A 57,671-nucleotide genomic window follows, 5' to 3' on the forward strand; every position below is an offset into this window, starting at 1 on the left:
CTCATATACAAAATTGAAGAGAGTATTTTCGAGAAGAAAAACAAAAACATTCGCATTCCCTTTTTTCTTTCAAAACGGCAATATTGGAGTGATTTTCTTCTCTCTATTTGTTTATGGGTGCCACGATTCTTGACGGAAAGACTCTCTCAGAAAAAATTATTGCGGAGTGCAAAATGCGATCCGAACTTCTTTCTTCTCCACCAACACTTGCTGTTCTTTTGGTGGGAGATGATCCGGCAAGTGCTGTCTATGTACGAAACAAAGAACGAAGTTGTGAGCGTGCAGGAATCCGTTCTGTCACGAAAAAATTTCCAAGCGAAGTAAGAGAAGAAGAGATTCTTGAGGAAATTTCCATACTTAACGCCGACACATCTATTACTGGGTTTATTGTTCAACTCCCTCTCCCCTCGCATATTTCTGAACAAAAGGTGATTGAGGCTATTGACCCCACAAAAGATGCAGATGGGTTTCATCCATTCAATGTAGGTCACACGTTTCTCTCAAAAGAAAGCGAAATATTGGCGCCAGCAACTCCCGCAGGGATTATTCGTTTACTAGAAGAATACGATATTAATCTTGAAGGAAAAGAAGTGGTGGTAGTTGGACGCTCAAATATTGTGGGAAAACCAATTGCCGTTATGCTTACGAATCGAAGTGCCACGGTAACAGTGTGTCACTCAAAAACAAAAAATCTTGCGGAACACACGAAACGAGCAGATATTCTAATAGTAGCGATTGGAAAGGCAGAATTTATTACTGCGGATATGGTAAAAGAAGCCGCGGTAATAATTGACGTGGGAATGAATCGACTTCCCAACGGAAAGCTCGTTGGGGATGTTAATTTTGAAGCTGTTTCTCAGAAAGTCGGTTTTATTACTCCTGTTCCGGGGGGGGTTGGGCTCCTAACGGTGGCAAGTCTTTTGGAAAATACGATTCGGGCGGCAGAGAAAAAGCGCTCATAGGAGTCTCGTATTTCCTTCCATACAAAAAAACACCCGCAAAATACGGATGCTTTTTGTGTGTATGTTTCTTCTTGAGAGATGGGGAAACAGGGGGATCATCAAGACGGAGAAAGAAGGTTCTCTGCTGATGGATGTCTGTTTTCCTCTTCTCTAAGGAAGGAGGGGGTGGCGGTGTCTCTTGAGGGGTGCCATTTCCTTGGTTCTTCTGCCTTCCTCCGGAGAGGTTTTGAGCCGTTCCTGCGGCTTGTCCGTTACTCGTTTCTGACAAAGAACAACAAGGTTCTTTCGAAACGCGAACACTCTAATGAGAACATTAAAGATGGGGGGTGAGAATCAAAGGGAAGAGACGGTTCTTTTGATTCTACTTGGAAAGCAAGAAGAAAGAAGCAAAGAAAGGAGAACTCTTCGGGAAGACGAACGTGATTCGTTTCAGAACTTCAGAAATATAAATTCAGAAGGAGTAAAAGAAACGAGATGGTCACGTCGAGGGTCGAAGAGCTCGGGACATTCTCTGCTTGCTTCTTGTTGTGGGAGAGTAAAGTGTGTGGGGAACGAGGAGTGTTAAGGGTCGTAGGTTTTTTGGTCGATTGGGGATGTGTGTGTTTGGGGATGTGTGTGTTTGGGGATGTGTGTGTTTCCGTTGGTGTTTTTTTTGGTCTCGATGTTTCGTATCACTCTGCCATCCTCATTCCTCATTCGTCAACTTTTTAGGGTGGAAAAATAAATGAGGTGGGGTATAGTAAAAAAATAAGGAGATTGGAGGAGTTTTTTTAGAGCAAAGCAGAGCGGAAAATATTCTTTTCCTCACTTTCGACTATTTTTTATGAATTTTTGGCAGGTGTAAGTTTTTTGGGGTCTGCTTTATAAAAGGGTCTTGACTAGATGAGGAAGGAAAGTCTATTCGCAGATTGTTCCCGATGCCAAAGCAAAGAGTCTGGTGCATATAATCAGAGGGAAAGTGTCGCCAGATTCTCATGTCCATTCTGATGGTTGGAAGGCATATGACGGACTGGTGGATTTTGGATTCGAGAAGCACTATCGAGTACACCACGGAAAGAATGAATTTGCGAGAAGGAAGAAACATATCAACAGTATTGAATCCTTTTGGAATTATATCAAAAAGAAGACTGAGGAAGTTCAACGGAGTTCAGAAAGAGAAAGTTCTTTCTTCATTTAAAAGAAACAGAATTCCGATTCAATTATCGGAATATCTGTAAAACACTGTTCAAAAGCAAACAAGCTGTATCCATGTTTCTTATGATCGAGAAGCAGGCTTGTAACAACCTCTGATGTGTAAAACATGGTCTCTTTGTGATTGGATTCATATTCCTTTCTGTAAGAAAGCCTTGTCATTTGCCATGCCATTTCCTAAACCAATACCCAAAGCTTGTCCTATCGGTTTCTTTGAGGAGGAATGTGAGTTCACACAGTTCTTTACCGGCTGCAAGCTTTGATTTCTTGGAGATGTATCGAGCAATGATCTGGAATTGGTGGAATTGGCACATCTGGAATGGAATATCAGGGAAAACCCTGTTTGCCATCGGCTATGATCCCACTGATATACCAACCATCATCAAGGAACTCTTATATACCCTTTCGATAGAGATTATTCGTCGCGTGTTTCACTTCATACCAGAGGAGGTTCTTCTTAAGACATGCCGAACGAAAGACCATGAGACCGAACTGCTCGAAGTATGTGGTATCGTCGATTACTGCGTTTTCTGCCGTTCCAGAAAAGTATTCTTCCATGTTTCAAGCAGTAAATATCCCGTAGCTCACGGTTGACCCACCATCTGCTTTTTCCGATATCTTCTCCAATCTGTTGTTGTGTCTGTTTGCCGACAGTATATGTATCTCGGAGCTTATCTTTGTCTTTTCTTCTCCATTACTTAAGCTGAAACTTCTTCTTACAGTTCTTGCATTCGTATCGTTGTTTTCCATTTCTGTTCCCGATTTTCTTGCATGTGTTTACGCCACATTTCGGGCATCGTTTTTTATCATAAAAAAATGATTCTAGTTTAAGTCAGCTTGTAACTGGATAAAACCTGAATTTTAGACCACAAAAAACTTACACCTGCCTAAAATTTCAAAGAAAGCCCCCCTTTTGGGGAGGCTTTCTGTATCGAGACGAAGAATATACGACCTACTTTTGTTGTGCCGCTTGTTCTTTTTTACGAAATTTATCAACACGCCCTGTTGTGTCGACCAATTTCTGTTTTCCCGTGTAAAACGGATGACACTCTGAGCATATTTCCACATGCGTCTCCTTAAGCGTTGTGTTACCAATGTTGTGTGTTGCACCACAACTGCAGGTAAACTGTGCAATAAATACCGGTGGATGAATATCAGTTTTCATATAACTTTAAAGAACGTACAATGCATTCTATACATTTTTCATCATCTGGCAAGGTTTTTTCTTCAAAACGAACTTTGATAATATGCTTCCCAAACTCCCTATGAAAAATATTACTGCTGGTCTATCGGTGCTTATCAACTTCTTCTTTCCTTCTGAATGCATCGGATGCCAGCGGGAAGATGTCTGGCTTTGTGAGCATTGTCAAAAAAATATTTATTCGGGACACTGGGCTTTTCCAGAGGAAGTTCTTGGTATTGGAAAACTATTCGCCATGACCGATTATCATAATCCACTTGTTTCTCGTGCTATTCGACGCATCAAATTTGGATACTGCCAAGAAATGCTGAGAGATCTTGATCCATTTTTTAAAAACCGACTTCAGAACGTTGTTCTTCCTAAAAATGCGATTTTGGTTCCGGTACCACTTCATTTTTTTCGAAAAAATATGCGAGGATTCAATCAAGCAGAACTTTTTGCAGAGACAATAAGTAAACACCTCAAGAGACCGGTAAAAAACCTTCTTCGGCGAACACGAAATACACCACCACAAACCACACTTACGGGAAACGAGCGACGAAAAAATCTTTCGGAAGCCTTTCATGTAATACAATCAGAATACCAAGGGAATCCTCTTATTTTGGTGGATGATGTCACCACAACACACACAACGCTTCAGGAATGTGCGTCTGTCCTTAAAAAAGCTGGATTTTCTCCGGTGGGAGCAATGGTGTTTGCAAAAAGCAGTGAGAATACTCCTTCTCTTGATTGAGAGAAGAGAAAAAATTCGGCACACTCCTTTTGATGAAAAACGCGCGCCCGCTCTTACTCCGAAAAATAGGAGAAATGGCAGTAGACAGCATTATTATTCCAATCGCATTTGTTGTGTCTTACTTTTTACGAGTGGGATCATATTTTAGTACCGATTTCCCTTTTTCGCCCTACATTGTTCTTTCCCTTATTATTACACCTGCTTTCCTCTTCTTTTTTGCGTGGTCTGGTCTCTACGCATTAGAGGAAAAACGACCGCTCGAACTTCTCAGGGCTATTAGCGTTTCATGTCTTGCTGGCTCCATGCTCTTCGTGCTTATATTTTTTTTTAAGCGCGAAATTTTCTTTTCACGACTCATTCTTCTTTTTATCTGGGGAATTTCCACTACATTTGTATTTGGGTTTCACCTTGGAATTCAACAAATATGGGCGCGCCAATACGAAAGAGGGAAAAATGTACTCCGCACGCTCCTTGTTGGAAATGGGAAAACAGCAATGATGTTGACACAAGAGCTTCAGAAAAAACGATCTCGCTTTCAGCCCATTGCCGCACTTGCTCCGTATGGAGGGGGAGAAAAAATCCTTTCCAAAAATGTTCCCGTGCTCGGAAAACTTGATGCACTCGAACGAGTGTGCAAAGAACAGAAAATTGATGCCATTATTCAAACAGAAGCACCCGAGCAAACGCCAAATCTGCTCTTATTTGCCGAGGGGAAATATCTTGAGTTTCTCCTTGCCCCCTCTGTTATTGGGGCATTTCGAACACGTTTTCATTTGGAGCATACTGGAGAGTATCCTGTTATTCGCTTTGGGCTTTCTCCGCTTTTTGGATGGGGACAGGTTGCCAAACGAGGACTTGATCTTTTGATTTCCTTCTTTGTGCTCCTCATATTCTTTCCGTGGCTTCTTTTTTGCAAAAAAACAAAAATAATATGTGCAACCGGTCCAAGCACAGATGTTTTTGAAAAGCTCGCTTTTCTTCACACGAAGAACAGATATTTTTTTCATCTTCCAGAATTTTGGAATGTATTTTGTGGACAAATGTCTCTCGTGGGACCGCGTCCACGAACCGAGGATGAACGAGAAAACATGCCTCTTTTTGAACGACGTCGCCTCGTCATTAAGCCAGGTATTTTTGGTCCATCTCAACTCTGCTTGCTAGAGAAAAAACAGTGTGATGCTCGTCATTCAACAGAAATTGATACCGCGTACATTCTTCATTGGAGTTTTCGAAAGGACATTGCTCTTCTTGCAAAAAGCTTTTTTCTCCTCCTTTTTCACCGCTCCTAAATGAGAGCGATTATACTTGCCGGCGGATTTGCAACACGACTTTGGCCGCTCACCGAAAAAACAGCAAAACCGCTCCTTTCTATTGGTGGAAAACCGATTATTTCTTTTTTGCTCGAGTCTCTTCCAGAAAAAATTCCAGTTATTGTTTCCACAAATGCCGTGTTCGCCACAGATTTTGAAGAGTGGCAGACCTCTTTTTCGGATCGAGATATTACCATTTTCTCTGAAGATTGTCTGGGAGAACAAAAAAAAACAGGTGCGCTTGCCGCAGTGGCGCTCGTTATTTCCTCTCTCAATATTCAAGAAGATGTTCTCGTTCTTGCAGGAGACAACCTCTTCTTTTTTGATATGGAAGCGTTTTTACGCCAAGCGAACCAATACCCACTCCTCGCGGCGTATGATATTAAAGATCGAGAAGAAGCCAAAAAATTTGGAGTTCTCGTTCCAAAAGACAATTTTTCTGTCGCGAAGTTTCAAGAAAAACCAAGTGACCCCGAAAGCACACTCGTGAGCACTGGTTGTCTATTTTTTCCAAAGCACCTCCTTTCAGAAATCATTCGCTTCTCTACGGAACACAACGATAATCTTGGAGGGATATTTGAGCACTTCCTAAAGACAGGAGAGCGAGTGGAGTATTTTCCTTTTCATAATCCATGGTTTGATATTGGGAGTTTTCCTGCATTTCTGGAGGCGCATCGGCATGTGGTTGGAGAAAATACAGTAGATGAAGGTGCAAAAAAACAAGGAAAAAATGTTTTTCGAGGAAGTGTTTTTTTAGCAAAAGGATCTGTTTTGGAAAACACCACTATTGAGAATTCCATTATTGAGTCTAACGTTACCATTCGTAACGCAAGTGTTCGGAATAGTGTTATTGGAAAAAATGCCACTGTGACGGGAGTTGATATCAGCGGAATTGCTCTCCGCGAAGAGAGTTTTTTATCGAAAGAGTAATATCTCTTTCTTGTACCTCACCACCCTGTCTTGAACCACTTCTTACTCTGTAAAAATCCCTGCTTCAAATGCGTCTCTTTCGGTATGAAGTGGTTCCCAAAAGTTTTGTGCGGAGTCTGTTATTTCTCCTACTTTTGGCGATGAGCAGGCATTTGGTGTGACACGGAAAAAGAACTGGAGCACCTTTAGTGGCAACCCATTGCCTTCCCACGAGAAAAGCTCTGCTATACTTTTTGGATCCTGAAGCTCAAGAAGGTAAGACACATCCGCATTTGGCGTTAGTGCGAGGAGTTCATCTTTGAGAATTTTTTGCTCTGCATCAGAAAGCACAAAAGAATTTGAAAGAACACTGAGAAGTTCTGAGACCTCTCCCCCCTGAACACAGGAGCTCATTACGCTTTCTGATGAAGTTTTCCCTCTTAGTTGGTATCCGTACTGTACAGTCTTCTTTTCTTCTGGAGAAAATTTCCATGCATTTCCATTAGTAAAAAATCGATTTGCAAGACTCATGTGTACACTTTCGTGAAAAATGGGACGAAGTGTTTGTATCGATTGGTTGGTTACCAGAAGTATTGGATCAATTCCCTCTACAAAAATAAAATCGCATAAATCGAAGCCATTATTAAAATTTCTAAACCCCACACTTCCCACGTGGGAAAAGTTGTAATAGTAGTGTTCATCATCGGCAACAAGACACTCATTTGGCTTTGTGGAGCTTGTCCAAAATTTGAGAAGCTTCACAAAATCGGCACTCCACTCTTCCTCATTCGTCTGTTTTGGGAAGAGCTCAAGCATACTCTTTTGGAGTGCTTCTTGGGAACCCGGTTCTTTGAGTGCATCCACCCCGAGTAGATGAAGAATTTGTTTTGCGAGTTCCGTTCGTTCTGTTTTATCTTTGTCTTCCGTAAGCATTGTTTTTATTAACGCTAAGATGCTCTTTGTGGGTTCGGAATATGTGCTCTCATCACTTAGTACTTTTTTTATGGTATCTGGATCCTCTATATCTTTTTTCTGAAGTGCTGGCTCTTCTCCGCCAACATTTCTGTTTCCGAGAAGAGACCTCTTTATTCCTTCAGAAAGTACCGCCTGAACACTAATATTCTGAAGGGCATAAGGATCCGCATTTTCATATTCAGTTTTTCCGTAAAACGTATTCTCCCCCGGTTTCCTCCCAATGGTGACTGGCATATAGCCGATACCTGAAAAACTCTGCTCAATAAATTTGTGATCGATGTCTTCGGGATTAAGTTCTGCTCCTAGGGTAATTCCAAAATCACACACCACAGGACAGGCTCCTGTATCTCCCAGATCTGCTTCTACAGAAACTGTTCTCATGGTGTTTCCCGTTCCAATTCCAAATGCCTGCTTATCTTCGGAGGCTTTACTTTCCCAATCTTCATCTGTTTTGTAAAAAGCATCGATGTACATATTTTTCCCCATGCGTGTCCAAAGAAATTCCGGCTGAATTTCCACTTGAAAAAATCCGGTACTGTCTGCTTTTTCCAAAAAACATGTCCCATTTTCTGAAGGAGGAGAAACTGAATCCTGCCCATTTCCAGAGAAGAGATATATCTGCACTGGCATATTTTCTTGGGCTATTCCCTTAATAAAAATAGGTTCTCTCTCTTTTAGGGTAATTTTTTCTTCTGGTTTTTGAATAATGGCGCGCTGCCAGACAAAACCGTCTTGATCTGGCACCATATACTGATGTTGCCAACTATCCTCTGTGGCATTTTCTGAAAGACGTGCTGTGCAATCTTCTGCAAAAGCAGAAGGTGCGAAGAGGCATACCATCACGAAAAAGGGGAGGGTGATGAATTTTTTCATTTGCATGAAGAAAGGGAGTATTTGTATTGTACCGCTTGTTTCCCATATTTTCCAACCCATAATGACAAGAGAGTATTTATTGCAGTTTTTGAAGAAAAAAATATTGACTGCCAGATCAGACACTCCTTTTTTCGTGGGAATTGACGGGGTGGATGGATCTGGAAAAAGCATATTTGCCGATGAACTTGCAGAACACCTTCGCAATAAACATCAAAAAGTCGTACGAGCTTCTCTTGATGGATTTCATAATCCCGAACACGTGAGGTATCAAAAAGGAAAAGATTCTCCAGAGGGATACTATGCGGATTCTTTTAACTATAGAGAGGTTTCTGAAGTACTCCTCAAACCCTTGCGTTCGGGAGTAGGAGAATATAGAACATCAACTTTTGACTATCGAACGAATTCAAAAACCAATTCGCCCATTCAACAATCCACTCCTGACACCATCCTTGTTATGGACGGAGTTTTTTTGTTTCGACCTGAACTTCTGAAATATTGGGATATGAGGATATTTTTAGATGTTGATTTTGAAGAAACACTCCGAAGAGTACTCCAAAGAAGCACTGAACAAGAATACATTGGCGCAGAGCAAAAAATTCTTGAAAGGTATAGAAATCGGTATATTCCGGGACAAAAACTCTATCTTAAAAACGTCAATGTTCGGGGAATAGCCGATGTTCTTATTGATAACACCGATGTTCAAAACCCCATTATAAAAAAGGGAAAAACATGCTTTTTTTCTGAAATTGCATGAATCAAAAACCATCCTTTTCTTGGAACACGTGGGCGCAAAAAGGTCCTCTTGTAGCACTTGCTCCCATGGATGGGTACACCGATTCGGCATATCGGCAAATTGTCAAAATTATTGAACCGAAATCGATTGTTTTTTGTGAATTTGTTTCGGCGGATGGATTGTCGCGTGCTCCAAAAAAAATGTCGCGTATTATTGAGTTTAATCCAGCAGTAGAACGCCCTTACATTGTGCAAGTATTTGGAAAAAATCCAGAAGCATTCGCGGAAGCGGCAAAATTTATTGAGGAATTTGGGGCAGATGGTATTGATATTAATTATGGTTGTCCAGCAAAAAAAGTAATTGGGAGCGGACACGGGTCTGACCTTATTCGAAATCCTTGTTTAGCCGCAGAGATTGTCGCATCAATAAAAAAATCTGTTCGTATTCCTGTTTCCGTAAAAACCAGGCTTGGGTGGGAGAATTCGGAAACCCTTCTTGATTTTGCAAAAAATCTTATTTCTGCTGGTGCAGAAATGCTCACTATTCACGGGCGAACCGTCAAACAATCTTTCAGTGGAAGTGCGGATTGGAATCCTATTTATGAGCTTAAAATGGCATTTCCTCACATTCCCATTCTTGGCAATGGAGATATTCGTTCAGGAGAAGATGCCCATCAAAAAATCAAAAACCTAAATGGTGTAATGATTGGGCGGGGAAGCTTTGGAAATCCTTGGATTTTTCGAGAAGTTGCGTGCGCGCTTTCTGGTGAGACTTATAGACCACCTTCTCCAGAAGAAGTGGGGAATATTATTCGGCGCCATGCAGAAATTCTTATTCAAACAAAAGGACAAAAACGCGCCATGCTTGAATTTCGTAAACATCTCCTCTCATTCACGAAAGGATTTTCGGGCGCGCGCGAACTCCGTGGACAAATGACGAGTATTGAAAATCTCAACGATATTGAAGGTGTTGTTACACGGATTTCTTCGGGGCTTTCTTCGGAGAAAATATCTGAAGAAACAAAAGCAGAATTCCTCCCGTAAGAAAAAGTCCAGTTGAAAGCCATTGCCCTATACTGAGTCCTTCGGCGAGGAGTCCGATATGCGCATCTGGCGCACGAAAAAATTCTACCATAAACCGAAAGACAGCAAGTGTCATCAAAAAAAGTGCAGAGAGTGTTCCGAAGGGGGATTTCTGAATGAATTCTCGTGGAGAACCTTTCTCTGATTCCCTTTTTTCAGAAGGAAGATGAAAAACAAGAGGAAGAAAAATTGCACAAAGGAGAACATCTTTCATCACCGCATAGAGCTGTGCCGGATGTCGGTTTTCCCCGTCTCCAAAATCCATTCCCCAAGGAACTTCTGTTATGCGCCCCACGAGCTCTCCATTGACAAAGTTGCCCAATCTTCCGAGAGCAAGTCCAATGGCAATAGCAGGCAGAAAGTGGTCTGCCATACGCCAAAATGAAAGCTTTTGTTTTTGGCATCCCCACCAAAGCCCCATCATTCCGCCGATAAGCCCTCCGTGAATAGACATGCCGGCAATTCCTCCCGATTTCCAGAAGGCGATTATATCAATCGGATGTACCAAAAAATATGAAGGATTATACACAAATGCATAAAAGAATCTTCCGCCGAGAACTCCAAAAAGCATTGTCCAAAAGAGAAGATCTCCCATTGCTTCTGAAGAAATGAATTCTCCTTTTTTCCGAAAAATCCAACGCGTAAGAAAAAAAGCATTTACTGCTCCAAGCGCATACATAAACCCATAAAAGTGGATCGTTATGGGACCAATAGAAAAGTGAGCAATCTGTTCAAGCATCGGGACACTGTGTAAATACGTTTTTCATTCTAGGCTCCAACAGAAAAAACAACAAACGCAGAAAAAAGTTGACCTGAAGCATGCATAAAATGGGGACTTACGATTCTGTAGCAAGAATTACTACAAAGATTTCCCATGTCTTACTTTGCGCAACACCAATCCCCATTTTGTCAAAACGAGTGTCGAGGAGAAAATTTTCTTGAATTCCTTCTCCAAGATCAATTTCATTCTCAGAAAAAAGACCAAAAAGCTGACTTATCGAACCAATGCGAAGCACCATTCCGCGTGCATAGTCGTTTATTCCGGTTTCTCGGAGTGACTTTTCGAGCGTATCTTCTCCATCCGAAAATCCCCAGAGATCTTTTTCGGACATTCGATTTGCCCACTGCTGAGCAACCCCTTCAAGAATGGCATTTGGAACAATAGGGCTTTGTTGTCGCTTCTCGTTTGCTTCTCGAAGGATTTCCGTTCGCCATTCCGAAAGTTTTTCCTTGTTGTATGGATCTCCCCCAAAAATCTGCACTATAATAATGCCTTCAGAATCACTCGTATCTCGACAAAACCCAAGCCCTACTTGGCGATAGGAAGTATCGATAATAAGTTTTCGGTGAGCAGGTGAGCGCATAAGTCCCTCATGAGCAAGAAACACGCTTGAGTTTCTCGCGATATTTTCGCCGACAGTGGTTTGTACTCCGTAAAGCACTCGATAGTCTTCTGCCTGTTTTCCATCTGGATCTTGATGAGAGAAATATTGTCGGTCACACATATCTTGGGCACGAAATTGTGCCAATTCATTAAGCGCATCATTTTCTGAAAGCTCTGGTATGCCTCGATCTCGCCGCTCACGATTGAGCATACCGAGCATGATAGAGGGCATGTCTTCAATATTTTCTTTGCTCTCGCGTCCTATTAAAAGGTCAAATCCATCAGGAAGCAGAGGGGCAACACCCTTTGGAACAACGAGTCCCACAAAAAGTGTAAGAGCATCTGCACGATTGATTTCTACAAGATACGAACCAGAAAATTTTGGTTGAAATGAAGCAGAGAAGTGTTCCCCCGAAAAAGAAAGGTTTTCCTCAAAAATATTTTCGAGTGGATCAACAATCGCAATTGTCGGCTCAAGCGAAGAGGGGGTCGTTCCCGAAAGAGAAATTTTTTCTCCCAGAGAAAATGATTCGGTAAGTTGAACATCTTTAAGCTTGTTGTATTCACGGGAAACTCGCTTTACAGCGTAAGTATGAAGCGATTCGCTTGCCGACCATCCTCCTTTTTGGTGAAGCGAATCATCTGCCTGTGCTCCCCAGAGACGGACATCAATAAACCCTTCTTGAAAGTCTGCAAGTGCTATTGGAGGAGGAAGGATTTCTTGTTCTTTTGATCGAAAAAATGAAACGGTTTTGTTTCCTTGAGAAAACTCTATCCGAAAGAGATTATTTCCGTTGCCATCCCACTGAAAATGAGTGGAACCGTTTCGAATTTCAAACCGAAGATTTGTTGGGGCATTTTTATTTTCTTCATTCGATATACGGCAGTTTTCTTCAACAACATTTACTGGAGTAGTTTTTGCGGAACCAGATGCGCCAAGGAGAATGGCAAGAGAAAAATCACCTGCATGAGGAAAAAAAACATCTACTGCAAAAACTGTTCCGCTTATTTCTCCCCGAAAGGTTTGTTGAACACCATCTTCTTCATAAAAGGCGGTTATTTCTTCTGGTGGATTTTGTTCGGAAAATCTCCCTGCAATATGAACTACTTCGCCGGCACGGAAAAAACGCGGTGTTTTGCCAAGAAGTTCTATTCCTGGAAACGCATCCTCAGGAAGAAATTCCACTTTCTCAATACTATTATTACAAGGGGGAGTTTGACCAAGGGGAGTTGATTCGGGAACCACTTCGAGTTTAACATCTGTTACTCCTTGTGAAAGAGGAGCAAGCACCTGAAAAGCGGCTTGTGAGAGATCTATTACTCTTCCAGAAACAAATGGACCTCGGTCAACAATTTTAACTACCACTGAAGCAAGCGTATCTGGATCTATTACTCTTACACGAGTTCCAAAAGGAAGCGTGCGATGCGCCGCCATAAACTCCGCATTAGAAAATGTTTCTCCACTTGCTGTTCCTCCACCTTCCAGTCCATTTCCGTAATAACTTGCCTGTCCGCGAAGTTCACTTTCTTCCCATGTTGGCTGAAAAAACCGAAATGCTAAATCCGCAAGTTCCTGTCGGGTGAGCAAGGCATCTGGATTCGCAGTATTTCCCAAAAGAAGACCTCGGTTTTTCGCCTCTGCAAAATGTGGCGCATACCAAGCACTGAGCGAAACATCCGAAAATGGAGATTCGTTTGGTGTTTCGAGTGAGGTTCCCTGAGTACGAAAGAGCATGGCAAGCGCTTCTGCGCGAGAAACATTTTTAGAAGGGAGAAAATTCCCTTGGGCATCCCCCTGAACAATGCCGAGTTCTTTTCCCTTGCGAGCGATTGGAGCAAACCATTCTCCAGTGGGAACATCTGGAAACGGAGATATGGAAACAACACCGTTCATTTCTGCTCCAGCAGAAAGGAGTACAATTTTGAGTGCCGCCGCACGAGTAATGGTGGCATCTGGACGAAACGATCCATCAGAAAATCCATTAATAACTCCTCGCTCTTCTAATTCCGAAATTGCTTCAAAAGCAGGGTGTGTCGGAGGAATATCGGTAAAAAAACGAGTAGCAAAAGCGTGGTTTGGAAAAAATAGTCCAATAGCAAAAACCGAGGAAAAGAGCAGGCGAGTGGTGGGAGATTTCACGGGAATAAAAAAGGCTTTCGAAAGCTTATCTGTTTTTTTGGAAAAAATGCCATTGTTTTTGAAAAACGAAAGAATTCGCTATGGTTACAAAGACAGTCTTTTTCCGAAGAACAAAAAGTATGAAAACATTTCCCATGCGCGGAGGCTCTCTTATCCGCAGGAAAATATTTTGGCAATACTCAAAAGCGAAATGTCAGAAATTTTTCGTGAAGGAAAACTTGATCCAAAGGCTCTTCGCCAGACTTTAGGAGAAGAAGTGGTGATTTCGGAAGAGGAAGAATACTATGGACTGAACTGGGCAGGGAAAAGTGAGTGCTTCCGCAAGATACAGGAGACAACAACGAATACACTGATTCCTGCTCCTGAAGAGTCAGTGAATTTTGACGAAGAGGAAAGACAATCGTCTTTGGGTTTCTCAAACGAGGAAGGAAAGTCTATTCGCAGATTGTTCCTGATGCGAAAGCAAAGAGTCTGGTTCCTATAATCAGGGGAAAAGTGTCGCCAGATTCTCATGTCCATTCTGATGGTTGGAAGGCATATGACGGACTGGTGGATTTTGGATTCGAGAAGCACTATCGAGTACACCACGGAAAGAATGAATTTGCGAGAGGAAAGAAGCACATCAATGGCATCGAATCGTTCTGGAGTTATGCCAAAAGAAGGCTCAGGAAATTCAATGGAATACAAAAAGAAAACTTCTTTCTTCATCTGAAAGAAACAGAATTCCGATTCAATTATCGGAATAAAAAACTCTATGATAAAATATTGGAGACATTACGAAAAAAATCTCTTAACTAGTCTAGACCCAAATGAAGATTTTTCGAATGGTCTTTCTTTCTCTTGGTGGTGTTGGATTCTCACCTATTCTCCCCGGAACACTGGGAAGCCTTATTTCGACGATACTCTTTTTTTTCTGCTTTCCTCTTCTTCCTCATTCATTTTTTCTAAGGATAGTTTTTCTTCTTTCTATTTTTGGAATCCTTTTTTTTGTGAGCATTCCGCTTATCACTGCAGAAAAAAAAGATGGACAAGTCGATCATCATTTTATTGTTGTAGATGAACTCCTTGGCATGCTCACAACCATTTTTCCCATAGTCATTTTCCGCATGCCACTCCTCTGGGAGATAGGAGTTACATTTGTATTTTTCCGGTTTTTTGACATAGTAAAACCGCTTGGAATCCGCACTATTGACCAAAAAAATACCCCAATATCAGTTCTTCTCGATGATGTTTTCGCAGGAATATATGCGGCAATTTGTCTTATTGGTACTACTCTTTTAGTCGCCAGTCTTTCGCAAACATAAACCAATTAATAGTAAAGAGTACAAGGAACATTCCTCCACACACCGAAAAGGAGGCGATTGGAGAGACATCTGCTATTCCAAAAAATGCCCAACGAGCACCATCAGCAAAATAAAAGAAGGGGTTTCCAAGTGAAAGGGTTCGTGCAAGCGGTGGCAGAAGTTCAATAGAGTAGAAGATGCCTCCCAAAAATCCCATTGGTGTAATAATGAATGTGGTGAATCCAGAAATTTGATCGAATGTATTCCCCCAAATGCCAACAATTGTTCCAAGAAGCGTAAACACTCCATTCGCCAAGAAAAGCATCAGCAAAAGAAGGAGAGGATGCTCTGGAAATAGGTGAGGGACAAAAAATGCCGCCACCGCCCAAATAACAAGAGAAACCATCATTCCTCGAATAATGCCACCAAAGAGGTATCCTAGTGTTTTCTCAAGTGCGCTCAGCGGTGCTGTGAGAAGATCGACGATGTTACCGTGATATTTCGCAATAATGAGGGAACTTGATGGATTTTGAAATGCGTTATTCGTCGCCTGAAGAAGAATGAGTCCGGGAACAATAAAGGCGAGATATGACACCTTTGAGAATCCGCTAATATGTGGAGAAAGTGCGGCACCAAAAACGGCAAAATAAAGAATAGCTGTTATAACAGGAGACATGACCGTTTGGAGCCAGACCCGCAAGAAACGGCGACATTCTTTTTCGGTGAGCGCCCAAAGTCGAATGAGAGTAGCAGGCATGAGCGAATAAGAAAAATTAAGATTGGGTCATCTCTAGAAAAACTTCCTCTAGTTTTGGTTCACGAATACGAATATCTCGAATACTCGGGCAAGATTGTATTTTTTCCACAATATTGTCTTCTTTTTCCATTTCAAATGTCTTAATTTCTCCGGAATTAGTTTCTATTTCGAGAACCCGTTTTCGGCGAGAAAGAAGCTTTTTCTTTTCTTCACACACCAATACGCTTCCTTTGTGCAAAATAGCAATACGATCAGCAAGAGCTTCTGCTTCTTCCAAATAATGTGTGGTGAGAAGAATGGTAATTCCCTTTTCTTTTCGAAGTTCTTCCAGAAAAATCCACAAACTTTTGCGAAGTTCTACATCTACCCCTGCAGTCGGTTCATCGAGAATGAGAACTCTTGGCTCGTGTGCGAGAGCAAAGGCAATCATGAGTCGACGTTTCATCCCGCCCGAAAGCCAACGCGGTTCTACATCTTTCTTATCGAAGAGTGATAGTTTTTCCAAAAGCCAAAAGAGATATGTGTCGTTTTTTCGAAGTCCAAAAAATCCACGACGCATACGAAGCGCTTCAAGCGGAGAAAAGAAGGGGTCAAACGTAATTTCTTGTGGAACAATTCCAAGATGCGCTTTTGTGAAGTTTGGATTTTTTTCAGGGTCTTCCCCTTGCACTAAAATACTTCCGCTAGATCGCCATGCCGTCCCTGCGAGACAACTGATAAGTGTTGTTTTTCCCGCCCCGTTTTGTCCGAGAAGTGCAAAAAATTCCCCCTCTTTTACGGAAAATGAAACAGAAGAAAGTGCAGTAAGGTCTTTATATTCCTTTCTAACGTTTTCAAAAACAAGCGCAAGCATAAACTCCCTCAAAAAGCTGAATGATGGTGATAAAAAAAATGAAAAAGCGCAATAATAAAGGCTTCTTTTCCCAGAGGAATATTTTTGTGCTTTTTATGGTTGATCGTTTACAGGTCACTATAGACTGAACTGAAAAACATGGAAATGATGATTGCTGAATAATCATCATAAACTTGCTCACCGTTCTCTTTTGGGGAAAAATATAGTCTGTATTTCTCCCAAATATTTCGTGCGAAAAACAATTGTTATCCTCCTTGGAGTTCTTTTGGCACTCCTACCGTTTCATCCGTTTCTCATTACTGCTCTCGAAGGAAACACTTCTTCAAACTCCTTTGTTCTCTTCCGAATCTGGAAAGAAGTGTTGCTCGTCGTAGCGATGACACTCTCTTTTTTTTTCGTGCTCTCTCGAAAAGAGTTTTTTCAAAAGTGGAACGCTCTTTCTCTCGTCGTCTTCTTTTTTGCACTTCTCTCTCTTATAACAGGAGTACTTTTTACTGGAACTGGTTTTCCTGAAAATATTCCACAAATAGCTCTTGGAGCAAAATATGGGCTCTTTTTTCTTCTGATTCTTGTTGTTCTTTCGTGGATTCCCATTCGTACTGTTGAACGAAATATTCTGGAAAATATTGCGCTTACCTCTGGAGTCATTGTTGTTGTATTTGGAATACTTCAGATCACTATTCTTCCGGAAAATTTTCTTGTCCAGTTCGGATATAGTCCAGAATATGGAAATATTCATCCAGATGGAGCCATTTCATACTGTCATAAAATTGAAAATTCTATAACTCGTGAGGAGTTTTGTCGGATACAATCAACCCTTTCGGGTCCAAATCAACTGGGAGCATATCTTTTGCTCCTTTTTCCTCTCCTGTGGATGCGTCTCCGAAAAGCAGAAATATATTCCGTGGAACGATTTTTTCTCGGCATTGTTCTGCTAGGAGGAGCCTTTGTTTTTCTCATGACGTGGTCGCGATCAGCGTGGATTGGGGTGATCGCCATGTTAGCAGGAGTATTTGTGCTTCAGGCACATCGCCCACTGGTGGCAACGGGTGCGCTTTCTCTATTTGGACTTGGTACTACTGCTCTTTTCGCTCCTATATTTTCCATTACCCCTTGGGATGCATGGAAGCCGGTCTCACTTGCATTTGCCAGTATATCTATTATATCGCTCATTGTTCTTACCATTGGAAACCTAAAGAAAAGATGGTTTTTTCAGGGGATGGGACTTGTTTTCACCTTTCTCCTCTCTTGGCTTGTTGCAGTTCGATTTTTTTTCGATACCTTTTTTTGGAATATCCTTCTTCGTCCGAGTAGCAGTCAGGGACATTGGGAGCGTTGGAAGGATGGTGCGGAATATATGCTTCAGTATCCATTGGGTCTGGGGCTTGGAGACGCTGGTCCAGCGAGTGCTCGGTTTGCCAATCTTGGAGAAACAGGATTTTTACCAGAGAGCTGGTACTTACAAGTTGGGCTTGAATCTGGATTTTTAGGTCTTGCGCTTTTTCTCATTATTCTCATCCTTTTGGGACGATCTCTTTTTCTCGCAAAAAATGATTTAGCGCGCGCCATGCTCTTTTCGCTTATTGGCATTTCTGCGGCGGCATGCTTTCTTCATACATGGGAATCCTCTGTCGTTTCCTATTCCTTTGCCATTCTCGCCGCGGTAGGACTTGCTTCTCAAGAAGAGCCATCGTTTTTTCAACGTATTTTTGGAAAAATTACAGAACTCTTTCACCGAAATTCATGATATATCGTGAGGAGTGGCAATAAAGAGCGCGTTGTGACATACTCTCATCACTTTTCCAAAAATAAGTGCGCCCCATTGTTATTCTCGATTTTGGCAGTCAATTTGCTCATCTCATCGGAAATCGTGTGCGACGGCTCTCTGCCTATTCCGAAATCCTTCCTGTGAAGACGTTGGCAAGCGAAATCCAAAAACTGAACCCGTGTGGCATCATTCTCTCGGGAGGTCCACAATCGGTTTTTGAAAAAAACTCTCCACAACCTGATCCAAAAATTTTTGACCTTGGTATTCCCATGCTCGGTATTTGCTATGGGCATCAACTCATTGCGCATCATTTTGGTGGACATATTGAATCGCTCCAAAAAGAATTTGGGAAAGCTCGTTTTTCTCATGAGAACGGAGTGCTTTTTGAAGGAGTTCCAGAGGAGTCGATTGTATGGATGAACCACGGCGATTCTATAACGGCGTTGCCAGAAGAATTCCGTCAAAATGGCTTCACCTCCGTGTGTCCCATTGCCGCATTTGAAAATTTATCGCAGAAGATTTTTTCCATACAATTTCATCCAGAGGTAACGCATACGGAATATGGTATGACCATTCTTCAGAACTTTATTCGATTTTGTAGCGCAGAAGGAGGCTGGAATTTATCGGATGCACTTGAGCATATTCTCACCCGTACTCGAGAACAAGTAGGAGACCGAAACGTGTTTCTCCTTGTTTCTGGTGGCGTTGATTCTTCTGTTGCATTTGCACTTCTCGTAAAAGCGCTTGGGGCAGAACGTGTGCGCGGACTTTTTGTTGATCATGGACTGCTTCGTAAAAATGAAGCAGATGAAGTGGAAAAAATGCTTCTCGAGCACGGATTTTCTGGTCTTTTTGTGGCGCATGAGGAGGAATTTTTTCTGGAAGAACTCCGTGGAGTAACTGATCCAGAAGAAAAACGAAAGCGCATTGGAAATGCATTTCTTGCCGTTCAGCAGAAATGGACAAAAAAGTTGGGAATAGAAGGAGATCACTGGATACTTGGGCAGGGAACGATTTATCCCGATCACATCGAAACCGGAGGAAGTGAACACGCAAGTAAAATTAAAACCCATCACAACCGTGTTCCAGAAATTGAACGAATGATTACAGAAGGACGAGTGATTGAACCACTTATTGATCTCTACAAAGATGAGGTTCGAGAGATAGGGCGCAAAATTGGACTTCCCGAAAAAATGATTTCTCGACACCCTTTTCCCGGACCAGGGCTTGGAGTTCGTATTCTCTGCGGAAAAACAGATTCACCACTTTTTCATGCGGAAGAAATTGAAAAAAATATCGCAGAGCAATATTCCATTTCTGCAAAAGTACTTCCCGTGCAATCTGTGGGAGTTCAGGGTGATGCCCGAAGCTATCGACATCCGGTGGCACTATTTTCGTCGGAATTCTTCCATAATCATCAGCTTAGCTTAGCATCCGAAATTCCCAATTCTTTTCCAGAAATCAACCGTACACTCCTCTGCCTTTCGCAAAATAGTATGCCAGAAAAGGTGTTCTCTCGATTTCCTGCAGAAATGATTCGAGAACGAATCGCAATTTTACAAGAAGCAGATGCCATTATTCGAACTATTTTAGATGAAGAGGGATTGCAAAATTCTGTATGGCAATTTCCGGTAGTACTTGCTCCGATTGGCATTTCTCCCGATACGGAATCGATTATTTTGCGCCCCATTCAGAGCGAAAATGCCATGACCGCAACAGCCGTTCTATTTTCGAAAGAGGTGCTCCAAAAAATGGCGAATTGTCTTTTGGAAATTCCAGAAATTAGTGCAGTATTTTTGGATCTCACTAGCAAACCGCCCGGAACGATTGAGTGGGAATAATTCCTATTTTAAGGCTTGATCTTTAAGCATTTCGATTTCATCTCGTAAATCTGCCGCTTTTTCAAATTCCAAATTCTGTACAGCGATTTCCATTTTTGCTTCGAGCTCTCGAATAAAATCTTTCACTCGGTCTTTTCGAATCTTCTTGGTATTATGCCCTTCTATAGTGTTTCCCAGAGATGGAGCAATGTCTTTAATCTTCTTTTTTATGGTTTGTGGGGTAATACCATGCTTTTTATTAAACGCCTCTTGCGCCAATCGACGACGAGTGGTTTCAGCAATGGCCTGTTTCATTGCCTCTGTTTCCCTGTCGGCAAAAAGAATAGCCTTTCCTTCGGAATTTCGTGCGGCGCGCCCCATGGTTTGAATAAGGGCATCCCTACTTCGGAGAAACCCTTCTTTGTCGGCATCTAAAATTGCCACGAGTGAAACTTCGGGAATATCGAGTCCTTCTCGAAGAAGGTTTATCCCCACGATCACATCAATGCTACCTTCACGAAGTTCACGGATAATCTCAATACGCTCTAGGGTTTCTACATCCGAATGGAGGTATTTTACAGAAACTCCTGCATCTCTCAGATAATTTGTTAGGTTTTCTGCGGATTTTTTAGTCAGTGTGGTTACGAGTGCTCGTTCTCCTTTTTTCTTTCGGATTCGAATCTCCTCAAGAATATCATCGACCTGGTGTTTGGTAGAACGGATCTCAATAGTCGGATCGAGAAGTCCTGTTGGGCGAATAATTTGCTCAGAAAAGTTCTTTGGAATCTCTGGAATCGTTTCATTCCGAATCGCCTCAGCAATATGTTGGTAATATGCATCTTTTTGCATACTCGCACATTTTTCAAATTCATATTTTCCAGGAGTAGCAGAAACACAAATCATTTGTGGAGCCAGACTTTCAAATTCAGAAAACTTAAGTGGACGATTATCCATGGCGCTTGGAAGACGAAATCCGTGTTCAACAAGCATTTTTTTGCGCGAAAGATTTCCCTCATGCATAGCGCCAATTTGTGGAATAGTCATGTGCGACTCATCTACAATAACGAGAAAGTCATCCGGAAAATATTCAAGAAGTGTCGCAGGAGGATCACCCTCCGCTCGGTCACTCAAGTATCGTGTGTAGTTTTCAATTCCGTTCACATAGCCAACTTCACGGAGAAGCTCTAAATCGTATTCCGTTCGGGTGCGAAGCCTATGTGCTTCAAGTGTTTTCCCAGCATCTCGCATTTCTTTTTCGCGAATATCAAGATCGCGAGAAATTCCAGCAATTGCCTTTTGCACCTTTTCTTCTGTGGAAACATTGTGTTTTGCCGGAAAGAGAACCACTTCCTCTAAATCGTTCAACACCTCTCCCGTAAAACTATCTATTTCTGAAAGGGTTTCCACCTCATCCCCAAAAAATTCAATACGAAAAGCATTTTCCGAACTCGGAGGGAGAATTTCCACCACATCACCAAGTACATGGAACATACCGGGTTTAAAGTCCATGTGTACTCGTGAATACTGAATATCCGCAAGTTTTCGAAGGAATTTATCTCGTTTCATTATTTCTCCTCGTTTTACTTTTATCGCGAGTGCCTCATAACTTTCTACATCGCCAAGTCCGTAAATACAGCTGACGCTCGCCACAATGAGTACATCTTTCCTTGTGAGCAAGTTAAACGTGGCGGCATGGCGAAATCGATTGATCTCTTCATTAATGGTTGCTTCTTTTTCAATGTAGGTATCGGTTTTTGGCAAATATGCCTCCGGCTGATAATAATCGTAATAACTCACAAAGTAACTTACGGCATTATTCGGAAAAAATTCCTGAAACTCTGAACAAAGCTGGGCGGCAAGAGTTTTATTGTGAGCGATGACCAATGTTGGCTTCTGCACATTCGCCACAATATTTGCCATAGTAAATGTTTTTCCGGTTCCAGTAGCGCCAAGAAGTGTTTGATGACGAGCACCAGAAAGAATGCGGTTGGTCATTTCTGCTATCGCACGCGGCTGATCACCCGCAGGTTGGAATTCTGAAATCAGTTCAAAACGCACGGAATTGGACATATCAAAAAGAAGAGGTATTTCACTGTATCTTTTTTTTGAGAAGAATACAAAAAGAGGAGTATGACAGGGGTTGATTTTTTTCTGATTTCGACGGATACTTGCCTCACGCTTTTTGCGAAAGAGCAGAGCGGAACGGTTTTTGTGGCGAACGTAGCTCAGTTGGTTAGAGCGCCAGATTGTGGCTCTGGAGGTCGTGGGTTCGAAACCCATCGTTCGCCCCATGAAAATAATATATGCATATACACAATAACTGGAGAACATTGCCAAGTAATGGTAAGGTCTCTGTGAATATTTCTTTAATGAACGCACAGTGCTCATAAAAACTTTACATGCAAAAGTTGTTTTCCTTATTGCAAGCCTTCTTCTTGTTATGTCTTTAGAAGGATGCTCAAAACACACTGATGCTCCGCTAGAGAATAATCAGGAGGAACAGAATGACGTTTTAGAAACCACACCAGAGACAGAATCGGAAGAGGTTTTAACACTTCTTGCCAAAAAATATGATATTGATGAGTCGTCTATTACTCTTCTTCAAAAAAAGAAAGAAAAGACATTGATGCGTGGAGAATATGTTATTAATGGAAAACAAAAAATCTTTCTTGCCGCACAAATATCAGGGGAGTGGCGACTTGTGGCTTCAGACGAATCTGAAATAAATTGTGAGTCCATAAATCTCTACGGATTTTCCTCTGGTATGGTTCCAGAATGCAAGGAGATGGATGAGTCCGTAAATGCTGAGGGAGAATTACCGGTAGAAGAGGGAATTACAGAAGAAGAGATAGATTCTCAAGCAACTGTCTTTTGTGATGCACTTACCCCCTGCCAAACAGGAATTTGTGTAGTACTCCCCGAAAAAGAAATTCCCACTTGTGTTCCAGATGAAGCTACTGCGTGTGCTTCGTGCGATGCTAAAGCAGAATGTACTATTCTCGAGAGCTACCCTCCCCAAGTTCGATGTATTTCCAATTCTGACGAGAATGATTCGGAAGAAAATTCTGTATTAGAGAACTCTGAAGCAGATGTTTCTACTGAGAGTTCTTTAGGAGAAATAGCTCCGTAATACAGTTGTTTTATGATATCTCAAACTACACGCTTTCACAAAAACACGAACTGCTTGTTTTGTTTTCACAAAAGTGATTTCGGCTGTAGTGCTCCGATTTTTTTCCGATATTAAAGTTTTGCACTGGACGATGATAGCCCATAACGCGTGTCCACACTTCACACTTGGTACGTTTTTTATTAAGGTCTTCTTTTTTAGGAAGAGATTCCACTTGAACAGGAGCGGCAGTAGCAACGGGGGTCATAAGAGAGGGAAAAAGAAAATTGACTTTGTGAGCTATTTTGAAAAACGGACTCCGAATGCCCTTGGTTTATCAAAGGGGATTACCTTTTGGAAGAGAAAAGATTATTCACAGCATTTATAATTGCTCGAACAAATGCGACTTTAATTTGCTGATAGCCAACTCCAGACTTTACGACAAGATAATCTTTTTTTATTCCTTCTTCATTTTCATAATAGCAAGAATTTACCGAATCTACCCTGTCTCCACCCCAACAAAAACCCCAATACTTACCGTTATGTACCAATTTACATCGGATCTTATAAAAATATTTTATTATTTCTTCAAATGATAAATTCTCATTATCACAATTTTTACAAAGTAAATTTTTAAAACTATTTTCAAAAAATTTTTTATCACCTTCACAGAAGTTAGATTCACAAAAATTTACAATACTCTTTTGAGATATTCCTATTTTATATTCTTTACCATCACTAATTCTCATAATAGATTCTACACAAACTAATAAAAAAAATATTTTTAAGGATGAAAAACGACTTTTATCTGCGAGTTTAATCAATCTTTCACCTCTATTTAAAATCATATTCACACGATTGTCTGCCTTCACACATTTATCAATAAAAATATGAAAATTATTGATCGCGTCAAACTGTGGACGATAAAGTTTTAGCCACTTTCTGTATTGAGCTGATTTTTTAAAAGTATGATTATTGTTTTGAGTCGTTAACATATCTTTGTAAAATTTTATAATTTAACTCGTTTGTTCTTGCTTCAACCTGTTTAGCAAAATTTGGGAGGGGACTTTCATACCAAATGTACAGTTTTTAGTTCAGTTGTTCTGAAGGAATGTTATTCTTGCCTCTCAGAATGACACAAAAAAGCTACACCATCGCTTTTGCTCGCTCAGAAACATATCGCTCCTTTGTACCCCCTCCCTCATTCTCTCCTGCGTACCCAATTTCTTCATCACACCTTGGGCAAAACTCATGTTCCCCAGCGAGATAGCCGTGTTTTGGACAAATGGAAAACGTCGGCGTAATGGTAATGTACGGCAAACGAAATTGAGTGAGGACTTTTTTCACAAGATTTCGGCAAGATTCCGCATCCGTAATACGCTCTCCCATATAAAGGTGTAAAACAGTTCCTCCTGTATAGAGCGTTTGAAGTCGGTCTTGTAGAAAGAGGGCTTCAAATGCATCGTCCGTGTATTCCACGGGAAGCTGAGAAGAATTGGTGTAATACGGCGCTTCTTCTGTTCCGCTTTGTAGAATATCGGGAAATCGTTTTTTATCTTCTTTTGCAAGACGGTATGTGGTTCCTTCTGCTGGAGTTGCCTCTAAATTGTACATATTTCCCGTTTCGTTCTGATATTCCGTAAGTTTTTCCCGCATAAAAAGAAGGATTTCTTCCGCAAAGTTTTGCCCCCACTCATCAGAAATATCGTGTACTCCATCTGTAAAATTGAGAATCGCCTCATTTACTCCATTTATACCAATCGTGGAGAAGTGGTTTCTTAGGCTTCCTAAGTATCTTTTTGTAAAAGGGAAGAGTCCGCGATCCATCCACTTTTGAATTTCTTCTCGTTTGATTTCAAGTGATATTTTTGCGAGCTCCATAAGATACCCAAGGCGCTCAAGAAAAGCATCTTTATCTCCTTTTTTTGTGTAGCCAATACGAGCAGAATTAATCGTCACTACACCAATGGAGCCCGTCATTTCTGCGGATCCAAAAAGTCCATTTCCGCGCTTGAGAAGTTCATTAAGATCAAGTTGTAATCGACAACACATAGAGCGCACGTGATTTGGCTTGAGGTCGGAGTTCAAAAAATTCTGAAAATACGGCATACCGTATTTTGCCGTCATCTCAAAAAGGAGGTCTGTGTTTGGTCCATGCCAGTCAAAATCTGGCGTCATATTGTAGGTGGGAATCGGGAAAGTAAATACTCGTCCCTTGGCGTCCCCTGCGGTCATAACTTCAATATACGTTCGATTAATAATCCCCATTTCTTTTTCGAGCTCTCCAAACGGATAAGCGAAAAATTCCCCACCAAGTTTTAGTCGTTTTTCACGGAGATCTTCGGGACACACCCAATCGAGGGTAATATTCGTAAAAGGCGTTTGTGTTCCCCAGCGACTTGGAACATTGAGGTTGAACACAAATGACTGAATATTCTGATGAACGTATTGATAGGTTTTGTGATCGATATATTTTTCTTTTTCTTCTTCAGTTGCAAATGAAGCACCGCTTTCTTGTAAATCTCGCTCCACTTCGAGTGCATACTTTTTGACAAATGGCGCAAGGTACGTGTCGAAACTCGAAAAGGCTTGTGCGCCTGCCCACTCATTTTGAAGGGTTCCGAGAAAATTCACCATTTGTGAAACGGCACTGCTCAGATTTCGTGGTGGAAGCGATTCGGTTTTTCCGGGAACACCGTTGAATCCTTCTTCTAAAAGTGCCCGAAGTGACCACCCAGCGCAGTATCCAGAAAACATATCTAAATCGTGAATATGATAATCACCATTTCGGTGTGCATCTCCTACATTTCGCGGGTAAATATGGCTCAGCCAATAATTTGCCGTTATTTTTCCGGCAGTATTTAAAATCATTCCGCCCAAGCTGTACCCCTGATTTGAATTGGCATTTACACGCCAGTCGAGCTGATTGAGATATTCGCCAATAGTTTTTTCTACTTCTACCACTACAGCCCGATCTTCTCGCATTTCGCTTCGGCGTTCACGGTAGAGAATATATGCCTTTGCGGTTTGTGCATGCCCCTCTTCAATGAGAACTTTTTCCACAGCATCTTGTGCTTGCTCCACTGTAGGAATGGTGTCTCTAAAAAGCGTTTCCAAAAGCACAACTACCTTTTTTGTAAGATCCTGAGAAGTTGGCTCATCATGCCCTCCAACACTTTTTGCGGCGGAATAAATGGCACCTCGAATTTTTTCTGGGTGAAAATCAACAATAGCACCATTGCGTTTTTGAATTTTAGAGATGGACATGAGAGAAGAAGAGAAAATAAGAAAACACCACATGTTGTGGTTTTTATTTCACTAATGGTCAATATATTGTGTCTAAAGGGGGAAAGCAAGGAGACGCTATTTTTTGAATATGGCTTTCTTCCTGCCGATTCTTTCGGAACAAAAAAAATGAGCTTGAGGAAACAGCAAGAATGTTTTTCAGTAACATTACTTCTTGAGAATTGTAATCAAAAAGAGAAGCTTTTGAAGACATTCACCAAATCCTCTGGAAGTGGAGCAACAATGAAGATTGTTTCTGATAATTCTGGATGCGGAAATGAGAGGTGTTCCGCATGAAGAAATTGTCGTCGAAGACCAATTTCTTTTTGAAGAAGTCGATTGAGAGGAAAATCGCCATATTTTTTGTCTCCCAAAACAGGGTTTTTCATGCCCGAAAGATGAATCCGAATTTGATGCATTCGTCCGGTATCAATTTGCAAGCGAAGTTCTGATACATCGATATTAGTCTCGTCTGAGAGCAAAAGAGATCCTGTCTGCTCTACACGGTAATGGGTAATGGCATTTTTTCCCTCAGAATCCTGTCGTGATCCATCTCTCTCGCGAAGAATAGAGGCATCAATGGTGCCTGTTTTTTTTGGCAATATTCCTGCCACAACTGCCCGATACTCCTTTTTCCACTCACCATTCCGAAGCGATTCGTGCAGAGTACGAAGGGCTTTTCCTCGTTTTGCAAAGACAAGCGCTCCAGAGGTGTCTTTGTCGAGTCGATGTACTGGGCGAATGACCTGCTCTGCATATTCCGCCGAAAGACGCTCCACAACACTTGATCCTTTTGGAATATCACTTCCTGGCTGAACGGCAACGCCTGCTGGTTTATTAATAACGAGTACGAAATCATCCTCAAGAAGAACTGAAAATTTCGGTCCCGAAAATACCTTTACGGTTTCTAGCGAGTTTTGTTTTGGCGTCTGAATTTCTTCACCAAAAAAGCACTCAATGGCATCTCCTGTTGCGAGTACCTCTTCTCCATTGGCGCGCTTTCCGTTCCATTTTACGTTCTTTTTTCGCAGGTGACGATGAAGTGCAGAAAGCGGAACAGCAGGAAATGCTTTTCGAATCCATTTTTTGAGCTTCATGCCGTCATCTGCATCTTCTATATGGATGATATTTTTTTGCATGGCAAAATCGTAAAGGAATTTTACGAGATTTCGAAGAAAATTCTGATATCAAAGAATGCCTTATACACATTGAAAGCAGTGCAAGACCCCCTTGCCATTGGAGAGGATTTTTTGATTGATCCAGAAACAGAAAAGAAGGAGAATGGTTTCGTTATTTTGAAATTATGGACGAACAGCATCAGGAGCATTCACCAGAAGCCGAAAAACACCGAAATCGTATTCGAAAGAATTTTTTCGGAAGCATTGAAGAGGATAAAAAGGGGGCGATAGAAAAGAAGCATGGTGTTATTGCCTCTCTCCTTATTGGATTTCTGAATATTTTTGTCATCATTAGCGCAGTACTTTTGGTGCGTGTCTATTTGGTAACACCATTTTCTGTGGTAGGCTCCTCAATGGAACCAAATTTTGTGAGCGGAAATCTTATCTTAGTTGATAAAATTTCTTATCGCTTTCATGAGCCTCAGCGTGGCGATGTTATTGTATTTCTTCCGCCCATTCCAAAAGAAGTAGCGAAGCAAGGGATTGTGTGTCTTGTGCGTCGTGCTGGGTTCTTCTTATTGGGGAACAAAACGGAAAATCCCTGTGTTGTCCAAGAGCATTTTGTTAAGAGAGTTATTGGTCTTCCGGGAGATATGGTAGAAATTCAAAATGGACAGGTCTTTGTTACTCCTCGGGGAGGAGATCGTCAGCAAGTTTCTGATGCGTTCTTGTCTCCCAAGAATCAAAATCGAACCTGCTTTTCTACCTCATGCCAAAGCCAAAAAGACATCAACGGTGTCTTTGTAGAGGTGGAAGAAGGAACCGTATATGTACTAGGAGACAATCGAACCGGAAGTTCCGATTCTCGTGCGTGGAATAAAGACGGGAAGCCAACTCCGCTCGTTTCTCTGGACAAGATTGCTGGAAAAGTACGATTTATATTTTGGCCATTCCAAAGCATGTCGGTGCTCAAAAATCCCGATATGTTTGTAGCGCCGTAAGGAATCGCAGCAAATGTTTTATACTGGAGGAAATCCTTTTTCCTTTCGCCACCTATTTGTATCTCTGAGAGAATATATGCATCCGCAATATTGTTGACGATAGAACTGTTTTTCTTGTGAAATTTTTTGACCTCTTTCAGAAAGACCGCCCTTTCGCCAATCACGATTCCAAAACAGAATGTCATATTCTTCTGAGGCTTTTTCTCCACTCCGCCGAATCTGCTCTTTGTCTTTCCAGCGAGATGCCGAGAGTGAGGTGGAAAAAGCGAAAAATCCATTTTTTTTTGCATACTCTGCTGTTTTTTTAAGACGCAATAAGAAACAGCATTCACATCGTTTTCCGCGTTCTGGCTCTTCTTCCATGCCTTTTGTTTTCTGGAACCACTCCTCTGCACTATAATCAGCATCAAAAAATGGAATATTCCATTCAGTTGCGAGGCGAACGAGTTCTTGCTTCCGACGCTCATACTCTTTTTTGGGATGAATATTTGGATTGAAGAAAAAAATAGTTACGGCTTTTCCTTCAGAGCGAACACACTCAAGAATGCTGGCAGAGCAAGGAGCACAACAGCAGTGGAGAAGAACTTTTTCTCCGATTTTTGAAAAGGAGAGATTTTCCGAATTCATATCCACAAAAAAAGAGTATGCTCATCTTTCCTGATGATCTCCCTCAAAAATAGCCTTATGAAGAGCAAGAAGGGCGACATCAGCATCGGATTCGTTCATAATAACGCTAATGTTGATCTCTTGTGCGCTTTGAGAAATGGCACGAACAGAAATATCGGCATCGGCAATGGCATCGAGCATGCGAGCGGCGGCGCCTTTCTGGTGAGTAAGTTCGGAGCCGACCGCACAAATAATTGCCTGTTTTTCGAGAATGTCAATTCGGGAAAACGTCTTGAGTTCTTCTAGTGCCTTTTCTGAAATACTTTCGAGCGGAAGATCAACCGTCATAGTGACCGAGATTTCGCCAGTTGCCACTACATCAACCGAAACGCCGTGTTTTTTGAAAATGGCAAATACATCTGCCAGATACCCCACTGCCATGAGCATGCGCGAAGAGGTAAGGGTAATAACGGTAACACCTTTTTTAGAGGCAACAGACTTACAGAGAAACTGCCCCCTAGTACCATCCCGAGTAATAAGTGTTCCGGGTGCTTCTGGATTCATGGTGTTTTTAATGCGAACCGGAATACTACGCTTTACCGCTGGCCACACTGTTTGCGGATGAAGAACCTTAGCTCCAAACTGTGCGAGCTCTCCCGCCTCATCATACGACACCTCAGGAAGGACGCATGTGTATTTCACGAGTCGTGGATCGGCAGAGAGAAGTCCATCGACATCAGTCCAAATTTGAATTTCTTGTACGTTAAATGCGGCGCCCGAAAGTGCGGCAGTAAAATCGGAGTATCCTCTTCCCACGCCTTCCACAATTCCCCCCGGAATTCTGCCAAAAAACCCAGTAAGTACGGGAATGCATTTTTTGTCTACGATGGGGCGCACCCTTCGCTTTATGTCTTCCTCTACGTGATCGAAAAAGTCGGAGTCGATTTGGGAAAAAGGTTTGGAAACAAGATGAGACAAATCGACATATTCTGCCTGAGTTCCAGAATCGTTTAAATGTGCCGCAAGAAGCGCGGCAGAAAGTTTTTCTCCAAGAGAGACCACTTCATCATGTGAAAGTGGAGAAAGTTCGCGAATAATAGCAATGGCGCTCAAAAATTCTCGAAGATGATCAAATTCCAATCGGAGAAAAGTGTCAATCTGCCGTCTTTGATAAGCATCTTGAACAAGTAACTCTGCGGTTTCCATGTGTTGAAATTTCAACTTCTTTAAGATTTTTTCCCGTTTTTCAGATGGTTCTCCTTGTACTGCGGAATATGCCGCATCGAGAAGTAAATTCGTTACTCCACTCATAGCGGAAACGACAACAATTGGCATTTCTTCGCGAGAAATGGAGCTACGGACAATGTGGGCAACGGAAGCAATACGTTCGGCGGATCCCATGGATGTCCCTCCGAATTTCATGGTAATCATGGCGATTAAAACCGAAAAGGATAACCGTTTTTTTCGAGTGTCTTGAGTACTTTTTCTCGCAATGCTTCCCCTTCGGCACTTGTAAGTGTTCTGTCTGGCGCTCGAAAGATAACGCGAAGCGTGACAGATTTTTTTCCATCAGGAATCCCTTCTCCCATGAATGTCTCCAGAACAGCGCTCGACTCCAAGAGTGGATCGATATTCCGAATGCATCGCAAAACATCTTCTGAAAATGTATATGACTTTGCAACAATAGAGAGGTCAAAGTCAAGTGATGGAAATTTAGGAAGAGGATGATATGAAGCGTGCTTTTGAGGGAAGGAAAGAAGTGTTGGTGCGTTGAGAAAAAAACCAGAAGAATGTTCCGGAAGATCGAATGCTTTTTTTATCTCTTCCGAAAAGGAAAATGCATAGCCGGCAGTTCCTGCTCCTACTGCAACGGAAGCAACATGCTTCGCAAAAGGAAGCCCTTCTTTTGGTTGAAACCGAAATGGAATATGAAGCGCACGAGAAAGTGTTTCGAGCACTCCCCTTACCGCTAGAAAATCTTCTCCCAGAAGCACTCCCGCAATTTGGAGACACTCTTTTTTTTGAGAATCTGATTCCTTTTCAAAAATATGTCCCATTTCGAAAAGACGAAAGGAGGTATGATGTCGACGGTTTTCCATTGCCTTTTCGAGAAGACGAGGCAAGAGCGATGGGCGCATACGGCTCATGTCTTCTGAAATTGGATTTGCCACTATAACATCCATTTCCTGCGGAGTGATTTTGCTCTTCGTAAGGAGATCTGGACCAAGAAATGCATAGGTGACGCACTCGAAAAATCCCATATTCACAAGCGCATCCGAAACTTCTCGTCGAAGAATGCGTTCCTTTGGAAGTTTTGCAAGGCGGGTGCGAACGGCAGGAGCAGATTCGTGAATGTTTCTGAGCCCTGAAACACGAACAACTTCTTCAGCAATGTCTTCTGGAATGGTGATGTCTCCCAAACGATGTCCCGGAACTTCTGCGAGAAATACATCTTTTTCTCCCATGGAAAGAGAAAATCCAAGGTTTTCCAGAATACTTCGGATTTCTTTTTCGGAGATATCTCGTCCAAGCATACGTCTTACAAGGCTCATGGGAAAGCGAATGATTCTCTGTTCTTCGGGAACACTTTCTTTGTGCTCAATATCAGAGGAAAGCGTTGCTTTTGGAAAAATATCAAGGAGAAGCTGAATGGTTCTCATCATTCCGAGAAGAACAGAACTACTCGGAACCCGTTTTTCGTAAATAGTGGCGGCATCTGTTCGATGCGCAAGTGCTAATGACGCTTTGCGAATCGCAATTGGGTCATACACCGGAACATGCACAAGAACACGATTTGTGGTCTCTGAAACCTCAGAATTGGCACCCCCCATTATTCCGGCAAGATCAAAAATTTTTTCGGCATCCTCCTGAAGAATAACCCCCTCAGGAAGCACTCGCTCCTTTCCGTCAAGCGTTGTAACGCGCTCATCTTTTTGAGAGAGGCGCATGGTGATATCGGAACCAGCAATGTGATCAAGGTCGAAAATATGGAGTGGCATGCCAAGCTCAAGCATGACATAGTTTGAAACATCAACAATAGCACTGATGGCGCGAATACCACATGCTCGTAATCGTTTTTGCATCCAGTCGGGACTTGGCTGATCAGAGAGATTTTCCAGAACAATATTAGCACGCGCCGGACAAATTTCTGGAGGAGTGACACGGAAGTGTACCGGAAGTGGTTTTTTGGGGAGAGTCTGACGAAGAGCGGAAAAATCGAACTCCTTTTGTTTCCAAGTTGCGAGTCCTGTTGCAACACATTCTCGAGCAAAACCAAAATGCGAAAAAAGATCAGGACGATTGGTGATAGCAGTATTATCAATTTTAAAAACGACGTCCGAAAGCCCAAGCACTTCGGCAACGGGAACTCCTATAGGTGTTTTTTCATCAAAAAGAAGAATACCTTGTGCGTCTTCTGTGAGCCCAAGTTCTTTTCCTGAACAGAGCATGCCCTCACTGGTGATGCCTCGCATTTTTCGCTTTTCAATGGAAAAATTTCCCGAAAGTACTGCCCCTGGGAGCGCAGTGGGAACAACTTGTCCCACTTCAATATTTTTTGCTCCACAGATAATTTGACGAGGGGTTCCGTCACCAACATCCACCTGCGTAACGCGAACACGATCGGCATCGGGGTGTGATGAAATTTCGAGAATTTTTCCAGAAACAACATGTGCAAAATCCTTTCCAGCATCAACAACTTCGTCAATCTCCGCCACTCGTTCTGTAAGAACTTCGGCGATAATGAAGGGGTCTTTTTCGGTAAACGAAATAAAATCTGAAAGCCACTCAAGAGAAATCTTCACCGGAAAGAAAAAAATCGAAGGGAATACTGCCAGAGAAAACCATCTTTTTCTAGTAGAGATTTTTCATTTTTTCCTGCTAAATTCTTATACTCAACATCATAGTTTGTCGTGGCAGATGCTTTTGACATCAATTCTCATGAAAAAGAGAAAAAGCGTATGGAAAACCAGAGAAAAAACAGGTATAATATAAATACTTCTCCCCATACAAAATGCCAAAGATCTCCCATGTTCACGCACGAGAAATTCTTGATTCTCGCGGAAACCCCACTATTGAAGCAGATGTAACGCTAAGCGACGGTTCATTCGGACGCGCCATTGTTCCTTCTGGAGCCAGCACTGGCGTGCACGAAGCACTTGAGCTTCGAGATGGCGACAAAAGTCGATTTCAGGGAAAAGGCGTTCTGACCGCAGTAAAAAATGTGAACACGGAAATTTCAGAAAATATAAAAGGGCGTAGTGCAGAAGATCAGGAAGGGCTTGACGTGGCGCTTATTGCACTCGACGGAACAGAAAACAAATCCCGACTTGGTGCAAATGCCATTTTGAGTGTTTCCCTTGCTACAGCGAAGGCAGTAGCAGAAAGTAAAAAGATTCCGCTGTATCGTTATTTTGCCGAACTTTCGGGGAATACGAAGGCAAACCTTCTTCCTTTGCCACTCATGAACGTGATTAACGGAGGTTCTCATGCCGATAGTGGCTTAGAGATCCAAGAATTTATGATCTGCCCAACTAGTGCTCCTTCTTTTGCAGAAGGACTACGAATGGGTTCGGAGATTTTTCATGCTCTCAAGAAAATTCTCGCTTCACGCGGAGACATTACCGCTGTTGGAGATGAGGGAGGATTTGCTCCGCACCTCGGCAAGAATGAAGATGCCATTGTTGTACTCCTCGAAGCCATAGAATCCGCGGGACATACCGGAAAAGTGGACATTGCCATGGACGTGGCAGCATCGGAGTTTTTTCGAGACGGCATCTACCATTTTGAAGGAGAGAAAAGAGTAAGCGAAATGGTGTCGTACTACGAGAAACTTGTTGAAACCTATCCGAATATTATTTCCATTGAAGATGGTTTTGCAGAAGATGATTGGAATGGATTTCAAAAACTTCAAGAGGCTCTTGGAGATCGTATTCAACTCGTGGGAGATGATGTTTTTGTGACCAACCCAAAGCGTATTCAAGAAGGTATTGAGAAAAAAGCGTCCAATTCTGCGCTCATCAAACTTAATCAGATCGGCTCTGTAACCGAAACTATTCGGGCAGTACAAATGACAAAAGATGCCGGATGGACCGCCGTTATTTCCCATCGAAGTGGAGAGAGCGAAGACACGACTATTGCCGATCTTGCAGTGGGACTTTCTACCGGACAAATCAAAACCGGCTCCCTTTGTCGTTCAGAACGTATTGCAAAATACAACCGACTTCTTCGCATTGAAGAAGAGCTTGGATCATCTGCACGATACCAAGGAAAAATTCGCTAACCAGTGTCTCTCATTGGTTTTTTAGAAATAACCGGTTTTCTGTTCCAAAAAACAGGGAGAATATCGAAAAATCTCTGAAACAAAAATTGATTTTTTTCGTTAGAGAAGATGGAGTCATTATTTTTATATGCCCCCTGATTTTCATCTCTCCCCAGAGATACTTTCTGGCACAGATTCTGAATTTCGAAAAAAGCTGAAAGATCGGCTTATTCAAGAATTCTCTATTCCAAAGAATACTGATAAGTGGCTTGAAGAAGGGGGGAGCCTTCTTTCTCCGCGAACAGAATTTGCAACTCATCTTCGGTATCGCTTGATGCAGAGCCCTATTCTTGCCCCAAAAACAAGGAAAATCCCTCGATTTTGGAGAAGATTTTTGCCTCAACCCCCCCCATCATCCTTTGTTCGAAGAATCATTTCTGTTACAACTGCTCTTTCTCTCTTTGTGAGTGCATTTTTCTTTGGTCTTTCGGGAACTTCACAAGCGTCCTCCAAAAGCTTTATTGCTGCTTTTACAGGAACCATTAAAATAAATCACGGACACGGCGAAGACATAGCAGTTTCTGGGAATGACACTCCGATTTTTTCGGGAACCATCATCTCAACTGAAGAGCATTCATTTGCCACACTTGAATTTTTTGAAGATTCAGTACTCAGAATGGACGAAGATACAACGGTCTCTATTTTTCGACTTGATGAAAATCCATTGCGAAATGATCTGGGAAATGTGGAGGTGGAACTCCTTTCTGGTCGTGTTTGGATAAAGACTTTTGCTGCCGATGATAAATACTCTCGTTTTCTTTTGAAAACATCAGGAGAAATTGCTCCTCTTGCCGGATCAGCCATTGATGTCGAGCGAAAAGGGGCAAAAACAATTGTTCGCTCGTGGTCTCGCTCTGCCAGAATATCTGTCGATATGTCAGAGATGGTACTTGCAGAAGGAAGAGAAGCGGGAATTTTATTGGGAAATATTTCAGACCCCGCCCCCCTCCTTGAGGAGGAATCCTCTGCCTCCTGGGTTCTTGCCAACAAAACGGAAGATGAGCATCTTTTAAGTGTTTTTGCTCAGCAAAAAATGCTCGAACGCCAACAGGAAATGAAAAAGGAAAGAGAGGAAATTCAAAAACAATTCTTTCTTATGGGAAAAGAAGAAGCTTCGGATGATATTCTCCAGCTCGAATCCGTTTTCTTTGAAGGACTTGATCATATTTCTGCAGAAGACCTGAACCCAAAAGATGCTATGAATCCTTTTTTCATTATGGCGCAGGAAGCTTGGAAAAAATACCCTCATGAAACAGAAACACTACTCGCATCCTTGGAAAAAACACTTCAACCAATCCTGCAAAATTCTCCACTCTTTGTTGCCAAAGAAATCATTGATACTCTTCAAACATCCTTTGCTGAGCAACCTGAAGTGGTTCAAGAAACACTTCGTACAAGACAGCTTTGGGAAGCAAAAACACTCGCAGATAGTGGAAATATTGTGCTTGCTGAAGCAATTCTTGAAGAAACTTCGGACACCAATATCGGTATTGGCATTTCATCTCCCGAAGTAGCAACAGAAATTCTCGATCAGCGACAAGAACAAATGGTTGCCGTTGGGGCCATGGAAAAGACGGATATTTCTAGGAATATCCTTGAGGAAACAGAAGACACTCTTGTGGAAAAAACGACAAAGCTTGTTCGTCCTCACTTTCCCTCTGGAGATCAGATTTCAGAAGCAGAACAGGCACGAGATATTGTTCTCCGTATGAAGAAATATTCCAACGAACGTGGACAAGAAAATACGCTTCGCGCCCATTTGCGATATATTGAAGACAAACCAGAAAATATTGGGCTATTGCAAGAACTTCGCACAAGGGTTCCCGAAAACCTTCAAAATGAAGTTGATGAAAAGATCGTCTCTGTACTCGGTGGTCAGCAGGCACCATAACCTACAACCAAGGTGTTTCGTTTTCGAGAAAAAATTCTTCTCCTACTTCCCGACGAAGTTCGGCGAGAGGAATGCGGTCATCTTCTGTAGGATTTTCTCCAAATCGAAATACATAAATTGCCTCAATTGCCCAGCGGATATTTGTGGGATGTTCTCGTGCTACACGAGTTTTTCCAAGGAGTTTTTCAAAATAATGTTCATCATCTAATGCTTCAAGTGCTTTTTTGAGGCTTGGATATTGCTCTTCTGCACGAGAAAATCCACAAAAAAGAGAGTGATGGTACACTTCGGGAATCCCTTTTTCGTGTACAAATTGTCCTTCTAGTTTTTCGCAGAGAAATGCAAACTCCTGTCGATCTTTTTCTGAATGAAACATTTTTTGTGAGTGATATGTTTTTATCCAAGAATTGTAACACAATGTTCGTTGCAAACAAACGGATTTTTTGAAAAAATGAGAATGATTATAAAATACATATGTTGTCATCTGTATCAAAAGAAAGAGAAGGAGGTGAACACGGAATTTTTTCGGGTTTGAATCGCGCAACATTCGATACAGCAAACGATTCGGAATACATGAAAAAGTTTTCCCGTGGACTTTCAGAAGAGCTCGTCCGCCAGATTTCACGCGAAAAAAATGAGCCAGAATGGATGCTTTCATATCGACTGAAGGGGCTCACTGCCTTTCTCGACATGTCATTTCCACAATGGGGGCCAAATCTCTCCGCACTTGATTTTGCGGATATTTGTTTTTATGCCCGTGCGGCAGAAGGAAAAAACGCAAAAAACTGGGAGGAGGTGCCAGAATCAATTAAGCAAACCTTCGAACGTCTTGGTATTCCCGAAGCAGAACGAAAAATGCTTGCCGGTGCCGGAGCACAATATGAAAGTGATACGGTTTACCACTCGCTCAAGGAACACTGGGAACAAAAAGGAGTTATTTTTTTAGATATGGATGAGGCGGTGCAAAAATATCCCGACTTAGTAAAAAAGCACTTTATGCATTGTGTTCCTATTCGTGACCACAAGTTCGCGGCACTCCATGCAGCAGTATGGAGCGGAGGAACGTTTCTCTGTATTCCCGATGACACAGATGTGGATGAGCCACTTCAAGCCTATTTTCGTATGAATGCCCCTGGAATGGGACAATTTGAGCACACCCTTATTATCATTGGAATAAATGCCCACGGACATTATATTGAAGGATGTTCTGCACCAAAATATGGCACGAGTGCGCTTCATGCTGGATGTGTAGAAGTGTTTGTGGGAGAAGGTGCTTCATTTCGCTACTCCTCAGTCGAAAACTGGTCGCGCGACACGTACAATCTCAATACAAAACGTGCCATTGTCGAAAAAAACGCACGCATGGAATGGGTCGGAGGAAATATGGGGTCGGGCGTTACTATGCTTTATCCATGTTCCATTTTAAAAGGCGAGGGCGCCACGGCAGATCATCTTGGTATTGCCTTTGCGAATGCCGGACAAAATCAAGATACCGGCGCAAAAGTCTTCCATTTGGCTGATAACACAAACAGTACCATTATTTCCAAAAGTATTAGTAAGGCAGGAGGCATTTCCACCTATCGGGGTATGGTGCGGATAAAAAATGGCGCAAAAGACTGTCGTGTTCACACCGAGTGTGACGCATTACTTCTTGATGATACGTCACAGAGTAACACCATTCCCGATATTGATGTTGGCGACAACACGGCATTTGTGTCCCATGAAGCAAGTGTTGGAAGGCTTTCTCCAGACGATATTTTTTATCTTCGCTCTCGCGGACTTTCGGAAGAACAGGCTCGTTCGGTGCTTGTGAACGGATTTTTAGAGCCCATCACGCGAGAGCTTCCACTTGAATACGCCGTGGAAATGAACCGACTTATTGAGCTCGAAATGGAAGGATCGATAGGTTAAATAAACTCATAAAACCCTTTTGCAATCGGAGGCGCTCTTCTATTCCTCCTGAGCAGAAGGAATCTGAACGCATTCTGCCCCCCACTTTACCCCAAGCAAAATGGCATCGGAAAAATTTTTTCCCTGAGAAAGCCCTCTTGTAAGCCCCGCGCGAAAAGCATCTCCGGCGCCGGTAGTTTCGACCACATTTTTCACGAGCTCTGCTCGAAATCGAGTTTCTTTTTTCTTTTCTATTAACAGAGCACCCTCTGCTCCAAATGTCTCAATAGTAGTTATTTTCTCGGGAATTCCGAGTGAATGGAATAGGCGGAACTCAACATTATTTCCCACGAGAATATCCGATTTTTCTGCGCAAAATACAAAATCCTCCTGAGAAAAAAGTGGCGTTACTTGTCCGGGATCAAAAAGAACAGTCGCCACGCTATTATACCTTCGAAATTCTTCAATGTGTTTTCGCAACGAAAGAGGCGTTCCAGCAGAAAAGACGGCGAATCGAAATGAGGCAATTTCTTCTGGCGTCAAAAAATCAATAAGATTCTGAGATGCATTTTGCTCATACGCATTTGGTTGCCAAATAATGAGCTGCTGGTGAAGCGGATCAGAAACCTGATAGGCATGAGCAGTAAACGCTCCTTCATAGCCAACGATACGAATATCGAGTGATTCAAGTCTTTTTCGGTATCCTTTTTCGGAAAAATCCTTGCCAAATGCAGAAAATATGGTGGATGAAAAACCACTCTTCCCTAACCACCAGGCAATATTTCCAGAACATCCTCCGTAATGTTCTTGTTTTTCTGAGGCAACATACGTGGCATTAAAGCTTCGGATCTCTCCATTTTCAAAAGGAATAGATTTTCGAAAGTCGTGTGGAATGGAAAAAAGAACATCAAATGCGAGCGAGCCAACGAGAAGTATTTCGTTCTTCATGCAATGAAAAGTACCATAAATGAGGAAAAAATCCATGGTCATACGACTTCTGAATATGTGCATTGCGATTCCCACAATTGACAGTTCTTCGTATAAAACATCACAATACTTTTTGATGCTCCCCCTTCTCCCATGAACAGAAAGAAATGGCTTTTCGGATTCTTCTCCCTCTTTTGTGTTGGGCTTTTTGCACCAACTGCTTTCGCATTTTCCGAAGATTATCATTCACCATTTTTTTTCGAAACATCTGGTGGTGATCGATACGGAGTAGGAGAATCTCCTGTTGCTCCATCTGAAACAAAAGGCGATCTCGTTATTGCTGGACACACGGTGGTGATTTCAAAAGATGTACAAGAAGATCTTGCCGCTTTTGGGCAGAACATCACCGTATCGGGAAACATATGGGGCGATGCTCGTATCGTCGGACAAGTTATTACTGTTTCTGGCACTATAGGTGGACACCTCGCTGTTGCCGGACAAATGATTACTGTTGACGAAGGAGGGGGCTCTGGGAAGATCGTAGGAGATCTTCTTGCCACTGGTCAGCAGTTATCCATTTATACTCCTGTAGAGGGAAATGTTACTATCTCCGCCGAAAAGGTATTTATTGCAAGTCCCATTGGAGGGGATGCTCACATTGTGGCGCAAAAGGTGGAATTTGGGGAACAGGGGAGAATTGCCGGAACGCTCACTCTCACTGCTCCAAAAAATACTATTCCAGAAGGAAAAGCGGGGAACACCATATTTCATGAGCGAACTTTTCATGGAAAACACGACCCAAAAAATATACTTTCCGAAATGTTCTCTGGTGTTCATCTTTCCATTCTGATTACGAGCCTCCTTGTTGGACTTCTTCTTTGCTGGAAAATGCCACTCTTTAGTGTGTCGTATGGAGCCATTGGAAAGGAAAAACCGTTTATCTCTTTGGGAATTGGATTTCTTGTTCTTTTTCTTACTCCGATTGCAAGCCTCTTCTTTCTTCCTCTTTTTCCAATATTTTTGCTTGTCTTCTTTTCTTACTGTGCTTTTCTTGTTTTTTCCTATATTACAAGCGGATTTTTGCTCGGCGCCGCGCTTGTTCCTCTAAAGAAAAATCCTTCTTTCGGAAAACTGTTTGGATCATTTGCCGCCGGAGTGGGAACCATTTTTGTTCTTGGTTCACTTCCATATTTTGGTTCATTTTTTACGTTTCTCGTCTTCTGTGCAGCGATGGGGAGCCTTGTACAAGTAAAAAAAGATATTCTTTCGGCACTTCGGAAAGCAAAAAAGATTTAGCATCTCCGTGCAATATTCTGTCTTTGTGATTAAGAAAGATGCTTTTCCTAGAACTCTACTCCAAAAAATGGCAAAATAACTCTATCAATATTTTTATTTTATGATATTTGTTGGATCTGATCATGCGGGATATCAGATGAAAACCTTTGTTGTTGATCTTCTAGAAGAATCTGGTTTTTCCGTAGAAGATTTGGGGACATATTCGGAAGAATCGGTTGATTATCCTCATTATGGTGCGCTTGTAGCAAAAAAAGTAGTAGAAACTCCAAAAGCATTGGGAGTTGTTCTTTGTGGAACAGGAATTGGCATTTCTATTGCGGCGAATAAGGTTTCTGGCGCTCGTGTCGCGCTCTGCGCAACATCCACCCACGCTCGCCTTGCTCGTCAGCATAATGACGCCAATATCTTAGCGATTGGCGCGCGTGTTACTGGAACCGAAGTGGCGAGAGATGTCGTGCAAACTTTTTTTTCTACCAATTTTGAAGGAGGGCGTCATGAAAAGCGAGTCGCTCAATTTTCTGATATTGAACATGATGAATCCATTTCTGAGTAGCGCATTCGGTTGGCTGGGAATGGTGGGAATTCTTCTTGCCTATTTTTTGAGTTCATTTCATATCCTCTCTACAGATACTGTGTTGTATTCGGGAATGAATCTCATTGCCGCTGTATGCATGGGGATTCACGTATGGGATCGTCGAGCGTATCCGGCAGTTCTTCTCAATACGGCATGGGCGCTGATTGCCATAACAACCCTTCTTGAAAAGATTCTTTCTTCGTAGAGCATGCGAAATATTCACATCTCACCATCACTCCTTTCGGCAAACTTTGGTCATCTCCAAAGTGATATTAATCGTGCTGAACCATTTGTAGATGGATTTCATTTTGACGTGATGGATGGACATTTCGTTCCAAATTTAACAGCAGGCGCACCGGTACTCTCTTGCTTACATTCGAAAAAACCATTCGATGTGCATCTCATGGTGAGCAACCCCGATAATCTGCTCGAAGATTTTGCCAAATCCGGTGCCTCCTCACTCTGTGTTCACACAGAAGTGTGCCCCCATATTCACCGAACGCTCCAATGCATTCGAGAAATTGGCATGCGGGCAGGAGTAGTGCTCAACCCTGCAACGAGTTTTGATTTTGCAAAAGAGGCAATCGCCATAGCGGATTATGTGCTTATTATGAGCGTGAATCCAGGATTTTCTGGTCAAGATTTTTTACCAGAAGTGCTTCCCAAGGTTCGAGAAATACGGGAACGATTTCCAGAAAAAGATATTCAAATAGATGGCGGAATCCGTAAAGAGACAATTCAGCAGGTTTTAAATGCTGGAGCAAACTGGATTGTTTCGGGATCGTTCTTTTGGAAATCAGAGAACCTCGAAAAAGCGACACAAATTTTGCGAGGAGAAAGATTGCAGTACTCAGGAAACCCTTTCTAAATGCCAGCTTATGGGATTTCCAAAAAGTCCAGATTTTGCGACTTCTTCTTCAGAAACAACTTCTGAAAACTGCCACAACACTCCAAAGGAGACATCTGCGGAAATTTTGATGTGCTTTTGGAGAACAGCAGATTTTTCTTTACCCGAAAGATCATCGTTTTCTCGGGAGAGAACAGCACCGGTAAGGAGCGGATTTTCTGTCGGAACAAGAGTGTTTTCGTGAACGGAATACCATTTTCCTTCGATATGGAAGAGTGCAAACTCTTTGTTTTCGTTGAAAAACTCTTCAGAGGCAATCAATTTTTTTGCTGTTTCCAAGGCATCTCCCTCAACAGAAATTCCCCAAAATATTCGTCTTTTCAAAGTAAGGTTTGGACGAGAAAATACTCTTCGTGCAGTGTTCTGAAGGGTAACTTCTGTAGTATCGGTAATTTTTAAAGAAACGAAAATTTCAATGGGAAATTCCGGTTTTTTCTGAAAAGAAGAAACAGGAGGAAGCGAAGGGCGAGACACCTGTTTTTTTGGAGAGCTCTTTTCAAAAAAGACATGGAGCGACATAAATATTTTTTGCCCATCCTCGGCGCGCTCTGGATGTGGCATCATGGCGAGAACGTTTCCCTCGGGATTGCTGATGCCAGCAGCATTAAGCATAGATCCATTCGGATTAATTGGAAAATGTGCGTCTTCCTCACCGTTTTCTTGGCAATACATAAGCACGTTTTGTCCCCCTTGGCACACCGCCTCTTGCACATGTTCTTCTGCCAGAAATCGCCCTTCTCCATGGGCAATAGGAAGGCGCAAAACTCCAGAAAAGTGTGTCCAAGCGCATGGTGAAGTAGAGGGTTTAAGAAAAACAAAATCGTGATAAAATCCCGTTCCCAAGATTTCCCCATTCCTATCTACGCGTCGATTCCTCGCAAGCGACATCTCCACATTCCCCACGTGAAATCCCGGAACAATACCAAGTTCCACCAAAACTTGTGCCCCATTACAAATACCAAGAATTGGTTTTCCTTCCTGCGCCATGACAACAAGGGTTTTTCCCACCGGATCGTTTGCCGCCACCATACCACTTCGTCCTCGGTCTTCATAAGAGAATCCTCCGGCAATAACAAGTCCGTCACTTTTTACAACTTTTTCAAGATCATCATTCCAGCGGAGAACTTCTGAGGCAAACCCTGCCTTGCGAAGAGCGCGAGCAGTTTCGATTTGACAATTTGTTCCCGGAAAAGCCAAAACATTAATGTGCCGCAAAGGATTCATGGTGGAAAAATAAAAAGCCATCCCCAGAATGACATTTTTTAAAAAAATTTGCACTGCATACTTCCCTCTTGCCGATTATATATTTTAGGAGAATTTTTTAGAGAGCTTGCCTCATGTGTTCATTTGAAATTCCTCCAGACTTATTTAGAAGTACGCAACCGGATTCTTCTTTGCACCATTCACAATAACCTCAAAATGAAGGTGAATCCCCGTTCTTCCGTAAACACGCCCTGTGTTTCCCATATAGCCGACAGGTGTTCCGCGATCGACATTTTTTCCAACTGATACATAAATCTCTTTTAAATGCGCATAAAGTGTTTTCATCCCATTTCCATGATCAATAACGACCATATTCCCATATCCCCCATTCCAACCAGAAGAAGCGCGTTCCACAACTCCCCCGTTCGCCGCCCATATTGGAGCACCACCGCTATTGGCAATATCAACTGCATAGTGTCCGTAATGAAAGTATTGTGTGTAGGCCCCTGTGGTGGGAAAAAGGAGTCGTCCATAAGTTTCTCTTCCTAGAGGAACACCCGCCCCAGAAGAAAAGGTGTTTCCTCCAGCGATGCGCGCAGTTTGAACAGGCCTTGGCTCTGTTTTTTTTGCGCCAGGAATAATGATCTCCTCTCCCTTCTGGAGTGAAGATGAATCGGAAATCTCATTTTGTCGAAGGATTTTTTCTTCCTCAATACTATATTTTTTTGCAATAGAAGTAATGGTATCTCCTTCAGCAACAATATATAACAACCCATCAGAAGCAGGGATTTTGAGCACTGTTCCAGGGCGAATTTTCTTGGGATCTGGAAAATCGTTATTCTGCAAAATGGTTCGTTGTGTTACTCCAAATCGGCTAGCAATACTCGAAATAGTGTCTCCCCCTTCTACCACATATTCAATAGCACCAGAAACGTCACTGCGGTCTCCTACTTCTGTCCACAGCTCTGGTTTCATAAGAAAACCATCCTCTGCAAACACAAGTGGTTCTCTTGGTTCATTGCCAAGGGTTTCTAGCGGAGGAGATAGTGAAGGCGAACTTGAGACGGCAAACTGAGGAATAATGGAGAAGAAAAAGAGTCCAAGCGTAGAAATAGTGACAACACGCCAAAAAAATACGCGTTCTACTTGACGGACACTCTCTCGCAAAAAAACACTCTCTTCAGGGATAAAAGTACGAACATGACGGGCAATTCGTGCCTTTCGAATGTGAAAAATGTGTTGAAGTGTGTTGAAAAGCTTCATTCAGAAAACACAGGAATCCCCCCTCTTTCCGTTCTCCCCCCCTCTTTCTCTCATAAATTCTTGTGAGATTTTAGTCTTCTCTTTTGAAAAAAGCAAGCAGTTGCGTGGCGCAAAAAAAGAATGCCACTAAACAACAGCAAGAATGTGCCCTCTTCTTGTTTTTTCAAAAAGAATCATGCCATACTTTTGAGTAGAAAAACTCTGCGCCGTTCGCTTCCTCTTTCATCATATTTTCTCTATCGCATAACCCCAGGGACCTGATTTTCGAGCGCGCCGTGGCGTTCTCGAAGTCTCTCCCACCTTACTCTTAGGGGGAACAAGTGAGAAGGGCATGCGCGGCGGGGCGGAGTTTTTTTACTCTTAATTCAGAAAAGTTGTGGTTCAAATAATCACTTCAGAACAGGGGTCCATCCACACCACATCTTTTTCCTTGCGCCACCAGCTCCGTTGGCGCTTTGCGTAACGACGCGTATTTCGCGTCATTAAACTTTTTGCCTCTTCTTCTGTAAGTTTTCCGCAAAGAAAACTGACCGCTTCTCGATAACCATGGGCAATAAACGCTGGATCGGATTCTTGGTAGCCTTGTGAGAGCAATTGACGAACTTCATCAAGAAAACCTTCTCGCCACATTTTTTCTGTGCGCTCAGCAATTCTCTGCTCCAAAATATCTGTTTCACACCATACCCCGAGAAGAAATTCGTTCCAAATAGGTTGCACTTTTTTTTGAAGGCTCGATATAGGCTTCCCCGTTGTACGAAAAACCTCTAGGGCACGAATCATGCGAAGGCGATTTTTTGGATCAATACGAGCAGAAAGCACTGGATCATTTTGTGAAAGAAGCGCAAAGAGAGACTCTGTGGAACATTGCTCCAACTCTTTGCGGATATCGAACTGAGGCGAAACAGGAGGAATAGAAAAGCCCTTTCGAACAGCATCGATAAAAAGACCCGAACCGCCCACAAGAATGGGAAGCTTTTTTTGGGAATGGATTTTCGAGATGATCTCCTCTGCTTTTTTCTGAAAAAACGCCACCGGATAGTCTTCGTTGGGATGTAAGAAACTAAGGAGGTGATGCGGAATACCTTCCATTTCGTGTTCGGTAATTTTTGCAGTTCCAATATCGCATCCCGCATAAAACTGACGTGAATCGGCATTAATAATTTCTCCAGAAAATTGTTTCGCAATACGGATTGAAACACTTGTCTTTCCGCTTCCCGTTGGTCCGGTGATAATGAGAAGCGGAGAAGACTTCATTTTCAAAAACGTCTCTATCTGCAAGGAAATCTCTGTTTCGGAAAAAATTGGATAAGGAGCCGGTGCTCGCTTTGATTTCATGAACAAAAAAAAGGTGTCATTCCGAAATGTAGTTCAAAATTCCATCTACTGATGCACTATTTTGAGATCTTAAACTCAGGATGGCTACTATTCCTGTTCTTCCGAAGATTCCTGTTCTTCCTCTCGAATTGATTCTGGCATTTCAAATGCCCTCAAAAAAGTAAGGCGGCGAATTTCCTCCGTCATCTTTGGATCTTTCTCAAGAAAGGCAATCGCGTTCATACGCCCTTGCCCCAATCGTGTTTCTCCAAAAGAGAAAAATGCTCCCGCTTTTTTTACAATATCAAATCGTGCGGCAGTATCGATGAGGTCTCCTATTTTTGAAATTCCCTCATTGAACATAATATCAAATTCTGCCTGGCGAAAAGGTGGTGCCACCTTATTTTTTACTACTTTTACCCGAACACGATGCCCCGTAGCTTCTTTAGCATCTCCTGTCCCCTGCTCTATTTTTGCTGCACGACGGATATCGAGACGAACAGAAGCATAGAATTTGAGGGCATTTCCTCCGGTTGTTGTTTCGGGGTTTCCAAACATTACTCCAATTTTCTGGCGGATCTGGTTAATAAAAATAATGGTGCATTTTGATTTTGAAACAGCACCAGTAAGCTTTCGAAGTGCCTGACTCATAAGGCGCGCCTGAAGCCCCATATGGCTATCTCCCATCATTCCTTCTATTTCTGCCTTTGGCGTTAGTGCCGCTACAGAGTCAACGATAATAAGATCTACTGCGCCACTCCGCACAAGCATTTCTGTTATTTCGAGTGCTTCTTCTCCAGAATCGGGCTGAGAAATCATGCATCGAGCAAGATCGAGCCCAATCCGTTCTGCATACTGTGGATCGAGTGCGTGCTCAGCATCGACAAATGCCACCTGTCCACCGGATTTTTGGCATTCTGCGGCGGCATGAATGGTAAGCGTTGTTTTTCCAGAACTCTCTGGACCATAGACCTCAATAATTCGTCCTTTTGGAATACCGCCTCCCAAAGCGAGATCGAGCGAAAGAGCTCCACTGGAAAAGGTTTCTACTCGCATTTTTCCGGCATCTGACAAATTCATAATCGCACCTTCTCCAAATTGCTTCTGAATTTGTGCGAGTGCGGTTTTTAGTGCTTCCTGACGAGGATCTGCTTTTGCTGACATAGAGAATAAAAAGAGAGGAAATCTACGGGAATAATGCCAAAAAAAATAGGGAAAAAGCGAATGCTTTTTTCTGTTTCGACAACTAATGTTCCTTTTTTTCCATTGCAAAAGGAAGAAAGTTTGGTTCAGAGGAAATGGATATAGAAAGTATCTGTTTATTTTGTTCTCGGAAAGAGATGCTGGATTGAGTCCGGCATGACAGTTATTTTTTCCACAACAAAAAACCCCTCTCCGAATTTCTCCAGAGAGGGGTTTTTGCGTAGTCCCCTTTTACAGGAACACATCTTGATCAGTCACTCTCAAGAATTAGTTCTTGAGGGTGTTCGTGATCTGTGTAACAGAGCTGGTTTCGCCCAAGTCAATCCACTGAACATTAAGTCCATCAAGACCGGTTGAACCACCATCTTTCCAGGTAATATCATCAACTCCTGGTGTAGAAGCATTTACTTCAATAGTTGCAGAAAGAGCGTCAGCATCACCATCGGTATACATATCAGCCTTGACAGTATAGGTCTCACCAGTGCTCAAGATTTCATCGTAGCACTGTTCAGATCCATCACCAGCACATGAAGTACCGGCTCCGTCTACGAGAGAGGTTGTCAGCGTTGCTCCACTCGTGTTTGGATCTCCAACAGTAAGTGTTACAGCTCCTGTTCCACCAACGATAGCATCAGTAACCGCAATGAGCTCGTTCTTTCCGTTGTAGAGGTAAAGAACACCATCATTTGCTGCACAAACACCAGATGTCGACAAACATGCGCTACCCGTTCCCGCAATAGTTACGAGAACACTTGTGAGGAATGGCTCGTCACTTGTGTCACCCGTGCTATCAAGAGTGAACTTCAAAAGCTCTTTTTTAATTCCTGTTGAGAGGCTTGCAGAAGGCTGAGAAGCGGTTTCCGTTGCAATAACTTTGTTATTGAAGACATAAACAGCATCAGCGGTATTTGTTGTGTCATCTGCATCACCGGTAACGAGATCGGCGTCGTTCTCAACGGTAATGTTTGCACCAGCAAGCTCTTGACCAGAATCTGCTCCACGGATAGTTGCGGCATCATTGGCAACGTCGAGGTCGAGTTGTACTTGGAATGCCATACCAGAACGAGCAGTTTGATTTGAAGCTTGGTCATCCATTCCACGGAGATCGGCACGAACCTCAATGAGGGTGCTATCTCCATCGTCGATAACGAGGTCAAGTCCATCAAAGTACACAACTCCACTGCTTACACTTCGACTTACTGGACTTCCGTTTGTATTTTTTACTGCGGTTCCATCGTCGTAGTAGAAGAGAGAAACTTTATCAACAGCGTTTGCATCGTTAGCAACGTCTGCCTGAGCTTCTGCAGAAGAGTAATCATTTGGATCAGCCGTATTAACTCCTACGATATCTACCGTAAGGTCTGCTACTTCAATAGGCTCATCAGTAGCGTCAAACTGAAAGACACCTGCGGTAATACCGGTTGAACCTGCTGGCCAGATTGCGGCAGAAGTTTTGTTGTTATCAAGAGTTACAGTAAGAGATCCATTATCAGCAAGAGTGAAGGTTGCTCCAGAAGGGATGTCTGCACCGTTAGTTACGGTAGCATCATCACCATTTTCATCCTCTACACTTACCGAGTCCACATCAAGATCTTGAATGATTGTGTGAGGTGCAGTTGGATTAGACGAAATATTTGCGGTAAGCAAAATATCGAACTCATCTCCTGCTGGAACAAGAAGTCCATTTATTCCTCCATTTTCATCAAGGCTTGAGAATACAACATCCATTGATGATGATGGATCTGTACGCGTTTCAATTGGAGTAAGGGTGTTTCCTTCTTTTTTCCAGAAAGAAAAGTCATCCACATCACTCGTTGTTGCAGTACCACCATTATCCACAAAGCCGATTCGGCGAATGTAGAGGTCTTCTACATTGTTTGCTCGAACCGTTCCCGACCAGATAACAACATCTTCTGCATCAGAAACAAATGTATCATCTGAAAGGGCTTTTGCCGCAAAGGTCAAGCTTGGCTCAGAAATAGTATATGCCTTTGTTGAAGGATTGGAACTTGGCTTAATACTAAACTCAGCATTTCCCTTGTTCGATTCAACTCCCTTAATAGTAAGGGTAGACATATCGGCAAAGAAGCGATATTTGTCGTTTGCATGAGCATCTGAACTCACGTCTGCCTGAATGGAGAGTTGGAGTTTTTCTCCGGTTTCAACAACTACTTCATCGCTAAATGGAATATCAGTAGTATCAACACCATTTCCTGCACCTGCAGCTCCAACATCACCAGCTGTTGGATCTTCTGGTCCCATGAAGGTGGTTCCTGTTTCGAGGTTTACCAAACGAACATTCGTAATGGTGTCGAAATCTGTAGTATTTCCAGCAGTCTCATCAATTTCTAATTTAAGCGCAAAATTTTTCTTAATTTCAATCGCTTCACCAAGATTTTCGATGGTCAAAATACCAAACTCAACAGCATCGGTATCTGGCGCAACGTCTCGTGTAGAAGAATTCACAGAGAAAGTAATGTCACCTCCCTGAATAGCAATAGAATCGCTTGTTCCTGCATCGGTAAGTGTTACTCCAAATCCGTAGGTAAGTCCTTTTGCTACCACGTCGGAAGCAATGCTGTCGAAGCTTGCCGTAACAGTGCTACTTACTCCAGCAAGGATGTCTCCCTTGACACGAATAGTACGGTTGTCTCCTTCTTTCATAATCCATCCGTGATCATCGTTATCGGTAAACTTAAACGTTGCTTTTTCGCCTTTTGCGAATGGAACAATGTCGGAAATACGCTGACCTTGGAATTCTACATAGAGATTTCCAATATCGCCATCGTCAATTCCGTCAAGCTGAAGAGTAAGTGCCTGAAGAAGAACATCTTCCGCAGAACCAGCCTCAACCTTCATTCGAGCAAGTTCTACTTCGCTCTGTCCCACTTCTACCGTAGTATCGGCAACGCTCTGGAAAGTAAATGTAAGGGAACCAGTTGAAACATTTGCAACGCGCATGTCGTTTCCTCGAATAGGAAAGTCACCCGTTACTTCTACTGATCCACCAGTCTCCGCACCAACGGCAATGATATCAGATGATCCTGCAATGAAGAAATTATGCTCACCACCAGCAGTATTTGCCAACATATCACCAGCAACCACTATGGTTTTGGTGGAACCTGCGGCAATCTCAATTGGCTCGCTCGAAAGGTTGAGCGGCGCAATTTCTCCATCTTTCGTGAAAGATCGGTCAGAACCACGCTGTTCAACATCGTCAAAGATTTTAACGTTATCAACGTCGTTCTCATCACCAAGACCTCCATGAGAAATAACAAATCCGGTTGCCTCTACTGCCTCGTCACCTGTGTTGGTAAGATCAAGAGCGAGGAAAGGAATGTTAGATCCAGTCTGTGGAATGGAAGTTCCTTTTGGATTCTCGCTTGAAAGCGAAACCTCAAGAACTGAGTCAGAAACAGTTGAAGTGGTGTCATCGTCGTCACCAGTAGTGGTGTCATCGTCGTCACCAGTAGTGGTGTCATCGTCGTCACCAGTCATGTTACAAATGTCTTCTCCATTAGCAACCATGATTGAATTGCTGATGATTTTTGCAGACTCTGCACGGGTTACATTTCCGTTTGGAGTAAACATTGTAGAAGAAGTTCCGTTCACAATACAGTGATTGTAAGCGGTTGTAACATACTCATAGAACCAGTCGCCGCTCGAAACGTCGGTGAAAGGTGTCGCAGGAGTAAGCATAGTCTCAATTTCTCCTGTAAGAAGGATAACCTTGAGAGCCGCGGAACGAGTGATTGGACTGTTTGGTCCAAATGTTCCGTCAGCAAATCCCTGTACAATATCCAATCCTTTTGCCACCTCAACATAGTCGAAGTACCACGCGTCCGAAGGAACGTCGCTAAAAGAAGGATTTGCAGGGTCGGCAAACGCATCCGCAAGATCGGATACAGAGTCACCATAGAACGCCTCAAGAGCAAGCTTGGTAAGCTCTGCTCGTGTAAGAGAGTTGTTCGGATAGAACATAGTCTTGGAAGAGCCATCAGCATTTGTGGTGCTGATAATGTCTTGCTCTGCAAGGTCAGTAATATAACTCTCGGCCCAGTGACCGGAGATATCGGTAAAGTGCGGAGTGCCTGCACTTGCTGTTGGCACAGCAACCAAAACGGCGCTGAGTGCCACAGAAAGACCGGCTACACTCGCAACAAAGCGATTGAGCAGATTCATAATTCTGTTCAAAAAAGAGAAAAAAGGTGAACGCACAAAAAATTCCGATATGCTCGGAGTTTCTTATTAGCGAACAAGAGAACCATCGGAAACATTTTTACTTAGAGAAGAACCTACTCGTTTCCGAAAGAGCAGACCCTCAAGGGGAGATGTACATTGCCAAAGATCAAAGAATACTTCTTCACAAAAATAATGGATATCCTTTATATATTTTCCTTTCCAAATTCCTCTTACTCAATATGGGCGGCTTTTCACCGCACCGTGCCAACCTTTTCCCAAAGGAAATATATGGCAAGAACAAAAAATTGTTTATCGTCCGTTGATTTCAAAGAGCAACTCGTAGAGACTTTTTTCTGTCTCCAGACAGAGATGCTTTGTGTTTCCGACACCTTCCCCCCTCGCTTTTTTGCCTCTTTTCTTCCCCCCCTTTTCTCATCGGATGAAAAAGAATACTTGCGGATTTTCGCGAAAGACTTCCAAAAAGTCAATACCTCCTCTCTCTTTCTCCTTTATTTTTCCTTTATTTCCACCCTCTCCTTTGAAAAACCGAACGAAAGCACCTTTTTCATGGTACGCCCTTAGAAACGAGGTAAAAAAGAAAATGTTTCAGTACTTCTTGTTGCATAAAGTTTTTATACATTCTAAAGTACTATTTTTCGGAGTGCATTCATGATAGGGGATTATGTATTTTCCTTCTGTGGAAAGACATATTCGTACGCCTCTCCATCAAAAAACCAGAGAATGCTTTTTTGTTCTGGAAAAAAAAGTGCATCTTTGTCGACATCTTTTTGAAAAAGCACTCGTGGTACCTCCCCCTGACGAGGAAGAAAAGCAATGGAAGAAGGGAGAAAAACAAGTATCGACTCTGAATGTGGAAAAAACCATGCCGCAGTAACAGGTTCAGAAAACTCAGTCAACAAGCGAGATTTTTGAAGAAGGGGGTCTCGAAGAAAGAGTTGGTTTTCTTTTGCATAAAGAAATGTGTTTTTCTCTGGAGAAAATCGAAGGATCGAAAGATCCGGAACATGTGAAAAAAATACTGTTTGTGACGATCCATCACCAAAAAGAACAACTCCTTCTGCGGATAAAGCAGGAGTATCATGAGGAACGGTCGGTATGGCAACAAACGTATCTCTTTCTGCTTCCACAACACGAGCCTCGGAAAAGTCAGAAAAAAGAGCGATATACCCCCTGCCTTTTGGGTCGGTAAGAATATTTTTTTCTCTTCCGACACGGTGTGCCACAGGATCTTGAGACGGAAAAAGAATGTTAAAAACGTTGGTAACGCGCTCCCCTCGAACAAAAATAGAAAAACAAAGAGGAAAAGATGTTTTGGGGAAAAAGCACACCTGATGATCACCAAGGTGTTTCCCAAGAAAAACCCCCGGAGTTTTTCCAAGATATTCACCATCCACCATCGTGGGAATATCGGCAGGAGTTGTCTCAAGAGAAAGTACTCCCGTTGGAACAATATTGTGGTTTTTGAAATCAACTCGAAATCCCTGTGCCCAAAACACCGAAACCCCTCCTCCTACAAAAAAAAGAAGCGACATACACACCCGAAGCCACCAATGGGGAGGACGATTCGAGAAATCAAGCATTTACAGAGAAAAGAGATCAAACCCATCATTTCGATCACGAATTTCAAAGCCACTTTCAAGAACTTTTTGGCGCAACATATCGGCATCATCCCATCGTTTTTCCTTTCGAGCACGCTGGCGCTCTTCGGCGAGTTGAAATATTACATCGGAAGCCACTTTTTCTTTGGGAAAGAAGGAAACACCAAAAACATTTCCAAAAAAGCCAACAGTCTCCCGAAGTTTTTCAAGCGCATCAGGGGTGAAACATTTTTTCTCCGAAATTGTTTTGAGAAAAATATGGAGAGTGGCAATGGCAACGGGAGTATTGAGGTCGTCATCCATGGCAGAAAAAAAGTTATGTTTTGCCTTTTCTAGAGAAGGTTCAATGTCCACAAACGGACATGCTTCGCCACCTTCGCCAATTGTGATTTCTCGCAAGATATTACGGATTCCAGAAAGTCCATTCGCGGAAGCAATAAGAGCTTCTTCTGTCAGATTTAGCTTTGTCCGATAGTGACTTGTGACCAGAAAGAACCGAATTACTTCTGCTGTGTGTCCACGACTTACGAGGTCGCGAAGAGTGAAAAAATTTCCAAGAGATTTGCTCATTTTTTTTCCCTCCACCAACAAGTGTTCGTTGTGTAAAAAATATCGAGTAGGCTCTACGTTATATCCGCATGAAGATTGTGCAACCTCATCCTCATGATGAGGAAAAACAAGGTCAACTCCACCGGTGTGAATGTCGAACGGAAGACCAAGAATCTCCTTTTCCATAGCACTACACTCAAGGTGCCATCCGGGGCGCCCTGGAAGATTTGTTCCAAAAAAATCAAAGTCCCACGCTGGCTCCCCCTCTTTTTTTGCCTTCCAGAGAGCAAAATCAGAGAGGTCATCTTTTTCTGTTTCGTCTGCAAGAGTTCTTGTTCCAGACCGAAGCGAGGAAAAATCAATGTGACAAAGCTTTCCGTAAGAATCGGCTTCTGCCCACTTTTTAACATCAAAAAAAACAGATCCCCCTATTTCCTTTGCAAATCCGCGCTTAAAAATTTTCCGAACTAAATCTTGCATTTCAGGAATGTAGTCTGTTGCTCGTGGAATAGCGAAAAAATCAGAGCGAAAAATGCCAAGGTGCCCCATATCTTCAAAGAATGCTTCTTCATAAAGCCTTGTAAAAGCAGTAAGTGCTTCACGAGGTGGCATTTCAGGGTGCGTGGCACGGGAATCGCGAATGGTTTTGTCATCGACATCGGTAATATTGAGTACCCAATTCACTGCATACTGCTTTCCAAAAAGAAGCCATCGGCGCAAGGTATCTGCCGCAAGGTATGCCCGAAAATTTCCAATATGCGCATAGTTATACACCGTAGGACCACAAGTATAGAGAGAGACTCTCCCCGAATGAAGAGGAATGAATTCTTCTTTTTTTCTCCCGAGTGTATTTAAAAGAGTTAGCGACATTTAAGGCAGAAACACAGAAAGCATTTCTAAGGTACTTTGCCAAAAAGCCACAACCTGTGCAACGCTTAGAATAGAGTTCTTTTTGATACTTCCAAAATGACACAGACACCCTCTTCGCTCCTTCTTGTTGGAAGCGGACCTCTTCCGTCCGAAAAACGGAACGGAGGAAATGCTGGAGGTCTTAGGACAGAGCAATTTCTTCGGTCGATTCCAGAGGGGTTTGATGTGTCAATTTTTGTCGTTGAAAATGAAGAATACAAAGGAATAAAAACAAAAAAAGAAGTTCGACAACTTCGCCATGTTTCGGTGTCTCGACATGACCCAAATATATTTCGACACCTTCGCCAATTTTATTGGCGAAATTCGCCAACATGTGTCGTGGGCGTGAATTTTTTTCCTTGTTATCTTGCAAGCTGTCAAATACCAAAGCATGTTCCATTTTGGGCGGATATGAATGGATGGGCAATGGCGGAAAAGCAAGCTCAAGCCTTCGCTCTTCAGACGAACGACTACATTCCTCTCGCCAAAAAAATGGAAAAGGAAATTCTTGTTCGAGCAGACAAAGTGTCGGTTGTATCGAAAGCACAGAAATATGCTGTATATGGAGAAATGGCAATGATTGGGCTTCTAACAAAAGACAGTTTTCGCCACCCATTTGTCGAAGTTATCGAAAACTCATGTCGACCGCTTTCTTCCGAAGAAGCATTGGCAGAAAAATATTTCCGAGGAAGAGTATGTCCAGAAGATGCCATTATTGCTGTTTGGATTGGTGGCATGAACGCTTGGGCAGATGAGAAAACACTATTTGAAGCATGTGAACTCGTTATGGCGAAAGTGTCGAACTTCTATTTTTTCATGACTGGGACAGATCTTCTTGGTATTGATGAGGAAAGTTATCCTCGTTTCCAAAAACGTGTTAAAAAATCGCGTTTTCACGACCGTTTTCATCTTTTAGGATGGATACCATATGAACATGTTCCCTCACTCCTTAGAGAGGCAGATATGGGAATAAATGTGGATCGAATGTGTGCCGAAACAGAAGTAGGCGCTCGAAATCGTATAAACGAGATGCTACGCTATGAGCTTCCTATTGTAACAACGATGGGAAGTGAGATTGCAGAAATTGTTGGACAATCTGGCGCAGGACTAACTTGCGAAAGTGGGGAGAGCAGAGAAATTGCAAATGCTATTGAAAAGCTTTGTCAGGATAAAAATCTTCAAAAACGGTGTATAGTTGCCGGTCAAACATTGATAAAAACACGATTTTCTGATACACTCCTTCAAAGAGATTTTTGTGCATGGCTCAAAAATCCCACTCACTCTCCCAAGGCAATGCTCAAAAAGAAAGGTGTCTTCTCTGTAGGGTTGTCCTACCTTCGCCATCGCGGAATTCGTGCTTTTTGGGGTCGCGTCCTTCGGGAAGTCTATTCTCGCTTCTCTTAAAACACCCTTCTCGTTATGAGAAAACTCATCCTTATTATTTTGGCACCACTCCTTGTTCTCTTTATTTTATTTCTCCTCTCTCTTGCTGCATGTGGATGTAAATGCACGGAGGGGTCGAGTTGCTATCCCGAGTGTATTTGCAAAGAAAATCCAGATGATCCGAAATGCAAGGGGGGGGCATCTGTGGAGCAGAAAGAAATTGTTTTTTGGAATTTATTTGATGATCAAAGCGCTTTTCGTGGACAAATTGAGGAGTTTGAAAGTCTTCCCGAGATAAAAGCCGCGGGGATTCACATTCGCTACAAAAAGTTTTCGAGCGAAAAAGAATATGAAAAGCTTCTCCTGAATGAAATGGCAGAAGGAGGGGGTCCGGATATTTTTACCCTTCACTACAGCCAAATTCTCCAAAACACTCAGAAGTTTACCCCCGCCCCCACAAGCCTCATAAACGGAGAGATTTTTCGGGAAAAGTTTTCTGATGTCACGAGCAAAATCCTCATTCACAAAAATGACTCAGAGGAAGAAGAGGTTCTTGGTATTCCGCTTTTTGTTGATACACTTGGGCTATATTATAACAACAAATACTTTAAGGAGGTTTTTCCAACAAACCCCAAGCCACAAGAAACATGGGGGGGTATAAAAGAACAAGCGGCACAAATGACAAAAACAAACGGAAACCGCCTCGAACGCTTTGATCTCTCTGGAATTGCAATGGGGAGATCGGACAATATTTTTCGAGCGGTTGATATTCTTAATCTTCTCTTCGTTCAGTACGGAACCCCAATGGTTGATGAAGAAAAAGAAAAAACAGGAATCAGCGCATCAAAAGGCGAAAAGACAAATACTGAGAAGGCCTACGATGAACCAGGAGAACAGGCAATGCTCCTCTTCACAGGATTCGCTAACACCCAAAACAAACACTATTCTTGGAACAATCTCATCACTGCTCGACAAGCAGATGCCAAAGAGTTTGGCGTTTTTGCCCATGGACTCGTGGGAATGATTTTTGGATATGCCACGGATTATGAGCGCATTGTCGCTCTTGCCGAGGAGTACAAAAAGAATAAGGACAGCGATGCCGTGGATAAAAAAGATATTTTTACCATAGAGGCACCTCAACTTATTCCAAAAGGGGAAACAAAGACCGGAGCAGGAGATGCCCTTGCGAATTTTTATCCACTTCTCGTTTCTCGAAACAGTGCATATCCCGAATATGCTTGGGAATTTCTTCTTTTTCTTTCAGAGGAAAACCGTGCTCGCGAATACGCAAAAAATACCCAAAAACCATCAGCTATTCTTTCTGTAAATAAAGAGCAGTGGAGTGATCCGCTCATCGGTCCATTTGCTCGTCAAGTTCCCTATTCAAAAACCATTCCCATGGTTGATAAATCTTCCTACCATGAAATGATAGAGGAGGGGATAAAGACTACCAATAAAAACAGTAAATCCATAAAAGATGTCCTCAATACCATGGAAAAACAATTCCAATGTCTTCTCGACAAATCCCTAAAAAAAGACAGTGCTCTCGATACCGAGTGCCTCCTAGAGAAGTAGCACTGCCTTTTATGAGTTAAGCACTGTTTCCACAGAAGCATGAAGAGCAACCGTCTCTTGCTCTCTTTTTCCGTGTTGACGAATGGTGACGGTCTCTTGCTCTTTCTCTGTATCACCCACAACAAAAAGGAAGGGGATTTTTGAGGTTTCTCCTTCACGAATACGTTTCCCCAGAGTCTCTGTAGCAGAAGATTTTTCCACGCGAATTCTTTTTTCTCGAAGAACAGTAACAACCTGATCGGCGTATGTATCATGTGCTTCTGACACCGGAAGTACTCGTACCTGAATTGGTGCGAGCCACGCCGGAAATGATCCTGCATAGTGCTCGATAAGAACACTCATAAAACGCTCAAGAGAGCCGGCAATAGCGCGATGAATCATAACGGGGCGCTCTTTTTCTCCCTTTTCATTGGTGTACTCAAGTGAAAAACGTTCTGGTTGAACAAAATCCACCTGAACTGTTGCAAGTTGCCACTCGCGACCGATAGCATCTCGAAACTGAAAATCGAGTTTTGGACCATAAAATGCCGCCTCCCCCTCTATTCGCTTATAATCGAGTTTTTCTTCCTGAGCAAT

Annotated in this window: 47 protein-coding genes, 1 tRNA gene and 1 pseudogene (1 of these 49 running past the window's edge); 24 read left to right on the forward strand and 25 right to left on the reverse strand. The window is 42.5% G+C overall.

All coding sequences use genetic code 11. The annotated features are described in order from the left end of the window. The first annotated feature begins 113 nt into the window (after positions 1 to 113). Both folD and IPN35_05175 read left to right on the forward strand, forming a co-directional pair. On the forward strand, positions 114 to 962 hold the full coding sequence (gene folD / locus IPN35_05170; GenBank protein ID QQS58948.1) for a bifunctional methylenetetrahydrofolate dehydrogenase/methenyltetrahydrofolate cyclohydrolase FolD: 849 nt from the start codon (positions 114 to 116) through the stop codon (positions 960 to 962). 907 nt (positions 963 to 1,869) lie between these two features. Next, the gene (locus IPN35_05175) at positions 1,870 to 2,139 is read left to right on the forward strand and encodes a transposase (GenBank protein QQS59943.1); all 270 of its coding nucleotides are present in this window, start codon (positions 1,870 to 1,872) and stop codon (positions 2,137 to 2,139) included. Between the two features lie 407 nt (positions 2,140 to 2,546). On the opposite strand, the gene IPN35_05180 is transcribed toward IPN35_05175, so the two are convergent. Together IPN35_05180 and rpmE are read right to left on the reverse strand one after the other, a co-directional pair. Continuing rightward, positions 2,547 to 2,711, reverse strand: coding sequence for a hypothetical protein (locus IPN35_05180; GenBank protein QQS58949.1), 165 nt, complete (start codon positions 2,709 to 2,711; stop codon positions 2,547 to 2,549). A gap of 394 nt (positions 2,712 to 3,105) precedes the next feature. Next, complete coding sequence (gene rpmE / locus IPN35_05185) at positions 3,106 to 3,318, reverse strand: 50S ribosomal protein L31 (protein QQS58950.1); 213 nt, start codon at positions 3,316 to 3,318, stop codon at positions 3,106 to 3,108. Between the two features lie 82 nt (positions 3,319 to 3,400). Between rpmE and IPN35_05190 the strand changes: the two genes are divergently transcribed. Genes IPN35_05190 through IPN35_05200 form a run of 3 tightly spaced genes read left to right on the forward strand, consistent with a single transcriptional unit; the run spans position 3,401 to position 6,327 of the window. Beyond that, positions 3,401 to 4,087: a ComF family protein gene (locus IPN35_05190; GenBank protein QQS58951.1), complete on the forward strand. Its 687-nt coding sequence runs from the start codon at positions 3,401 to 3,403 to the stop codon at positions 4,085 to 4,087. Between the two features lie 32 nt (positions 4,088 to 4,119). Beyond that, entirely contained in the window at positions 4,120 to 5,376 is a 1,257-nt protein-coding gene (locus tag IPN35_05195; GenBank protein ID QQS58952.1) for a sugar transferase, read from the forward strand. Continuing rightward, on the forward strand, positions 5,377 to 6,327 hold the full coding sequence (locus IPN35_05200) for an NDP-sugar synthase (protein ID QQS58953.1): 951 nt from the start codon (positions 5,377 to 5,379) through the stop codon (positions 6,325 to 6,327). Positions 6,328 to 6,369: 42 nt separating this feature from the next. Here the strand turns inward: IPN35_05200 and IPN35_05205 are convergent, their stop codons facing one another. Next, on the reverse strand, positions 6,370 to 8,154 hold the full coding sequence (locus tag IPN35_05205; GenBank protein QQS58954.1) for a hypothetical protein: 1,785 nt from the start codon (positions 8,152 to 8,154) through the stop codon (positions 6,370 to 6,372). Between the two features lie 61 nt (positions 8,155 to 8,215). Here IPN35_05205 and IPN35_05210 point away from each other — a divergent pair, with 61 nt between their 5' ends. Together IPN35_05210 and IPN35_05215 are read left to right on the forward strand one after the other, a co-directional pair. Further along, positions 8,216 to 8,908 (forward strand): hypothetical protein, encoded by a 693-nt coding sequence (locus tag IPN35_05210; protein ID QQS58955.1) that lies wholly within the window; start codon positions 8,216 to 8,218, stop codon positions 8,906 to 8,908. Beyond that, on the forward strand, positions 8,905 to 9,930 hold the full coding sequence (locus IPN35_05215) for a tRNA-dihydrouridine synthase (GenBank protein QQS58956.1): 1,026 nt from the start codon (positions 8,905 to 8,907) through the stop codon (positions 9,928 to 9,930). Before IPN35_05210 ends, IPN35_05215 begins: the two co-directional genes overlap by 4 nt. Here the strand turns inward: IPN35_05215 and lgt are convergent. Both lgt and IPN35_05225 read right to left on the reverse strand, forming a co-directional pair. After that, positions 9,860 to 10,708, reverse strand: a complete 849-nt coding sequence (gene lgt, locus IPN35_05220) for a prolipoprotein diacylglyceryl transferase (protein ID QQS58957.1) — start codon at positions 10,706 to 10,708, stop codon at positions 9,860 to 9,862. The genes IPN35_05215 and lgt overlap by 71 nt on opposite strands. A 97-nt stretch (positions 10,709 to 10,805) precedes the next feature. Continuing rightward, complete coding sequence (locus IPN35_05225) at positions 10,806 to 13,493, reverse strand: septal ring lytic transglycosylase RlpA family protein (protein QQS58958.1); 2,688 nt, start codon at positions 13,491 to 13,493, stop codon at positions 10,806 to 10,808. 46 nt (positions 13,494 to 13,539) lie between these two features. Here IPN35_05225 and IPN35_05230 point away from each other — a divergent pair, with 46 nt between their 5' ends. The 3 genes and pseudogenes from IPN35_05230 to IPN35_05240 all read left to right on the forward strand — a co-directional run bounded on the left by IPN35_05230 (position 13,540) and on the right by IPN35_05240 (position 14,797). Beyond that, positions 13,540 to 13,977: a hypothetical protein gene (locus IPN35_05230; protein ID QQS58959.1), complete on the forward strand. Its 438-nt coding sequence runs from the start codon at positions 13,540 to 13,542 to the stop codon at positions 13,975 to 13,977. Then, a pseudogene (locus IPN35_05235) lies at positions 13,884 to 14,291 on the forward strand (IS1595 family transposase). The gene IPN35_05230 and the pseudogene IPN35_05235 overlap by 94 nt, the downstream one beginning before the upstream one ends. Before the next feature lie 11 nt (positions 14,292 to 14,302). After that, the gene (locus IPN35_05240; protein QQS58960.1) at positions 14,303 to 14,797 is read left to right on the forward strand and encodes a phosphatidylglycerophosphatase A; all 495 of its coding nucleotides are present in this window, start codon (positions 14,303 to 14,305) and stop codon (positions 14,795 to 14,797) included. Here the strand turns inward: IPN35_05240 and IPN35_05245 are convergent. Together IPN35_05245 and IPN35_05250 are read right to left on the reverse strand one after the other, a co-directional pair. Beyond that, complete coding sequence (locus tag IPN35_05245; GenBank protein ID QQS58961.1) at positions 14,763 to 15,533, reverse strand: ABC transporter permease; 771 nt, start codon at positions 15,531 to 15,533, stop codon at positions 14,763 to 14,765. The two genes, IPN35_05240 and IPN35_05245, sit on opposite strands and share 35 nt — an antisense overlap. A 16-nt stretch (positions 15,534 to 15,549) precedes the next feature. After that, a complete protein-coding gene (locus IPN35_05250; protein QQS58962.1) occupies positions 15,550 to 16,386 on the reverse strand; it encodes an ABC transporter ATP-binding protein in 837 nt (278 codons plus the stop codon). A gap of 229 nt (positions 16,387 to 16,615) precedes the next feature. Between IPN35_05250 and IPN35_05255 the strand changes: the two genes are divergently transcribed. Both IPN35_05255 and guaA read left to right on the forward strand, forming a co-directional pair. Further along, positions 16,616 to 18,133 carry an O-antigen ligase family protein gene (locus IPN35_05255; protein ID QQS58963.1) on the forward strand — a complete coding sequence of 506 codons (1,518 nt, stop codon included), beginning with the start codon at positions 16,616 to 16,618 and terminating at the stop codon, positions 18,131 to 18,133. Between the two features lie 65 nt (positions 18,134 to 18,198). Beyond that, a complete protein-coding gene (gene guaA, locus IPN35_05260; GenBank protein QQS58964.1) occupies positions 18,199 to 19,995 on the forward strand; it encodes a glutamine-hydrolyzing GMP synthase in 1,797 nt (598 codons plus the stop codon). Positions 19,996 to 19,998: 3 nt separating this feature from the next. Here guaA and uvrB read toward each other — a convergent pair whose 3' ends face one another. Beyond that, entirely contained in the window at positions 19,999 to 22,044 is a 2,046-nt protein-coding gene (gene uvrB / locus IPN35_05265) for an excinuclease ABC subunit UvrB (protein QQS58965.1), read from the reverse strand. A 144-nt stretch (positions 22,045 to 22,188) separates the two neighbouring features. On the opposite strand from uvrB, the gene IPN35_05270 reads away from it, so the two are divergent. Both IPN35_05270 and IPN35_05275 read left to right on the forward strand, forming a co-directional pair. After that, positions 22,189 to 22,265 (forward strand) — tRNA-His (locus IPN35_05270). An 89-nt stretch (positions 22,266 to 22,354) separates the two neighbouring features. After that, the gene (locus IPN35_05275) at positions 22,355 to 23,104 is read left to right on the forward strand and encodes a hypothetical protein (protein QQS58966.1); all 750 of its coding nucleotides are present in this window, start codon (positions 22,355 to 22,357) and stop codon (positions 23,102 to 23,104) included. 25 nt (positions 23,105 to 23,129) lie between these two features. Here IPN35_05275 and IPN35_05280 read toward each other — a convergent pair whose 3' ends face one another. The 4 genes from IPN35_05280 to IPN35_05295 all read right to left on the reverse strand — a co-directional run bounded on the left by IPN35_05280 (position 23,130) and on the right by IPN35_05295 (position 27,504). Next, the gene (locus IPN35_05280) at positions 23,130 to 23,348 is read right to left on the reverse strand and encodes a ribonucleoside-triphosphate reductase (GenBank protein ID QQS58967.1); all 219 of its coding nucleotides are present in this window, start codon (positions 23,346 to 23,348) and stop codon (positions 23,130 to 23,132) included. A 79-nt stretch (positions 23,349 to 23,427) separates the two neighbouring features. Beyond that, complete coding sequence (locus IPN35_05285) at positions 23,428 to 24,075, reverse strand: hypothetical protein (GenBank protein QQS58968.1); 648 nt, start codon at positions 24,073 to 24,075, stop codon at positions 23,428 to 23,430. 151 nt (positions 24,076 to 24,226) lie between these two features. Continuing rightward, on the reverse strand, positions 24,227 to 26,380 hold the full coding sequence (locus tag IPN35_05290; GenBank protein QQS58969.1) for a ribonucleoside triphosphate reductase: 2,154 nt from the start codon (positions 26,378 to 26,380) through the stop codon (positions 24,227 to 24,229). Positions 26,381 to 26,553: 173 nt separating this feature from the next. Beyond that, positions 26,554 to 27,504, reverse strand: coding sequence for an RluA family pseudouridine synthase (locus IPN35_05295; GenBank protein ID QQS58970.1), 951 nt, complete (start codon positions 27,502 to 27,504; stop codon positions 26,554 to 26,556). Positions 27,505 to 27,668: 164 nt separating this feature from the next. On the opposite strand from IPN35_05295, the gene lepB reads away from it, so the two are divergent. Further along, the gene (gene lepB / locus IPN35_05300) at positions 27,669 to 28,484 is read left to right on the forward strand and encodes a signal peptidase I (GenBank protein QQS58971.1); all 816 of its coding nucleotides are present in this window, start codon (positions 27,669 to 27,671) and stop codon (positions 28,482 to 28,484) included. 18 nt (positions 28,485 to 28,502) lie between these two features. On the opposite strand, the gene IPN35_05305 is transcribed toward lepB, so the two are convergent. From IPN35_05305 to IPN35_05315, 3 genes are read right to left on the reverse strand one after another with little or no spacing between them, the layout of a single operon-like run. Then, on the reverse strand, positions 28,503 to 29,111 hold the full coding sequence (locus IPN35_05305) for an epoxyqueuosine reductase QueH (GenBank protein QQS58972.1): 609 nt from the start codon (positions 29,109 to 29,111) through the stop codon (positions 28,503 to 28,505). Positions 29,112 to 29,132: 21 nt separating this feature from the next. Continuing rightward, positions 29,133 to 30,521, reverse strand: a complete 1,389-nt coding sequence (locus IPN35_05310) for an aspartate kinase (protein ID QQS58973.1) — start codon at positions 30,519 to 30,521, stop codon at positions 29,133 to 29,135. Between the two features lie 5 nt (positions 30,522 to 30,526). After that, positions 30,527 to 32,893, reverse strand: a complete 2,367-nt coding sequence (locus tag IPN35_05315) for a phenylalanine--tRNA ligase subunit beta (protein QQS58974.1) — start codon at positions 32,891 to 32,893, stop codon at positions 30,527 to 30,529. 209 nt (positions 32,894 to 33,102) lie between these two features. Between IPN35_05315 and eno the strand changes: the two genes are divergently transcribed. Beyond that, a complete protein-coding gene (eno, locus tag IPN35_05320; protein ID QQS58975.1) occupies positions 33,103 to 34,371 on the forward strand; it encodes a phosphopyruvate hydratase in 1,269 nt (422 codons plus the stop codon). 127 nt (positions 34,372 to 34,498) lie between these two features. Then, on the forward strand, positions 34,499 to 36,301 hold the full coding sequence (locus IPN35_05325; protein QQS58976.1) for a FecR domain-containing protein: 1,803 nt from the start codon (positions 34,499 to 34,501) through the stop codon (positions 36,299 to 36,301). A gap of 1 nt (position 36,302) precedes the next feature. Here the strand turns inward: IPN35_05325 and IPN35_05330 are convergent, their stop codons facing one another. Then, complete coding sequence (locus tag IPN35_05330; protein ID QQS58977.1) at positions 36,303 to 36,785, reverse strand: hypothetical protein; 483 nt, start codon at positions 36,783 to 36,785, stop codon at positions 36,303 to 36,305. Between IPN35_05330 and sufB the strand changes: the two genes are divergently transcribed. Beyond that, the gene (gene sufB / locus IPN35_05335; protein ID QQS58978.1) at positions 36,776 to 38,212 is read left to right on the forward strand and encodes a Fe-S cluster assembly protein SufB; all 1,437 of its coding nucleotides are present in this window, start codon (positions 36,776 to 36,778) and stop codon (positions 38,210 to 38,212) included. The genes IPN35_05330 and sufB overlap by 10 nt on opposite strands. A 39-nt stretch (positions 38,213 to 38,251) precedes the next feature. Here sufB and IPN35_05340 read toward each other — a convergent pair whose 3' ends face one another. Further along, a complete protein-coding gene (locus IPN35_05340) occupies positions 38,252 to 39,139 on the reverse strand; it encodes a hypothetical protein (protein ID QQS58979.1) in 888 nt (295 codons plus the stop codon). Positions 39,140 to 39,271: 132 nt separating this feature from the next. On the opposite strand from IPN35_05340, the gene IPN35_05345 reads away from it, so the two are divergent. From IPN35_05345 to rpe, 4 genes are all read left to right on the forward strand, one after another. After that, positions 39,272 to 40,414 carry a hypothetical protein gene (locus IPN35_05345; GenBank protein QQS58980.1) on the forward strand — a complete coding sequence of 381 codons (1,143 nt, stop codon included), beginning with the start codon at positions 39,272 to 39,274 and terminating at the stop codon, positions 40,412 to 40,414. Between the two features lie 100 nt (positions 40,415 to 40,514). Next, on the forward strand, positions 40,515 to 40,967 hold the full coding sequence (gene rpiB / locus IPN35_05350; GenBank protein QQS58981.1) for a ribose 5-phosphate isomerase B: 453 nt from the start codon (positions 40,515 to 40,517) through the stop codon (positions 40,965 to 40,967). Then, the gene (locus IPN35_05355; protein QQS58982.1) at positions 40,945 to 41,193 is read left to right on the forward strand and encodes a hypothetical protein; all 249 of its coding nucleotides are present in this window, start codon (positions 40,945 to 40,947) and stop codon (positions 41,191 to 41,193) included. Before rpiB ends, IPN35_05355 begins: the two co-directional genes overlap by 23 nt. Positions 41,194 to 41,196: 3 nt before the next feature. After that, positions 41,197 to 41,856, forward strand: coding sequence for a ribulose-phosphate 3-epimerase (gene rpe / locus IPN35_05360; GenBank protein ID QQS58983.1), 660 nt, complete (start codon positions 41,197 to 41,199; stop codon positions 41,854 to 41,856). Here rpe and purQ read toward each other — a convergent pair. The 7 genes from purQ to IPN35_05395 form a co-directional block, all read right to left on the reverse strand. Then, positions 41,839 to 43,119, reverse strand: a complete 1,281-nt coding sequence (gene purQ, locus IPN35_05365) for a phosphoribosylformylglycinamidine synthase I (protein ID QQS58984.1) — start codon at positions 43,117 to 43,119, stop codon at positions 41,839 to 41,841. The genes rpe and purQ overlap by 18 nt on opposite strands. 144 nt (positions 43,120 to 43,263) lie before the next feature. Next, the gene (locus tag IPN35_05370) at positions 43,264 to 44,361 is read right to left on the reverse strand and encodes a M23 family metallopeptidase (protein QQS58985.1); all 1,098 of its coding nucleotides are present in this window, start codon (positions 44,359 to 44,361) and stop codon (positions 43,264 to 43,266) included. Positions 44,362 to 44,742: 381 nt separating this feature from the next. After that, positions 44,743 to 45,696 (reverse strand): tRNA (adenosine(37)-N6)-dimethylallyltransferase MiaA, encoded by a 954-nt coding sequence (gene miaA / locus IPN35_05375; GenBank protein ID QQS58986.1) that lies wholly within the window; start codon positions 45,694 to 45,696, stop codon positions 44,743 to 44,745. Between the two features lie 87 nt (positions 45,697 to 45,783). Next, a complete protein-coding gene (gene recA / locus IPN35_05380) occupies positions 45,784 to 46,839 on the reverse strand; it encodes a recombinase RecA (protein ID QQS58987.1) in 1,056 nt (351 codons plus the stop codon). Positions 46,840 to 47,145: 306 nt separating this feature from the next. Further along, the gene (locus IPN35_05385; GenBank protein ID QQS58988.1) at positions 47,146 to 51,072 is read right to left on the reverse strand and encodes an S-layer homology domain-containing protein; all 3,927 of its coding nucleotides are present in this window, start codon (positions 51,070 to 51,072) and stop codon (positions 47,146 to 47,148) included. A 668-nt stretch (positions 51,073 to 51,740) separates the two neighbouring features. Continuing rightward, positions 51,741 to 52,661: a hypothetical protein gene (locus IPN35_05390; protein QQS58989.1), complete on the reverse strand. Its 921-nt coding sequence runs from the start codon at positions 52,659 to 52,661 to the stop codon at positions 51,741 to 51,743. Further along, the gene (locus IPN35_05395; protein QQS58990.1) at positions 52,662 to 54,098 is read right to left on the reverse strand and encodes a cysteine--tRNA ligase; all 1,437 of its coding nucleotides are present in this window, start codon (positions 54,096 to 54,098) and stop codon (positions 52,662 to 52,664) included. Between the two features lie 96 nt (positions 54,099 to 54,194). On the opposite strand from IPN35_05395, the gene IPN35_05400 reads away from it, so the two are divergent. Both IPN35_05400 and IPN35_05405 read left to right on the forward strand, forming a co-directional pair. Beyond that, positions 54,195 to 55,541, forward strand: a complete 1,347-nt coding sequence (locus IPN35_05400; protein ID QQS58991.1) for a glycosyltransferase — start codon at positions 54,195 to 54,197, stop codon at positions 55,539 to 55,541. Between the two features lie 15 nt (positions 55,542 to 55,556). Beyond that, entirely contained in the window at positions 55,557 to 57,095 is a 1,539-nt protein-coding gene (locus tag IPN35_05405; protein QQS58992.1) for an extracellular solute-binding protein, read from the forward strand. A gap of 9 nt (positions 57,096 to 57,104) precedes the next feature. Here IPN35_05405 and IPN35_05410 read toward each other — a convergent pair whose 3' ends face one another. After that, a protein-coding gene (locus IPN35_05410) for a threonine--tRNA ligase (GenBank protein ID QQS58993.1) crosses the window boundary here: on the reverse strand, positions 57,105 to 57,671 show its 3' end. It continues 1,176 nt past the right edge of the window; 567 of the gene's 1,743 nt are visible here — the last part of the coding sequence; its start codon lies beyond the right edge, outside the window; it ends in the stop codon at positions 57,105 to 57,107.

This window comes from Candidatus Peregrinibacteria bacterium (assembly GCA_016699755.1).
GTDB lineage: Bacteria > Patescibacteriota > Gracilibacteria > CAIRYL01.

Bases quoted from the DNA above. Each gene is read 5' to 3' on its own strand.
- folD (QQS58948.1), top strand. From the start codon at position 114: ATGGGTGCCACGATTCTTGACGGAAAGACTCTCTCAGAAAAAATTATT.
- IPN35_05180 (QQS58949.1), bottom strand. From the start codon at position 2,711: ATGGAAGAATACTTTTCTGGAACGGCAGAAAACGCAGTAATCGACGAT.
- rpmE (QQS58950.1), bottom strand. From the start codon at position 3,318: ATGAAAACTGATATTCATCCACCGGTATTTATTGCACAGTTTACCTGC.
- IPN35_05190 (QQS58951.1), top strand. From the start codon at position 3,401: ATGCTTCCCAAACTCCCTATGAAAAATATTACTGCTGGTCTATCGGTG.
- IPN35_05195 (QQS58952.1), top strand. From the start codon at position 4,120: ATGAAAAACGCGCGCCCGCTCTTACTCCGAAAAATAGGAGAAATGGCA.
- IPN35_05200 (QQS58953.1), top strand. From the start codon at position 5,377: ATGAGAGCGATTATACTTGCCGGCGGATTTGCAACACGACTTTGGCCG.
- IPN35_05205 (QQS58954.1), bottom strand. From the start codon at position 8,154: ATGAAAAAATTCATCACCCTCCCCTTTTTCGTGATGGTATGCCTCTTC.
- IPN35_05210 (QQS58955.1), top strand. From the start codon at position 8,216: ATGACAAGAGAGTATTTATTGCAGTTTTTGAAGAAAAAAATATTGACT.
- IPN35_05215 (QQS58956.1), top strand. From the start codon at position 8,905: ATGAATCAAAAACCATCCTTTTCTTGGAACACGTGGGCGCAAAAAGGT.
- lgt (QQS58957.1), bottom strand. From the start codon at position 10,708: ATGCTTGAACAGATTGCTCACTTTTCTATTGGTCCCATAACGATCCAC.
- IPN35_05230 (QQS58959.1), top strand. From the start codon at position 13,540: ATGCCATTGTTTTTGAAAAACGAAAGAATTCGCTATGGTTACAAAGAC.
- IPN35_05240 (QQS58960.1), top strand. From the start codon at position 14,303: ATGAAGATTTTTCGAATGGTCTTTCTTTCTCTTGGTGGTGTTGGATTC.
- IPN35_05245 (QQS58961.1), bottom strand. From the start codon at position 15,533: ATGCCTGCTACTCTCATTCGACTTTGGGCGCTCACCGAAAAAGAATGT.
- IPN35_05250 (QQS58962.1), bottom strand. From the start codon at position 16,386: ATGCTTGCGCTTGTTTTTGAAAACGTTAGAAAGGAATATAAAGACCTT.
- uvrB (QQS58965.1), bottom strand. From the start codon at position 22,044: ATGTCCAATTCCGTGCGTTTTGAACTGATTTCAGAATTCCAACCTGCG.
- IPN35_05280 (QQS58967.1), bottom strand. From the start codon at position 23,348: ATGACCCCCGTTGCTACTGCCGCTCCTGTTCAAGTGGAATCTCTTCCT.
- IPN35_05285 (QQS58968.1), bottom strand. From the start codon at position 24,075: ATGTTAACGACTCAAAACAATAATCATACTTTTAAAAAATCAGCTCAA.
- IPN35_05290 (QQS58969.1), bottom strand. From the start codon at position 26,380: ATGTGGTGTTTTCTTATTTTCTCTTCTTCTCTCATGTCCATCTCTAAA.
- IPN35_05295 (QQS58970.1), bottom strand. From the start codon at position 27,504: ATGCAAAAAAATATCATCCATATAGAAGATGCAGATGACGGCATGAAG.
- lepB (QQS58971.1), top strand. From the start codon at position 27,669: ATGGACGAACAGCATCAGGAGCATTCACCAGAAGCCGAAAAACACCGA.
- IPN35_05305 (QQS58972.1), bottom strand. From the start codon at position 29,111: ATGAATTCGGAAAATCTCTCCTTTTCAAAAATCGGAGAAAAAGTTCTT.
- IPN35_05310 (QQS58973.1), bottom strand. From the start codon at position 30,521: ATGATTACCATGAAATTCGGAGGGACATCCATGGGATCCGCCGAACGT.
- eno (QQS58975.1), top strand. From the start codon at position 33,103: ATGCCAAAGATCTCCCATGTTCACGCACGAGAAATTCTTGATTCTCGC.
- IPN35_05325 (QQS58976.1), top strand. From the start codon at position 34,499: ATGCCCCCTGATTTTCATCTCTCCCCAGAGATACTTTCTGGCACAGAT.
- sufB (QQS58978.1), top strand. From the start codon at position 36,776: ATGTTGTCATCTGTATCAAAAGAAAGAGAAGGAGGTGAACACGGAATT.
- IPN35_05330 (QQS58977.1), bottom strand. From the start codon at position 36,785: ATGACAACATATGTATTTTATAATCATTCTCATTTTTTCAAAAAATCC.
- IPN35_05340 (QQS58979.1), bottom strand. From the start codon at position 39,139: ATGAAGAACGAAATACTTCTCGTTGGCTCGCTCGCATTTGATGTTCTT.
- IPN35_05345 (QQS58980.1), top strand. From the start codon at position 39,272: ATGAACAGAAAGAAATGGCTTTTCGGATTCTTCTCCCTCTTTTGTGTT.
- rpiB (QQS58981.1), top strand. From the start codon at position 40,515: ATGATATTTGTTGGATCTGATCATGCGGGATATCAGATGAAAACCTTT.
- IPN35_05355 (QQS58982.1), top strand. From the start codon at position 40,945: ATGATGAATCCATTTCTGAGTAGCGCATTCGGTTGGCTGGGAATGGTG.
- rpe (QQS58983.1), top strand. From the start codon at position 41,197: ATGCGAAATATTCACATCTCACCATCACTCCTTTCGGCAAACTTTGGT.
- purQ (QQS58984.1), bottom strand. From the start codon at position 43,119: ATGAATCCTTTGCGGCACATTAATGTTTTGGCTTTTCCGGGAACAAAT.
- IPN35_05370 (QQS58985.1), bottom strand. From the start codon at position 44,361: ATGAAGCTTTTCAACACACTTCAACACATTTTTCACATTCGAAAGGCA.
- miaA (QQS58986.1), bottom strand. From the start codon at position 45,696: ATGAAATCAAAGCGAGCACCGGCTCCTTATCCAATTTTTTCCGAAACA.
- recA (QQS58987.1), bottom strand. From the start codon at position 46,839: ATGTCAGCAAAAGCAGATCCTCGTCAGGAAGCACTAAAAACCGCACTC.
- IPN35_05390 (QQS58989.1), bottom strand. From the start codon at position 52,661: ATGCTTGATTTCTCGAATCGTCCTCCCCATTGGTGGCTTCGGGTGTGT.
- IPN35_05395 (QQS58990.1), bottom strand. From the start codon at position 54,098: ATGTCGCTAACTCTTTTAAATACACTCGGGAGAAAAAAAGAAGAATTC.
- IPN35_05400 (QQS58991.1), top strand. From the start codon at position 54,195: ATGACACAGACACCCTCTTCGCTCCTTCTTGTTGGAAGCGGACCTCTT.
- IPN35_05405 (QQS58992.1), top strand. From the start codon at position 55,557: ATGAGAAAACTCATCCTTATTATTTTGGCACCACTCCTTGTTCTCTTT.